The organism is Aquiflexum lacus (assembly GCF_015476655.1).
GTDB classification, from domain to species: Bacteria; Bacteroidota; Bacteroidia; order Cytophagales; family Cyclobacteriaceae; genus Aquiflexum; species Aquiflexum lacus.
In genome coordinates this window covers 230,687-279,240 of the sequence record NZ_JABFHF010000004.1, presented here as the reverse complement: position 1 = coordinate 279,240, position 48,554 = coordinate 230,687, and the positions used below count along the sequence as shown (strand labels likewise).

The 48,554-nt window shown below is 38.8% G+C and carries 39 protein-coding genes and 1 pseudogene (1 of these 40 cut by a window edge); 24 read left to right on the top strand and 16 right to left on the bottom strand.

Going from position 1 to position 48,554, the window contains the following annotated elements; translation table 11 throughout:
* The first annotated feature begins 473 nt into the window (after window positions 1–473).
* The 6 genes from HMJ38_RS25865 (at window position 474) to HMJ38_RS06065 (ending at window position 3,537) form a co-directional block, all read left to right on the top strand.
* A complete protein-coding gene (locus HMJ38_RS25865) occupies window positions 474–998 on the top strand; it encodes a KilA-N domain-containing protein (protein WP_228779914.1) in 525 nt (174 codons plus the stop codon).
* Window positions 980–1,267 (top strand): hypothetical protein, encoded by a 288-nt coding sequence (locus HMJ38_RS25860; protein ID WP_228779913.1) that lies wholly within the window; start codon window positions 980–982, stop codon window positions 1,265–1,267. Before HMJ38_RS25865 ends, HMJ38_RS25860 begins: the two co-directional genes overlap by 19 nt.
* 195 nt (window positions 1,268–1,462) lie before the next feature.
* Window positions 1,463–1,807: a hypothetical protein gene (locus tag HMJ38_RS06080; protein ID WP_194973478.1), complete on the top strand. Its 345-nt coding sequence runs from the start codon at window positions 1,463–1,465 to the stop codon at window positions 1,805–1,807.
* Window positions 1,808–1,894: 87 nt separating this feature from the next.
* Complete coding sequence (locus tag HMJ38_RS06075) at window positions 1,895–2,107, top strand: hypothetical protein (RefSeq protein WP_228779912.1); 213 nt, start codon at window positions 1,895–1,897, stop codon at window positions 2,105–2,107.
* A gap of 53 nt (window positions 2,108–2,160) precedes the next feature.
* Window positions 2,161–2,502: a PIN domain-containing protein gene (locus tag HMJ38_RS06070; RefSeq protein ID WP_228779911.1), complete on the top strand. Its 342-nt coding sequence runs from the start codon at window positions 2,161–2,163 to the stop codon at window positions 2,500–2,502.
* A gap of 216 nt (window positions 2,503–2,718) precedes the next feature.
* On the top strand, window positions 2,719–3,537 hold the full coding sequence (locus HMJ38_RS06065; protein WP_194973476.1) for a DUF3050 domain-containing protein: 819 nt from the start codon (window positions 2,719–2,721) through the stop codon (window positions 3,535–3,537).
* Between the two features lie 192 nt (window positions 3,538–3,729).
* On the opposite strand, the gene HMJ38_RS06060 is transcribed toward HMJ38_RS06065, so the two are convergent.
* Complete coding sequence (locus tag HMJ38_RS06060) at window positions 3,730–4,248, bottom strand: PRC-barrel domain-containing protein (RefSeq protein WP_194973475.1); 519 nt, start codon at window positions 4,246–4,248, stop codon at window positions 3,730–3,732.
* A gap of 4 nt (window positions 4,249–4,252) precedes the next feature.
* Window positions 4,253–4,864 carry a hypothetical protein gene (locus tag HMJ38_RS06055; protein WP_194973474.1) on the bottom strand — a complete coding sequence of 204 codons (612 nt, stop codon included), beginning with the start codon at window positions 4,862–4,864 and terminating at the stop codon, window positions 4,253–4,255.
* Window positions 4,865–5,586: 722 nt separating this feature from the next.
* On the opposite strand from HMJ38_RS06055, the pseudogene HMJ38_RS06050 reads away from it, so the two are divergent.
* From HMJ38_RS06050 to HMJ38_RS06015, 8 genes and pseudogenes are all read left to right on the top strand, one after another.
* Window positions 5,587–6,501: pseudogene (locus tag HMJ38_RS06050) on the top strand (multicopper oxidase domain-containing protein); the annotation flags it as partial.
* Window positions 6,502–6,741: 240 nt separating this feature from the next.
* Window positions 6,742–8,043, top strand: a complete 1,302-nt coding sequence (locus tag HMJ38_RS06045) for an APC family permease (protein ID WP_194973473.1) — start codon at window positions 6,742–6,744, stop codon at window positions 8,041–8,043.
* Window positions 8,044–8,373: 330 nt separating this feature from the next.
* Window positions 8,374–9,759, top strand: coding sequence for an MBL fold metallo-hydrolase (locus HMJ38_RS06040; protein WP_194973472.1), 1,386 nt, complete (start codon window positions 8,374–8,376; stop codon window positions 9,757–9,759).
* A 51-nt stretch (window positions 9,760–9,810) separates the two neighbouring features.
* On the top strand, window positions 9,811–11,601 hold the full coding sequence (locus tag HMJ38_RS06035) for an SLC13 family permease (RefSeq protein ID WP_194973471.1): 1,791 nt from the start codon (window positions 9,811–9,813) through the stop codon (window positions 11,599–11,601).
* 23 nt (window positions 11,602–11,624) lie between these two features.
* Window positions 11,625–12,158: a YeeE/YedE thiosulfate transporter family protein gene (locus tag HMJ38_RS06030; protein ID WP_194973470.1), complete on the top strand. Its 534-nt coding sequence runs from the start codon at window positions 11,625–11,627 to the stop codon at window positions 12,156–12,158.
* Window positions 12,159–12,171: 13 nt separating this feature from the next.
* On the top strand, window positions 12,172–12,756 hold the full coding sequence (locus HMJ38_RS06025; protein WP_194973469.1) for a YeeE/YedE thiosulfate transporter family protein: 585 nt from the start codon (window positions 12,172–12,174) through the stop codon (window positions 12,754–12,756).
* A 384-nt stretch (window positions 12,757–13,140) separates the two neighbouring features.
* A complete protein-coding gene (locus HMJ38_RS06020) occupies window positions 13,141–14,175 on the top strand; it encodes a hypothetical protein (RefSeq protein ID WP_194973468.1) in 1,035 nt (344 codons plus the stop codon).
* 23 nt (window positions 14,176–14,198) lie between these two features.
* Entirely contained in the window at window positions 14,199–15,260 is a 1,062-nt protein-coding gene (locus HMJ38_RS06015; RefSeq protein WP_194973467.1) for an endonuclease/exonuclease/phosphatase family protein, read from the top strand.
* Window positions 15,261–15,328: 68 nt separating this feature from the next.
* On the opposite strand, the gene HMJ38_RS06010 is transcribed toward HMJ38_RS06015, so the two are convergent.
* Window positions 15,329–16,435, bottom strand: coding sequence for an AI-2E family transporter (locus tag HMJ38_RS06010; protein WP_194973466.1), 1,107 nt, complete (start codon window positions 16,433–16,435; stop codon window positions 15,329–15,331).
* A 395-nt stretch (window positions 16,436–16,830) separates the two neighbouring features.
* Here HMJ38_RS06010 and HMJ38_RS06005 point away from each other — a divergent pair, with 395 nt between their 5' ends.
* Both HMJ38_RS06005 and HMJ38_RS06000 read left to right on the top strand, forming a co-directional pair.
* Window positions 16,831–17,901, top strand: a complete 1,071-nt coding sequence (locus HMJ38_RS06005; protein WP_194973465.1) for a CNNM domain-containing protein — start codon at window positions 16,831–16,833, stop codon at window positions 17,899–17,901.
* 225 nt (window positions 17,902–18,126) lie between these two features.
* Entirely contained in the window at window positions 18,127–18,594 is a 468-nt protein-coding gene (locus HMJ38_RS06000) for a PA2169 family four-helix-bundle protein (RefSeq protein ID WP_194973464.1), read from the top strand.
* Between the two features lie 215 nt (window positions 18,595–18,809).
* On the opposite strand, the gene katG is transcribed toward HMJ38_RS06000, so the two are convergent.
* Window positions 18,810–21,026: a catalase/peroxidase HPI gene (gene katG / locus HMJ38_RS05995; RefSeq protein WP_194973463.1), complete on the bottom strand. Its 2,217-nt coding sequence runs from the start codon at window positions 21,024–21,026 to the stop codon at window positions 18,810–18,812.
* Window positions 21,027–21,297: 271 nt separating this feature from the next.
* Here katG and HMJ38_RS05990 point away from each other — a divergent pair, with 271 nt between their 5' ends.
* Window positions 21,298–21,741, top strand: a complete 444-nt coding sequence (locus tag HMJ38_RS05990) for a hypothetical protein (protein ID WP_194973462.1) — start codon at window positions 21,298–21,300, stop codon at window positions 21,739–21,741.
* A 49-nt stretch (window positions 21,742–21,790) separates the two neighbouring features.
* On the opposite strand, the gene HMJ38_RS05985 is transcribed toward HMJ38_RS05990, so the two are convergent.
* The gene (locus tag HMJ38_RS05985) at window positions 21,791–23,095 is read right to left on the bottom strand and encodes an aminotransferase class V-fold PLP-dependent enzyme (protein ID WP_194973461.1); all 1,305 of its coding nucleotides are present in this window, start codon (window positions 23,093–23,095) and stop codon (window positions 21,791–21,793) included.
* A gap of 168 nt (window positions 23,096–23,263) precedes the next feature.
* Between HMJ38_RS05985 and HMJ38_RS05980 the strand changes: the two genes are divergently transcribed.
* Both HMJ38_RS05980 and HMJ38_RS05975 read left to right on the top strand, forming a co-directional pair.
* A complete protein-coding gene (locus tag HMJ38_RS05980; protein ID WP_194973460.1) occupies window positions 23,264–24,058 on the top strand; it encodes a hypothetical protein in 795 nt (264 codons plus the stop codon).
* A 35-nt stretch (window positions 24,059–24,093) separates the two neighbouring features.
* Window positions 24,094–25,083, top strand: coding sequence for a hypothetical protein (locus tag HMJ38_RS05975; protein WP_194973459.1), 990 nt, complete (start codon window positions 24,094–24,096; stop codon window positions 25,081–25,083).
* Window positions 25,084–25,216: 133 nt separating this feature from the next.
* On the opposite strand, the gene alr is transcribed toward HMJ38_RS05975, so the two are convergent.
* From alr to HMJ38_RS05925, 11 genes are all read right to left on the bottom strand, one after another.
* Window positions 25,217–26,371, bottom strand: coding sequence for an alanine racemase (alr, locus tag HMJ38_RS05970; RefSeq protein WP_194973458.1), 1,155 nt, complete (start codon window positions 26,369–26,371; stop codon window positions 25,217–25,219).
* A 95-nt stretch (window positions 26,372–26,466) separates the two neighbouring features.
* Entirely contained in the window at window positions 26,467–28,137 is a 1,671-nt protein-coding gene (locus HMJ38_RS05965; protein ID WP_194973457.1) for a hypothetical protein, read from the bottom strand.
* Between the two features lie 188 nt (window positions 28,138–28,325).
* Window positions 28,326–29,981, bottom strand: a complete 1,656-nt coding sequence (locus tag HMJ38_RS05960) for an FISUMP domain-containing protein (RefSeq protein WP_228779909.1) — start codon at window positions 29,979–29,981, stop codon at window positions 28,326–28,328.
* A gap of 189 nt (window positions 29,982–30,170) precedes the next feature.
* Entirely contained in the window at window positions 30,171–32,375 is a 2,205-nt protein-coding gene (locus tag HMJ38_RS05955; protein WP_194973455.1) for a hypothetical protein, read from the bottom strand.
* A gap of 111 nt (window positions 32,376–32,486) precedes the next feature.
* Window positions 32,487–34,982 (bottom strand): hypothetical protein, encoded by a 2,496-nt coding sequence (locus HMJ38_RS05950; RefSeq protein ID WP_194973454.1) that lies wholly within the window; start codon window positions 34,980–34,982, stop codon window positions 32,487–32,489.
* Between the two features lie 265 nt (window positions 34,983–35,247).
* The gene (locus HMJ38_RS05945; protein ID WP_194973453.1) at window positions 35,248–37,818 is read right to left on the bottom strand and encodes a hypothetical protein; all 2,571 of its coding nucleotides are present in this window, start codon (window positions 37,816–37,818) and stop codon (window positions 35,248–35,250) included.
* A 70-nt stretch (window positions 37,819–37,888) separates the two neighbouring features.
* Window positions 37,889–41,044, bottom strand: a complete 3,156-nt coding sequence (locus tag HMJ38_RS05940) for a CHAT domain-containing protein (RefSeq protein WP_194973452.1) — start codon at window positions 41,042–41,044, stop codon at window positions 37,889–37,891.
* 35 nt (window positions 41,045–41,079) lie between these two features.
* Window positions 41,080–41,850, bottom strand: coding sequence for a tetratricopeptide repeat protein (locus tag HMJ38_RS05935; protein WP_194973451.1), 771 nt, complete (start codon window positions 41,848–41,850; stop codon window positions 41,080–41,082).
* 10 nt (window positions 41,851–41,860) lie between these two features.
* A complete protein-coding gene (locus HMJ38_RS05930) occupies window positions 41,861–42,418 on the bottom strand; it encodes an RNA polymerase sigma factor (protein ID WP_194973450.1) in 558 nt (185 codons plus the stop codon).
* 118 nt (window positions 42,419–42,536) lie between these two features.
* Window positions 42,537–42,695: a hypothetical protein gene (locus HMJ38_RS25285; protein WP_228779908.1), complete on the bottom strand. Its 159-nt coding sequence runs from the start codon at window positions 42,693–42,695 to the stop codon at window positions 42,537–42,539.
* Between the two features lie 102 nt (window positions 42,696–42,797).
* Window positions 42,798–43,994, bottom strand: coding sequence for a serine hydrolase domain-containing protein (locus HMJ38_RS05925; protein ID WP_194973449.1), 1,197 nt, complete (start codon window positions 43,992–43,994; stop codon window positions 42,798–42,800).
* Between the two features lie 154 nt (window positions 43,995–44,148).
* Here HMJ38_RS05925 and HMJ38_RS25635 point away from each other — a divergent pair, with 154 nt between their 5' ends.
* The 5 genes from HMJ38_RS25635 to HMJ38_RS05905 form a co-directional block, all read left to right on the top strand.
* Window positions 44,149–45,156 (top strand): alpha-L-fucosidase, encoded by a 1,008-nt coding sequence (locus tag HMJ38_RS25635; RefSeq protein ID WP_317174496.1) that lies wholly within the window; start codon window positions 44,149–44,151, stop codon window positions 45,154–45,156.
* A gap of 111 nt (window positions 45,157–45,267) precedes the next feature.
* A complete protein-coding gene (locus HMJ38_RS25630) occupies window positions 45,268–46,206 on the top strand; it encodes a discoidin domain-containing protein (RefSeq protein WP_317174495.1) in 939 nt (312 codons plus the stop codon).
* 457 nt (window positions 46,207–46,663) lie between these two features.
* On the top strand, window positions 46,664–47,035 hold the full coding sequence (locus HMJ38_RS05915) for a GxxExxY protein (protein ID WP_194973448.1): 372 nt from the start codon (window positions 46,664–46,666) through the stop codon (window positions 47,033–47,035).
* Between the two features lie 494 nt (window positions 47,036–47,529).
* A complete protein-coding gene (locus HMJ38_RS05910; protein WP_194973447.1) occupies window positions 47,530–48,084 on the top strand; it encodes a gluconate 2-dehydrogenase subunit 3 family protein in 555 nt (184 codons plus the stop codon).
* Window positions 48,077–48,554 carry the start of a GMC oxidoreductase gene (locus HMJ38_RS05905; protein ID WP_194973446.1) on the top strand. It continues 1,229 nt past the right edge of the window, so 478 of the gene's 1,707 nt are visible here — the first part of the coding sequence; the start codon lies at window positions 48,077–48,079; the stop codon falls past the right edge of the window. Before HMJ38_RS05910 ends, HMJ38_RS05905 begins: the two co-directional genes overlap by 8 nt.

Genomic DNA, 48,554 nt, shown 5'->3' with positions numbered 1-48,554 from the left:
CCGAAAATCGGGACAGGCTCTGTTCGTCAGTACCGGATTTTGCAGTCTCGCTTCCTTCACTGTAGGCCTCACGGCAACCAGCCCCGATACTCGGGACAGGCTTTGCGACTTACTAACAGGCTTCACCAACTTGCCTGCAAGGGACTTTCACCCTCTGGAATAATTTGGTATCTTCGATACCAGACGCCCATGCTGGGCACACACATCACCTTGGATACAGCGGGCGGTTCAGTGTAAAAATGAAAATCAGTATCTCTAAGAAGTATGGAGTAAGTTTGAAGAGTACAGCTCCGAATGCCCACCGCCCCCAAACTGAACCCCGTTAGCGTTTATTGTAAAACCACCTATCATCCAAAATTTTGTTATTTTTAGAAAAAACTTTTTGTATGGCCAAAACATCTAAAATAGAAGTAGATAAGAAATCAATTTCCATAATTGAATAGAATAGTGAAGATTACATATGCCTAACAGATATGGTAAGGGGTGAGGAAGGTGAAGACCATATTAGAAACTGGATGCGCAACAGAAATACAGTTGAGTTTATCGGCCTTTGGGAAACTTTACACAACCCTGATTTTAAACCTGTCGAATTCGACACCTTTAGAAAACAGGCAGGGCTCAACAGTTTTAACTTAACACCTAGAAAGTGGATTGAAGCGACTAATGCAATTGGCATTTTTTCAAAGTCAGGCAGATATGGAGGAACTTATGCCCATAAAGACATAGCTTTTGAATTTGGCTCATGGATAAGTCCCATGTTCAAACTACTACTTATCAAGGAGTTTCAACGACTAAAAGAAATTGAGACAAATCAATACAACTTGGAATGGAATGTGAAAAGAATCTTGACAAAAATCAATTATCACATCCATACTGAAGCAATCAAAAATCACATTATTCCTGATAAAAACTATTTGAAAGATAAGGAGTGGTTGGTTTATGCAGAAGAAGCAGACTTATTAAATGTAGCCCTTTTTGGTTGTACAGCGTCCCGATAGCTATCGGGAGGAGGGAAGTGAATAAGGAACATTCGGACAAGGGGTTAAACATTAGAGATTTTGCAAGCATCAATGAATTGGTTGTCTTATCAAATCTTGAAAATGTGAATGCTATCTTGATTGAGAGAAAAGAGAACAAGGAAGACAGGTTTATTCAACTAAGGAAAATAGCAAAATCCCAATTAGCTACCCTAGATAACAAAGATTTTATAAAATCAATAAAAAAGCTTTCTGAGACTACCTATTTAGATGCAGGTAAGAAGATATAAACAACAAAACGCTAACATCACCTTGGAAGACGGCGGGCGGTTCCGAGTAAATAGAAAGTTTAGTATCTTTAAAAAGTTAGGAGTAGGTTGGAAGCGAACGGCTCCGAAAGCCCGCAATCTCCAAGCTGAACCCCGTTAATTTCGTCCATTTTATCTTGCTTCTTTACTGAGTTATTCTGGGTAAATGGTGAGAAAATGGAACAAAGCATCATTACCACATTAGTTTTTGGAATCGTAGGAGTAGTTTTCTTCACAATATTTATTGCTATTAAGGATAAATTTGCGATAGTAAAATTAGGAGGCCAAAATGTAACTATAAAAAATGGCGAGAACGAAAGAAAAATAAATTGGATGGAGGTGGAATCCCTTTCTCTTATGCAGTTTTTTTATCCTCCCTTATATAAATTAAAAGTTAAAGGAGACAATAAAGTCTATTGGTTTAACAAGGAAAATAAATTTATCATGGCATCAGGATTTATTAAAGATTTAAGTGAAATGGGAGATTTAATTCAGAAAAAGAAAAGAGAATTAGGAATTTAAATTTTACAAATCATTTGACCATCAATAAATTATTTACGTAAATTGAAGAAAAAAAACATGGCAAACCTTACTTTAAATTATAGGACTTTGGAAAAGTATTTTGGTATGTTAAAGGGTTTGGATAATCTTTCTAAGAAAAAACTGATCATTAAATTGACCGAGTCACTGGATATAAAAGAAGAGAAGGTGGATTTGCGAACACTTTTTGGAGCATGGGAAGACGACAAAGATTCTGATAAAATCATAAAAGAAATTAGAAAATCTAGAGTTGAAAAAGCAGAAGATCTTGGTTTCGAATGAAATATCTTTTAGACACAAATATCTGCATCCATTTTTTAAGAGGAAAGTTTTGAATGATAGAAAAGTTTCAGGAGTTAGGAACTGAAAATTTTGCTGTTTCTGAAATTACATTTGCTGAACTAGTATTTGGAGCAGAAAACAGCACTAATCCCAAAAAGAATCTTGAGTTAATAGAAGTTTTTACCAATCAAGTTCTGATACTTCCGATTTTCAGTGCCATTTACCTTTATGGAAAAGAGAAAGCCCGATTAAGGTCAATAGGACTGATGATAAGCGATTTTGATCTATTAATCGGATGTACCGCAGTGGATAAGGGTCTGATCATGGTAACAGAAAACCGAAAGGAATTTGAAAGAATTTCTGGAATCCAATTAGAAAACTGGGTAAAGAGATAAGATAAACTTTCGCTAACATCACCTTGGATACAGCGGGCGGTTCCGAGTAAATAAGAAACTTAGTATCTTTAAGAAGGTAGGAGTAGGTTGGAATTGAACGGCTCCGAAAGCCCGCCGTCTCCAAGCTGAATCCCGTTGTGGCAGACCTCAACGAAATCATAGAAATTCAAACATTAATTAATTTAAAATGTTAATCTAGGATAAAAAAATGCAATAATGACAACTCAAATTGAAAGAATAAAAAGAATAATTGAACCCTTAAGACAAGAGATTATTAATCATAAAGTTTATTCAGCAATCAAAGACATAGACGACTTGAAAGTATTTATGCAATTCCATGTATACGCTGTTTGGGATTTTATGTCTTTATTAAAAACGCTACAAGGCAACCTGACTTGTATATCTGTTCCATGGTTTCCCAAAGGAACGGCAGACACAAGATTTCTTATTAACGAAATTGTTGTAGGTGAAGAATCGGACGTAGACCTAAACGGGATAAGGAAAAGTCATTTTGAATTGTATTTAGATGCTATGAAACAATGCGGAGCGGATACTTCCAAAATTGAAGTTTTTACAGATGTATTAAAAAATACCGGCGACTTTAACTCTGCTTATTTGTCTTCAGAAACTCCAAAGGAAGCAAAAGATTTTGTTGACTTTACTTTCAAAATTATTGAAAGTGATAAAGATTATCTGCAATCAGCTATTTTCACCTTTGGACGTGAAGACCTAATCCCAGGTATGTTTATCTCAATCATAAATGAAATGCACAAGAAATTTCCTGACGAAATTTCTATTTTTAAATACTATATTGAAAGACATATTGAAGTTGATGGCGACCACCACAGTCATCTTGCAATACAAATGACAGCCAATCTTTGTAAAGACAACGAACAATATTGGAAAGAAGCAGAAGAATTAATTATACAATCATTAAAACAAAGAATTGAATTGTGGAACGGTGTATACCGACAGTTGACAGAAAGAACAAATACTGCTAACAGCACCAACGAGAAATTGACCGTTCAATTGTAAAATGAAGCGGTGTACCTCGTATCAAGTTCAGTGCTGGCAGACAGTTTTCGCCTACGAAATCGCCAACTTCTTGTAGCTGCAAGACGTTCAGGCGACCAAGTAAAGGAACTAACTATTTTGACACATTGAGGAATAAAAAAACCGGGAATTGAATTATTCAATTCCCGGTAATTTTTTTATTTAAGTTTAAGCTTAACTTTTATCTCTTGGATTTTTAAATTCCCTACGCTCGTAAAAATTTTCGTCTTCCAGGTCATCTTCATTAACACCCTTTTCCGGATAATAATTTCTGAAGACAGTTAACTCATAATTACGGTCTAATTTTGCTCCTTTGCTAAATCTTTTGGTCTTGGTAAAGGTATCGTAATTGATCTCATCCGTGAGCACGTTTTCATTTTCTTCATCCAGCCTGACCAATCCTATAGGAATGATCAGATGATTTTCTCCTTCTTTGTTTACAAAACCATGCGCTCCTTCATTTGCGGATTTATTATAAACTTCATGACCGTCTTCTATCAAGGAGGTATCTACTTCTATATCCAGATAGACCACCCGTTTGGTTTCTTTATTAGCTAACAGACGATCTACTTTTCCTACCGTACGGTTATCGGCATCTTTTACTTCCCAACCCCTGACATCACTGTCATCCGAGGCTACTTTATAATCGGAAAGTTCATCGAGGTAATAAAGATTTTTATTGTTTTCTGACATGATTCTACATTTGAGGTGAGTTATTGTTCATTTTTTCCAGCAAATAAGCAGACTCCTTAAAGAAATTTTTAACATCTTCTTTTTGGTCTAAAGTAAGCGCTTCAGGTTCAATGGCCATAGCTGCATTCATTACACTATTGGCTTCACTTGTCAAACCTGGAAAGGCTTTCTGTTGCATGTTCTGTAATACGTTGGCCAGAATTTCCGCGGACTTTCTGATACTATTTGCATGGGTAGTTTCAAAAGGGTCTGTGGTGATTTTATCCGCATGAGTTCTTACCTCTTCTAAATCCTTTTGGATGTCATAGCCAATTTCATCTGCCATTGCGCTGGTAGCATTGGTTAATTTTAAGAGCGCTTCATTGGTAAATTCATGATCAAGGCCCATCTGATCGGGATCATCGTTTATAAAACTCACGTAGGCGATAACGGCGGAATTATTTAGCGCAACCTGCCTTGTATCTGTTACTTCCTCAGTCCTACTTTCCGTGATATCTTCTGTCTCATCTTCATCACTACTAAAAGCAAACAGGTAAATCAGGATACCAATTACGGCCAAGATCAAAATTATCCACGGCCACATAGGAGTTTTCTTTTCTATTTTTATTTCTGCCATGATGTTTTTTGTTGTTTTTGTAAATGGTTCAAGTATTGTTCCATGTAAAAAAACAGAGATGAAATAGGCCATTAAGCACCGTATACGCCTATAAAAATCTTTTTGAAACTCAATATGGAAGACAATAGCAGTAGCAGGATTTACTCAAACTGTGTAATTTCTTTCACAAATTTTTTATCAGATGTGTGAATGATATGATTTGTTCTCAAAAAGTGTAACACTTATTCTATCAGTTGGGGTGAACTTTAAATATTGAAAAGTGAAATGGCAAATCGGGTTTTAGACACAATTGGAAGATTGTTTTCAAATTATAGAAATTCAATCGTTTTTAATCTGTTCGATCAGAAATATGTGGTCTTTTGGTATGATTTTTGAACTTTTCGTGTTGTTTAGGAGCCCAAACAAAAGGAAATCAATATCATGATTTTTTTTAGTCTTAAGTAAATTGTCTTTTCTGTCATGGCCCAAACCCTTGGATTTGGTCAAATTCAAAGACAATAAATATAGAAGTTTTAATACCAACTGAAGTCTGGGCAATAACAAACAATATATCCATTGACAATGATGGATAGGAACCCGCGCATCCCCATCGGATAAAATACAAAGGAAAGGACCACAAGGAAATTTTTTGTTATTGATTATTAAAGATTTAGTGAAAATGTATAACCTAAAAGATGAAAATATTGACTGTAATAAACCAACTATTGTTATTCCTGTCACTGATGTTTACAATTTTCGGCCATGTATCTGCTCAATCCGACACATCAATATACCACCTCACCATCAATAAAGAAGTAGTAAATAAAGCCGGGAAAGATGTGTCCGGTATGACGATTAACGGAACCATTCCTGGCCCAACCCTCCGGTTCAAAGAAGGTGGCTATGCTGTGATCTATGTAAAAAATGAAATGGAGGAAGAGACCTCCATTCACTGGCATGGATTGTTGCTGCCTAATTTTCACGATGGGGTGCCTTATCTCACTACGCCGCCAATTAGACCCGGTAAAACGCTGAAGTATGAGTTCCCCCTGATTCAGGCAGGAACATACTGGTACCACTCCCATACCATGTTGCAGGAACAAAGTGGCGTGTATGGTTCTTTTGTCATTGAGCCGATTGAGGAAACACTGGACTATGACAAAGAATTGGTCATGGTGCTTTCTGATTGGACCAATCAAAAGTCAATAAATGTACTGCGCAATCTAAAACGGGGCAATGAATGGTATAATATTAAAAAAGGAACCGCTACCCCGCTTAATCAGGTGGTAGCGCGTGGAGGTTTTGGAGCTCAGATCAATTTTTGGAGGCAGCGTATGGAGGGAGCAGATATTGCTGATATATATTATCACGCCTTCCTAAATAATGGGGAGCAAACCCAGGAATATCCGGAATTTGAACCTGGAGAGAAGGTACGGTTGCGTATTATTAATGGTGCCGCATCTTCGCAATTCTGGATGACTTTTGGTGGTGAAGACCCCACTTTGGTAGCGGCTGATGGTTTGAATGTAGTCCCTGTCAAACGAAACAAAACCTTTATTGCAATAGCGGAGACCTATGATTTTGTGGTCACTATTCCTGAAAATGGGAAGATTGAATTCAGAGCCACCGCGCAGGATGGTTCAGGGTATTCATCGGCCTAGTTGGGTAAAGGAGAAACGACTTGGTCGGCAGGGATAGAATATTTTTTGTCCAGAAATTTTTCTATAATGGGTAGCTATGACAATAGATTCGGTGGTGGTGGAGGTTTGTCCATGAGGTTTTAAGCAAGTATTGATGGCTTGAGAAGCGATTTAACCAAAATTGGGGTATATTAAATGTTGTTTGATATATATACTCCTAATTAAGAAAACGAAGAATCAATAAAACAGCGAAGAAAAGTGAAACAGTATAAAGAAAATAGCTTGACGCTCAAAGGCACGGTTGCCCTTGGTACCGGAGTTATGATCGGAGCGGGAATTTTTGCACTCTTGGGTCAGGTAGCCGAATTGTCCGGCACATGGTTCCCTTACATTTTTATCGTTGGGGCCATAATCTCAAGCTTCAGTGCCTACTCATACATTAAAGTTTCAAATGCCTACCCTTCAGCAGGAGGAATCGCAATGATTTTAATGAAAGCCTACGGTAAAACGACGATCACAGCAACGGCTTCTGTTTTGATGGCATTATCCATGATTATCAATGAAAGCTTGGTGGCAAGAACATTTGGTTCTTATACCTTACAGCTTTTTGATTTGGAAAATAACTCCCTGTGGGTACCGGCTTTAGGGGTTGCTTTATTGATAGTTGCTTACTTGATTAATTTATCAGGAAATAAAGTTATTGGGAAAGCCTCCCAATTTACGTCTTTCATTAAAATTGCCGGGATTATAGTGTTTGCAGTTGGCGGATTATGGGCAGCTCAATTTGAATTTGCTGATTTATGGCCTGACACAACGGATTCAAATGAGTATCCCTTTACAAGTTATATCGGTGCCTGTGCCCTTTCTATTTTGGCATATAAGGGATTTACAACCATCACAAACAGTGGAGAAGAAATAACCAACCCGCACAAAAACGTCGGCAGGGCAATCATTATTTCTTTAATCATTTGTACTGTGGTATATTTTTTAGTCGCTATTGCTGTCAATAGTAGTCTTTCAATTCCGGAAATAATCAAGGCCAAAGATTATTCCTTGGCAGAAGCAGCAAGACCTGCATTTGGAGATTATGGGCTTTACTTCACGGTGGGAATTGCTATTATAGCTACCATTTCAGGAATTATTGCCAGTATTTTTGCCGTATCCCGAATGACCGCCATGCTGACTGACATGGAACTTATACCGCATAGCCACTTAGGAATGTCAGGGAGCGTTCAAAAACACATGTTGGTGTATATTGTAGTCATCGCCATCACCTTGACCATTTTCTTTGACTTATCACGTATTGCATCTATAGGAGCAATTTTTTACTTGGTGATGGATATGATCATTCATTGGGGTGTTTTTAAGCATTTGAGAAAAGATGTAAAAGCCAATGGAGCAATTCTGATTACAGCATTATTTCTTGATTTGGTTGTTTTAATTGCTTTTTTATGGATCAAGGCCAATTCTGATATTCTTGTTGTGCTTGTTTCCGGCATAGGTGTTATCTTGGTATTTGCCGGCGAAAAATGGTTTTTGCATTGGAAAGAAAGTGAATAGCGACACCAAAACACTATCCTGTTTTAAAAATTGTGTGAATGATACAATTCCTATTTTTTATTGTATAAAGAATTAAACAGCAAGAGGCAGTATTTTGGAGTCTTTCTCTTCTTTTGCTTACAACCAATTCTATTTAAAGCAAGGGAAAAAGGCTTTTACATTCAGAATATTCAATCTGATCTAGACCAGATTTGATAGAAACATTGCATACCTGATAAACAACAGCATTTTGTTTGGCCTAGATGCTTGGTATAATAAAATGTAAAAGATGTTGTAAGTGCATTGGTAAGATGTAGTACAATAATAGTCAGAAACCAAAATCAATAACATATGTATTTCGAATTAGTATATGACAAAAGTTTGGCCCAGGCGAGTTATTTTATTGGCTGCCAAAAAGGCGGAATAGCAGCAGTCATTGATCCTAAAAGGGATGTAGACACCTATTTAAAAATCGCCAAAGAAAATGATTTTAAAATTACCCACATCTTGGAAACGCATATTCATGCAGATTTTCTCTGTGGCTCACGGGAATTGGCCGAGCTTTCTGGTGGCGAACTTTATCTTTCAGATGAAGGAGGTGAAGATTGGAAATATGAGTTTCCACACAACAAAGTAAAACATGGTGATATTATTAAATTAGGTAAAGTTTCACTTGAAGCGATCTTTACCCCCGGGCATACGCCTGAACATTTGAGTTTTTTGTTGACCGATCATCCTGCTACTGATAAACCTACCATGTTATTTTCAGGGGATTTTGTATTTGTAGGCGATGTGGGAAGGCCAGACTTGTTAGAGCAGGCAGCAGGTATGAAAGATACCCAAGAAAAAGGAGCGCATGACCTTTTTGATTCTTTGCAGGATTTTGCAAAGATGGAAGACTACATTTTATTATGGCCCGGTCATGGTGCGGGCTCCGCATGCGGCAAATCTCTGGGGGCTGTGAACATGTCCACCATTGGCTATGAAAAAATAAGGAATTGGGCACTGAAATTATTGGATGACAAAGCGGCATTCACCAAAGAATTGTTGGAAGACCAACCTGAACCTCCAAGGTACTTTTCCATGATGAAAAAACTCAATAAGGAGGATAGAAAGCTCCTTACTGAAGTACCGGAAATCAAAAACTTAGATCAGGCGGAATACAAAGCCGCTAAAAAGAAGGAACTAAAACTGATTGACGCTCGACCTAAGCAACAATTTGCCGATAGTTTTTTGAAAGGGACCTTAAATATCCCCAACGACAACTCCTTTTCAACTTGGATGGGTTGGTTCTTGAGTTACGAAGAGGATTTTGTGCTGATTGCCTCATCCGATGAAATTGAAGACCTGACCAGGAAATTGATGCGGATAGGAATGGACAAAATACATGGCTACATCACCCCCGACCAACTTGCAGATTTTGAGAATGGGAAACTAATGTCTTATCAACCTTTGGAGAAAAAGTTGGTAGAAGATAAAATTTCAGATGGGGATGTGCAGCTAATTGATATCAGAAGACAGGCAGAATATAAAGAGGGGCATATTGAAGGAGCCATAAACCTATATATAGGAACACTTGATGAAAATTTTGAGAAAGTAGACAAAAACAGAGAGGCTATAATTTATTGTAATAGCGGAAATCGATCAGCAGTCGCGTATTCATTGCTTGTTGCCAATGGTTTTGACAACATATCAAACTATAGTGGAGGATGGTCGGAATGGAGACAAGAAGATTAAACACCTCCTAAAATGACCCTAAGTAAAAGCCGATAATTTTCAATCACAAAAATGGAATCTGAAATAATCATAGCCTTGGTAATTCTAGGACTGACAGTAATTATGCTGGTACTGGACCTGGTCCGCATAGATATTGTTGCAATTGCCTGTATGCTGTCGCTTGGTTGGACGGGTTTATTGGATAATGAGGAGATGTTTTCTGGTTTTTCCAGTAATGCGGTGATAGCCATGCTTAGTGTGATGATATTGGGAAATGGGATTTCAAGAACGGGGATAATGGATGAATTCTCAAAATTTATCATCAGCAAAGCCGGTAACCACAAACGAAATTTGATAGGCTTGCTCTCCATTTCAGTGGGGGTGCTATCTGGTTTAATCCAGAACATCGGTGCTGCTGCTCTTTTTCTACCGGGCATTTTACAAGTCTCTCGAAGAACAAATATTCCTCCGTCATCGCTCATTATGCCTATTGGTTTTGCAGCCATTTTAGGGGGAACACTTACCATGGTTGGGTCGGGGCCGCTTATTCTGGTCAATGACCTGTTGAAAAATGAAGGGCTTGAGGCCTACCACTTATTTAGTGTCACTCCTATTGGCAGTATCCTATTGCTAGCTGGTATAGGGTACTTCTTACTGTTTGGAAATAAAGTTTTGCCCCAAAAAGAAAGTGGGGAAGAAGAAAAATCAGAGCAAGAAGAGCTCGTTGAAAAGCTTAATTTACCGCATAATATAAAGTTGCTCTCTATCAACGAAAAGAGCTCATTGGTTGGTAAAACACCTGAAGAGGCGCAATTGTGGAATAGCTACCACCTGAATCTGATAGGAATTGGAAAGGAGAAAGATGTGGTTTATGCACCTTGGCGGGAATCCAAGTTTGAGGAAGGTCAAACCCTGGCACTTTTGGGTTCAACAGAAAACATTGAGCACTTTTCTAAAGACTTTCACCTCAACAACGTTGCTTCTTCTGAATTCTTTTCTGAAGATATTGATGCTGATGGAAGTGGTTTTGCCGAAGTAATTATTCCACCCGGCTCTGAACTTGCCGGTAAAAGTATCAGGGAGTTTTCTTTAAGGAAGCGATATGCAGTGGAGCCCATCATCCTGTTCAATAAAGGTGAAAGAGTTGCGGATAATTTTTCTGATGTGGAAATTATTTCCGGTGACACCTTGATCGTTTACGGAAGATGGATCGAAATTAAGAGTTTGAAAGACAGCGCTGATTTTGTTGTCCTCACGTCCTTTGAAGTGGATAAAAAGGATAAATCCAAAACCTTGCCGGCAATAGCCTGCTTCGTATTAGCCATTACTTTGGCAATAGTTGGATTCCCCATTTCGATGGCATTTTTAACCGGTGCTCTTTGCATGGTTTTTACCCGTGTGCTGAGTATCTCTGAGGCTTATGATGCTATAGAATGGAAAGTTGTCTTTTTGCTGGCTGGATTAATACCATTGGGTGTGGCCATGCAAAAAACAGGTACAGCCATGTTCCTGGCCGAATCCATAATGAGCGTTGTCATTGATTTGGATCCTATTTACTTCGTGTTGATGGTTGGGGTGTTGTCTACCGTTTTTTCACTCTTCATGTCCAATGTGGGGGCAATTGTTGTGTTGGCACCATTGGTCATTGGAATGGCAGATATTGCAGACATTGACCCACGTCCACTTGTGCTGATGGCAGCTGTCTGTGCGGCAAACTCATTCATTTTGCCAACCCACCAAGTTAATGCCTTCCTGATGTCTCCAGGAGGTTATCGCAATGCCGACTATATGAAGGCTGGGAGTGGAATGACCATTCTTTTTCTTGCCATTACAGTTTCAATATTTTATTTCTTTATCATTTGATAAAAAAACTAAACCGTTCAATTATGGAAACAATTACTTCAGTATTTACAGACGTTATCTGGTCACCCTATGCTGTTGGCATAGGGATTGGGATTTTAAGCTGGTTGAGTTTTTTGATATCAGGTAAACCCATTGCCACTTCCACCACCTTTGCCCGAGCCGGGGGAATGATAGAGGAAATGATGATGGGTAAAAAAGCCAAACAAAGACCCTATTACGAAAAGATCAAACTTATGATAAATTGGCAATGGATGCTGGTCATTGGAGTTGTTATCGGTTCGTTTATTTCGGCTATACTCTCCGGAGATTTCAAAGTAGGTGTATGGGTGCCATCCTTATGGGCATCAGCTTTTGGCGATAGCGCCTTTTTGCGTGTGATCGTGGCCGTGTTAGGAGGCATCATTCTGGGCTTTGGTGCCCGTTTTGCCGGAGGTTGTACAAGTGGGCATGGCATCAGCGGCACCCTGCAACTCGCCGTATCAAGTTGGATTTCAGCCATCTTCTTTTTTGTGGGAGGAATTATAGCTGCTCATGTTATTTATTTTGTCATTGCTTAAATCAGCACAGGTTATGAAAGAATCAGAAAAAGAGGTTACAACAAAAAATACCGTAGAATCGGAAGACAAAAGAAATTTATTTTATGGCTTAGGTTTTGGTATTGTGTTCGGTTTTCTGCTGCACAAAGGCGGTGCAACCAAATATGACGTTATTTTAGGGCAATTGTTACTGATAGATTATACTGTGCTAAAAATCATGCTATCGGCAGCAGCTTCCGGGATGATTGGTGTCTACACAATGAAATCCATGGGTTGGGTCAAGCTTTCAATTAAGAGCGGCTCCGTGGGAATGAACGTACTCGGTGCTTCGATTTTTGGAGTTGGTTTTGCTGTGCTTGGTTATTGTCCCGGAACCATTGCCGGTGCCGTTGGCAATGGATATTTGGATGCGATTACAGGAGGGGTGGCAGGTATTGTTTTAGGTACTTGGATATTTGCAATCATGTACCCTGCTCTCAAGGACGGTATTTTGAAAAAAGGGTTTTTTGGTGATATTACTTTCCCTAGCCTTCTAAAGGTCAATGATTGGGTAGCAGTTGTGCCTGCAATCATATTGATAATTTTGGTTTTGTTTTGGATTGAAAAAGCTGGTTTTTAAACCCTAGAGTTGCAGTGGAGTGAAAAAAATCATTTCCTTAATTTATAAATTTTTGTCTGAATCTTGTAACCCCCTTCACTTGAATTGTCCTATGGGACATTTCGGGAGATAGCTGAACTTCGAATTCCCTATACTTTTCTGTAAAAGACCGAATTTAAGCATGCACATATATGATTCTATATATTGTATAATATTTTTACGGAAATGTATAATATTTTTTCAGTTTAGTTATATGATATTTATAGTTGATTAGGTTTCTATACTAGAACTGATCTAATAATTGAATTTAAATAAAGGTTATAAGGGTCTAGGTATGGTTTCTAAAGTTGTTTAAATAGTAAAATCATAGGAATATTTTGCACTGATAAATAAAAACTAAGGATTATGAAAAATACCGAAAATTTAAATTTTTACACCACAATGCCACCAAGGGGTATTTCGTGGAGGGCAATTTTGGCAGGTACAGTTGCTGCCTTATCGCTTATGCTGATATTAAATTTGATAGGATTGGCAATAGGGTTGTGGAGTATTGAACCTACTGAGGAAAGTAACCCTTTAAGTGGATTGGGAACGGGGTCAATAATTTGGTGGGTCCTAAGCAATTTGATAGTACTTTTTGTTGGTGGTTTTGTGGCTGCGCGTGTTGGTGTCTCATTTGCAAATGCAAGCGGGATAATTCATGGAATTATGACTTGGGCACTCTATACGCTGATTTCGGCCTGGCTATTTACTTCAGTTATTGGAAGTATTATTTCTGGCGTTGGCAATGTGGCTGGGGGCTTGATATCAAGTACGGGTCAGGCAGTATCGGATCAACTCGGTCCTATTATAAGTGATCAGTTCGAAGACTTGGATATATCGCTGGCTGATGCAAGGAAAGAGTTTTATTCACTATTGGAGGATACAGGAAAAGAGAAACTTGATCCGGAATATCTGGAATCACAAGCCCAGAAATCAGCCGATGAGGCCAGGGAAGGAGCTAAAGATATGGCTAAACAACCTGGAAGAGCAGATGCTAAGGTTGAAGGTATCTTTAGAAAAACAAAAAACAGGTTTGAGCAGTCGTTTGAAGCCATAGATAAACAGGCATTGGTCAATATCCTGGTAGAGCGCACCGACATGACTGAAAGCGAGGCCAATCGTACTGTTGATAATATTTTTGTCGAATTTGAAAGCGCACGTGAGGAATTTGAAGCATTCTTGGTAGAAGCCAAAGAAACTGTCAATGAACAAGCTGAAAACATTGCAGAGGCAGTTGGTGATGCTGCCATGTATCTTGCCATTGCGCTAATCCTAGGTATAATTGCTGCTGCTGCAGGAGGTTTTGTGGGAGTAAAAAATTTGAGGGATGATAGTATTAGAAATGGCTATTTTGTGGATGAAACAGATGTAGATTATGATCGCAGAGAAGTCATATAAATACCAAAGTTTAATGAATATTCATGCGGATAGTAACCCTCATATTATGTACTGTGGTTATAATTACCACGGGATTGCCCTTGATCAACTCCGCAGAATGGTGGATTAGAATATTTGATTTTCCCAGAATTCAGATTGCTGTTTTAACTTTGTTGACATTGATCCTTACGTATTTTTATGTAGACTTCAATTGGAAATACAAATTACCATTAATATTTATTCTAGTAGCTTCTCTGATATATCAGGTACAATTTGTAATTGTATATACTCCCCTTTATAGAACCCAAGCAAAGGATAGTAATATGCAGGGTGAAGAAAACAGTCTATCTCTTCTGGTGGCAAATGTGCGCATGGACAATGAAGACAAGGAGCGATTTCACTCACTTGTAGTAAAATATGATCCTGATATTCTTTTGATCAATGAACCTAATCAAGAGTGGGCGTCTTCTATTGCTAAGCTTGAGAAAAATTATCGGTATACGATAAAATATCCGCTGGATAATACATACGGAATGATGCTGCTATCCAAGTTTCCATTGACTGAAAGCAAGATAAATTTTTTGGTAAAGGAAGATATACCTTCAATATTCACTAAGATAACCTTGAAATCAGGAAGTGTAATTGATTTTTTTGGTGTTCATCCCGAACCACCAAAACCTGGGACGGACACCTATGAAAGAGATACAGAATTGCTCATTATTGGTAAAGAAATCAGAGAATCCAAAAACCCAACCCTAGTAGCGGGAGACCTGAATGATGTGGGTTGGTCTAGTACTTCCAAGCTATTTAGAAAATACAGTGAACTGGTAGACCCTCGAGAAGGAAGGGGACTTTTCAATACATACAGTGTTTTTTTACCTTTTTTTCGGTACCCGCTAGACCATATTTTCTACTCCAAAGAATTTGGATTATTGACTCTCGAGAAACTTGAAGCTATAGGTTCGGACCACTATCCAATTCTGATTGCCTTAAATTATGAACCCGAAAATGACAATACAGAAGATTTGGAAAAAACAGACTCAGGAGAAAATCAGGAAGTAGAAGAAAAGATTGAAGATGGAAAAAAGGAAGGAACTAAGAATTAAAAGCCCTTGAAATATAAAGTATAATTGTGAAGCAGTCTGGCAAAATAAAGAATATTTAAAGGATGCCATTACTTGAACCATCCTTTTATTTTTTCAATCCATTTAGAAGTTTTATCCTCCTTTTTTTTATCGCCGGAGATATCATCACTGATCAACATGGCAATGGGTTTTAATTGATCAAACTCTTCGCATATGACTTTAAGTATGGCTGAGAAAGGAAGAAACAATACCATCCCCGCAATTCCCCAAACAGAAGATCCGATCAATAAACTTAAAATCGCCACCAAAGCATTTACGTTTAAGCTACTGCCTACAATTTTGGGATTTAAAAAGTTACTCTCAATGATTTGAATTCCCCAAAACAATAGCATAACCGCTAATGGTGTCCATAAAGAATCGGAGGACATAAAAGCATAAAGTACTGGAATAGTGGCACCTATTGTAGTACCGATAAATGGAACAATGGATAATAAAGCAGCGAGGAAACCAAAAAGAAATGGACTATCAATTCCAATTATCAACAATCCTATGCTGTTGGCAAAACCCAAAATTATGATCAATAGAAACATTCCTGAAAGGTATTGTTTTCCTACACTTTGTATTTTTTTGAGCATTTTATGAATTCTGCTTCTGTTTTCTTCATCACCAAATGATACGAAAGCTTTGGTTAGACCATCCCGATATATCAGCAATAAGAATGTAAAGATTACAGTGGTAATCAGCCCGGTTAGAAAAGACGCAGTTCCACTAAAAGTATTTTGTAATAATGATCCTGATGATTCTTTCAGCCATTCTTTCCCATTTTCTACCAACTCCTCTCTGTTTAAGTCACCTATGAAATTGACATTATCATTTACAAAAACCACCGCCTCAGTTAAAGTACTCATTATTTTTCCTGTAAAATCACTTAATTCATCAGAAAGATTCATTACCTGAGTAGAAAACAGCGTGATACCACCTCCCAAAATTAAAAATACCATTAGAATAGATAGGAAGGCAGAAAGCAATTTATTTAGGCCCCAACCTTCCAATTTTTTAACAACAGGGAATAATATAAATGAGAGTAATAGTGCCATGCTCAGGGGTATGAGTACACCTTTGGCTACTACCATTACGGCAAAAAGACCAAAAATGAAGGCCAACGTAAAGAATAATTTTTGGAAAGATAGTTTCATAGGTTTATCAAAAATATGGGTTTTGATTAAAAAACAACAATTTGTATTTATTCATGGCTATTTGTGAATATAACAGCCCATCAATAAGTAAAAGAAAAAGACAAATCAACTGCTTTATCAAATATTTAAGAAATTGCAATCAAAGGCTATATAATATGGATATTTAATTTAAGCATGGTAAAGCTATGAATCAAATATTGCGAAATAGCAATACTATTAAAACTATGTATTATATAATTCGCAGATTTCTTATAATTATGAGGAACTCGCAGCTTTTTTGAATTATTTTTTGATAACTTTCCTTAGTGGCAAAGCTTTTGAGTTCATATTAAAAACAACCATCAAGATTAGGATAGTAAATGAATTCTATTCATCAACAAAAAAAATAGCTTGAGATGATTCTACTTTTCACATATTTATTTTTAGCATTGTTAATTTCATTTTTGTGTTCAATTATGGAAGCTGTTTTGCTTTCAACTCCCTTATCTTATTTAAAATCAAGACTTGAAAATGGAGATATCAGTGCGAGGACGATGCTAAAGCACAAGGAAGATATTGACAAGCCTCTATCTGCAATTCTATCACTAAATACTGTAGCCCATACTGTGGGTGCTGCTGGAGTTGGGGCGCAGGCCACTATTGTATTTGGAGAGGCTTATTTTGGTCTTGTTTCTGCTGTTCTGACTATTTTGATTTTGGTGATTACGGAAATAATTCCAAAGACATTGGGTGCAAATTATAGTAAAGAACTTGTGGGTATTTCTGCGAAAATAATTAATGGTATGATTTTCATTACCTACCCGCTAGTTTTAGGCTCATCCTATCTTACCAAACTATTGTCAAGGAAAGAATCTGAACTGACAACTAGTAGAGAAGAAGTTTCAGCTTTGGCAAGTATAGGGACGGAAGAAGGGATATTTGCTGAGAATGAAAACAAGATTATTCAAAACTTAATTAAACTAAAAAATATAAAGGTTTCAGAAATCATGACCCCAAGAGTGGTTGTTGTGACTGCACATGAAGAGATGACATTACAGAAATTTTTAGAAAATAAAGAGTTTTTGCATTTTTCAAGAATCCCGGTATATCAGACAAATAAAGATAATATAACGGGATATGTATTTAGAGCCTTGGTGTTTGAAAAACTGGCCGAAGATCAATTTGACCTTAAGCTGAAAGACATCAAAAGAGAAATTTTGACTTTCCCCAAAAGAACAACATTGCTGAGTGCTTGGGACCAAATGTTAGCAAAACGCGAACACATTTCTCTCGTAACTGACGAATATGGAGGTATGGATGGAATTACAACTTTGGAGGACATTATAGAGTCTTTACTTGGTTTTGAAATCATAGATGAGAAAGACCAAGTAGATGATATGCAGAAATTTGCTTTGGAAAGATGGAAGGAAAAACAAAAAAAATATGACCTTCTTAAAAGCGATGAACAAAAGAGGCAAAACGAATAACATGCGCTGTAATTTTCTCCATAATCATTCCGATTTTGAGGATCTTTTTTTATTTAAAAGTGCGTTATTTTTTGAATTTTCAAGCAAAAAGAATTTCAAAGTCACAGATTGTAATATTTAATCAAATACTTGTAGGTTTTTTTGTTTTGCGGGTTTTATGCAACAATGGACTGATAGTTGAACCTTGTCAAGTGAATCAATTATTATCAATTAAAAGCAAAGACAATGACACATTTAGAAGAGTTGGGTAGTACCCTTAATGACTTAGTATTGATACACAATGACAGGATTGAAGGCTATGCCAAATCTATGGAATTAGTAGAGCAGAAAGATGCTGATCTGAAAATGCTTTTTGCCAAAATGATTTCCAACAGTAGAGGACATATCAGTGAACTCGGAGAGCTGATTCATGAAATTGGTGGTGAGATGGAAGAAGGTACGACCACCTCCGGTAAAATTTTCAGGACTTGGATGGATGTCAAATCTGCATTTTCCGCAAATGACAGAACAAGTATATTGGAATCCTGCGAAGCGGGTGAGGATGCGGCATTGAAGGCCTACGATATGGCCCTTGCTTCTGATACTGAAATGAGCGCAGATGTCAGACAGATGCTTATGGAACAAAAATCAACTGTCAAAACAGATCATGATCAGATCAAAAAACTAAGAGATTTGCACAAAAGTTTAGCCTAACTTTAGGTCCAATAAATAAACAGAAAATCCATCTCTGATTTTTGGATTGCCGGAAAAGTTGTTGGATTATTTCCGCAAGTACTCCATTTCCCTTCAAATAGTCATCATCCATGTCAATTTCCTTGGCATTCCTGTCTATCTAAGTATAAGACAAAAAAAATAGCTGCCCAATTTCGGGCAGCTATTTCTAAAATTACTACAAATTAATTTTTCGATCAATCAAGATCAAAACGATCTAAATTCATCACTTTGTCCCAAGCTGCAACAAAGTCTTTTACAAACTTATCTTTTCCATCTTCACAACCATACACCTCTGAGATTGCCCTTAATTCGGAGTTAGATCCAAAAATTAAGTCAACCCTAGTTGCACTCCACTTTGGTTCTCCGGACACCCGATCACTACCAACAAAAACATTTTGCGCATCAGAGGTGGCTCTCCAAGTTGTCCTCATGTCCAGAAGATTCAAGAAGAAGTCATTGGTCAAAGTTTCAGGATTTTGGGTAAATACACCATGCTTTGATTTATCGAAATTGGCGTTCAGTACACGAAGACCTCCTACCAATACCGTCATTTCAGGTGCCGTAAGATTCAGCAGTTGGGCTTTATCTACCAACATTTCTTCTGCACTAGCCATGTTTTTGGCATTGAAATAATTACGGAATCCATCGGCTTTAGGCTCCAAGAAGGCAAAAGAATCAATCTCGGTTTCTTCCTGAGATGCATCCATTCTACCGGGAGTAAATGGAACAGAAATTTCATGTCCTACATTTTTTGCAGCTTTTTCTATTGCTGCACAACCACCTAAGACGATCAGGTCTGCAAGGGAAACTTTTTTATTTCCTGATTGGGTGCTATTGAATTCCTCTTGGATGCTTTCTAAAATCCCCAACACTTTTGTCAACTGTGCAGGATTGTTGGCTTCCCAATTTTTCATAGGCTCTAATCGGATACGAGCCCCATTGGCACCACCACGCTTGTCCGAACCTCGGAAAGTGGAGGCAGAGGCCCAAGCTGTAGACACCAATTCAGAAACGGTAAGTCCTGCGGCCAATATGTTTGATTTCAACCCATCAATATCGTTGGCATCCACCAAATCATGATTTACTGCAGGAATGGGGTCTTGCCAGATCAAATCTTCAGCAGGTACTTCAGGACCCAAATAGCGGGATTTTGGTCCCATATCTCGGTGCGTCAGTTTGAACCAAGCTTTTGCAAAAGCATCAGCAAACTCCTCAGGATTTTCATAGAAATGTCTTGAAACTTTTTCATAAGCAGGATCTACTCTAAGGGCCAAATCAGTAGTCAACATGAAAGGCTTGTGGAATTTGCCTTCAATGTGGGCATCAGGAATGATGGCCTCTGCATTTTTGGCTTCCCACTGATGGGCTCCTGCAGGGCTTTTAACCAATTCCCAATCGAATTCAAAAAGGAACTTAAAGTAATCATGACCCCATTTGGCTGGCGTAGAGGTCCAAGCTCCTTCCAATCCGGATGTAATCGTGTCGGCACCTTTTCCACTACCATAGGAATTTTTCCAACCCATGCCCATTTCTTCAATACTAGCCCCTTCCGGTTCGGGACCTACATATTGTAATGGATCAGCTGCACCGTGTGTTTTGCCAAAGGTATGTCCACCCGCAATCAATGCTACAGTCTCGTAATCATTCATTGCCATTCGGCCAAATGTCTCTCGGATATCATGTGCGGCTCCTTTTGCGTCAGGCTGTCCTTGTGGACCTTCAGGATTGACGTAGATCAAACCCATATGGGAAGCACCAAGTGGCTGTTCCAATTCTCTTTGTCCACTATATCTTTTATCATCGCCCATCCATTGTCCTTCGGAACCCCAATATACATCCTCAGCCGGTTCCCAAACATCGGCACGTCCACCTGCAAAACCGTAGGTTTTGAAACCCATGGTTTCAAGAGCAACATTTCCTGTCAAGATCATCAAATCAGCCCAGGAAAGTTTCTTTCCATATTTCTGCTTGATGGGCCAAAGCAACAAACGCGCCTTGTCCAAGTTTGCATTATCCGGCCAGCTGTTTAAAGGAGCAAAACGTTGGGTACCGAATCCTCCACCGCCACGTCCATCCTGAACACGGTAAGTTCCCGCACTATGCCAAGCCATACGGATCATAAATGGACCATAATGACCGTAATCCGCAGGCCACCATTCTTTGGAGGTTTGAAGTGCATCGGCGATATCCTTTTTAACTTCTTCAAGGTTCAAAGACTTGAACTCTTCAGCATAATTGTAATCTTCTCCCATTGGATTGGACAGGGTAGAATGCTGACGTAGGATATTCAACTTCAGTTGATTTGGCCACCAATCACGGTTTCGGGGTCCGGCACCAGCCGCTTGTGAAAGTTGACCATTATGAAAGGGACATTTGCTCACGTCGCTATCATTTGTATTAAAAGAATTCATAGTATTAATGGTTATTTTTGTTTTGAATTTATTAAAGGCAATTTAATAAAGTTTTTTCTTATATGAATATAATTTTGATAGATAAAATCTATGGCTCTTGCTTAGTTTTGATCGATGTTTAACATACACAAATATGCTTAAATTAAAAAGTCATTTTTGATTCTCGATATTGTAGTGTTGATGTCGAAAAAGATAATTTATCAAATTTTTCAAAATAATTCTGTACTTTTCCCTTCACCTTATTCAACATTATCTTTCTGAATCAAATCACATGACACCAAAAGCCCAAGAAGTAGCTGTAAAGAGAAAAAAAATCATAATATTTTTTGGGTTGATCATAATTCTTACTTTGGCTTTTGCTATCAAGAAAATCTATTTTACCCCCTCTTCATTTGATAAAAAACTGGAAAACCTGTCACTTGAAATGAACAAGAACTGCCCCATGATGATAGATCAAAACACCAGATTGGATGGCACACAGACAAATAAAGGAAAGGAATTCCAATTCAATTATACTTTGGTCAATATGGAAAAGGAAAATATCAAAGAAGATGAATTACAAAAGTTTCTTTATGATCAGATTCTCACCAATATGAAGAATAATCCTGATCTGCAGTACTTCAAAGATAATGAAACTACCATGTCCCATTCCTATAAAGACAAAAACAATATACCTCTTTTCGACTTGACTTTTACCTCTAAGGATTATCAGTAAAAGACATTTCTTATTTAATTTCTCCCCTTTGGTGGATTATACAACCTATCTACACATTTCCAGCAATCTTTTCCAATCCTTCCACCAACTTATCCAAGTCAGAAATTTTTGTATATACATGGGGTGAGACCCTGACGCAATTGATATTGGCTATTGAAATAGGCGTGGTGTGGATTTTGAAATCCCTCATCAATCGAGATTCCAATTCCCCCGGTGTCAAACCATCTATAGACACACCTGCCAAGGCACAACTGTATGCTCTTTTCAGAGAAGTATGTATTTTTACCCTAGGAATTTTTTCAGCCCTCATAGCCCAATAATCTTTGAGGTATCTAATTCTTTCCTCTTTTCTTTTGGTGCCGATAGCATTATGGAAATTAAGAGCCTCTCCAACTCCCTGTTCGATAGGAAAACTTCTGGTTCCTAAGTTTTCAAACTTCCTGATATTGTCACTCTTTGGATCTCCTGCACAGATCAATGGCCAAACTTTGGAAATCTTTTCTTTCTTGATCCATAACATCCCACTTCCAATGGGAGCTGAAAGGTATTTGTGGAGACTGGTACCAAAATAATCCGCCTCCAAATCGGGAATATTAAAATCCAATAAACCATATGAATGAGCCCCATCCACGATCACCTCAAGTCCCTTATCATGGGCCATTCTGGCAATTTTTTGGATTGGCATAATCTGCCCGTTCCAGTTGATGACATGGGTGAGGTGGATGATCTTGGTCTTTGCTGTAATCGCTTTGCGATACGCTTCCACTATTTCCTCGTCATTCTCAGAAGGAAAATTAAACGTTAGCTGTTTGTAAACAATTCCATCCCGTAAAGCCCTTTGCTTCCAGGCCTGCATCATATTGGGGTAATCCTGTGTGCTACCAATGACCTCATCACCTTGTTGTAGATCCAAGCCATAGATGATGGTAACCAAAGCCTCTGTAGCATTCCTATTAATGGCCACTTCTTCAGGGTCACAACCTCCCAATTTTGCCAGTCCTGCTCGTAGATTTTCCCTTCCCTGATCCAGAATACGCCACATGTAATAAGAAGGGCCCTGATTGGCCATTTGATTGAATCGCTCCACTGCTTGTTGAACAGCCAATGGGCTTGGAGACACCCCTCCATTATTCAATATTATAATAGGAGATGAACTGGCTGAATATCCCTGTTGGATCACCGTCCAATAATCTTCGTCAGTGGCGATTTCTAAGGGGGATTTATGGAAGTGCGTTTTTTCCAATTCCTGCCATTCAGCAGCATGGAGTCTATTGAAGAAGCTGTTGATGGAAAATGCCCCTGCCAGGCTTCCTGCTTTCTTGATAAAAGAGCGTCGGTTTTCGGATGCATTCATAGTAAGTCTTGCTGCGATAATCTTTTAAAGGCATTTTAGGATATAATCATTTCAGTTAAATATGCCTTCTAAATCTGATCTAAAATATGGAAAAAAAACCTTAAATTCCTTCTCGTTTAGTATGTGTGGTATTTTTAGATTTTGGCTTCAATGTAAAGCTGTTAATACATGAAAAGGATACATCTATTTGAATTTGAAGACCAAGCCTGGTTTCCTGATTGGATCAGGGTACTGATGACAAGGTACATCATGACTTTTCATAAAATGCTGGGAACGGCCGACTTACTTTTACCTTTGGTTGAAAAAGGTCTAAGATATACCAATGATAAGGTGATTTTGGATTTATGTTCCGGAAGTGGAGGTCCTATGATAGAGGTAACTCAGAACCTTAAAAAGCTCCCTGAACATAAAAATCTCAAACTCATACTTAGCGACCTCTATCCAAATCTATCAGCCGCCGACCAATTTAACAATATCAACCCGGATATTGAATACATCACAACCCCTTTGGATGCTTCAAATGTGAACCAAGACCTTAAAGGCCTTCGTACGATGATCAGTAGTATGCACCACATGAAACCGAATGTTTCCAGGCAAATCCTTCTAAATGCAAAAGAATCCAATCAACCGATTTTGATTTTCGAAATCAGTGACAATGGTCCTCCGATCTTTTTATGGTGGCTTGCCATTCCCTTTGCTTTTATTACCACGCTATTCGTAACCCCTATGGTAAGGCCCATGACTTGGCAGCAATTGGTGTTTACCTATATTATTCCCATACTTCCCCTATTCATAGCTTGGGACGGGGCTGTTTCCAATGCCCGGACCTATACTTTGAAAGACATTGATATTTTGATACAGGGTCTTTCAGATGAAAATTATCAATGGGAAAAAGGAAAAATCAAAGGAAAGGGAGGAAACAAAGTTTATTTATTGGGAAAGCCTGTAAATCTGAATTTATGAAGTTTATAACACTTTTAAAACATACCTGCATTTCCATGATGAAAAGATCTTCATTTCTTAAAATTTTGATTTTCTTCTGTGCATCTGGATTATTTTCCTGCGCAAGTACTTACAATTTTGAGAAACTGAGCAGATTGGTAGAAAGTAACTGTTACGGAGGTTCCTCTTATGAATTGTATAAAAAAGCTGATCCGCTTCCATTAGAACGGCTAAATCTTTCAGATAGGCTAAACAATAATTTTTCAAAACGGAACCTCAATATTGCCAATGCACTGGGAATGTTGTCATTTATAGATGAATACATAAAAGTATTGGAAGAGTATGAGGCAGATCCTACTTTGGAAAAAAGGATTGCTTACATAGAAAGGTATCAAAGGCTTTCCCAAAGGTTTGAGGCTTCGAAAATGGAAATATCTTCCGTCCAATCGGAGCTTAACTGTGAGGAGGACAGGCTTCGACAGGTCTCTCAATACTTGATGGGAATAGAAGGCAAAGAAATCAAAAATCTGACAGTAGGATCGATACTTTTGGCGGCAACGTGGTCCATTGTAAGCGTATTCGTTCTTAATGATTCTGATGCTGCTGCTTATTTTGGTTTGGGTGTAGGGATAATTGGCGCAGGACTTGGTTACTCCATGTTGAAAGTTAAAAAACCGGTCTATTTTACCCATAAAAGAAATCATCTGAAAGAAGTAGTACTAGGGCCTGAGCAATCGGAATTATTTCCATCTTCCGTATGGTATTACCTCAATTTTATTGATACAGATGGTGAAGCACCAAAATCTATGAGGGGTGAGATACTCCAAAAATGGAGGACATTGGGAGTATTTGTAGATATAAGGTCCAAAGACATGCCAGCACTTCAGGAGAAATTTTTTGGAGAAGGAGGAGTATATTCCAGCCGGGAATTGGAACTCCGGGCAAGTATGTATGATCAGGTTTCTGCCAAAATCAACCTGATGATGCAGGACCTAAATTACCTGATTATTGAATTTGGTAAAATGCAAAATAAATATAGGGAGTAGGATAGGGAAAATTTTAGAATTTAGATTACAGATTTTGGAATGAAGAATGAAGTTTATAGTTGGAGTATGAGGCTGCAAGAACAGTATCCCGATTTTAAATCATCAATCTAAAATCATCAATCTAAAATCAAAACTACTCTACCACCCTCCTTGGTATATCCTGTGGCAAACGTGTCAATAGTTCATAATTGATCTGCTGGGTGGATTCTCCAAAGGAAGCGACTGTAATCTCTTTGTCTTCCTGATATCCCACCAATACCACTTCATCACCCTTTTGTACTGATTCAAGGTCTGTCACATCAACGGCAATGCTGTTCATGGTCACCGTTCCAACGACAGAAACCATATTTCCATGAATAAGCACTTTGCCTTGGTTACTTAATAGCCTGCTATAACCATGACCATATCCTATTGGAATCAAAGCAACGGTCATGTCTCTAGGAGCCATGTAGCTGGAACCATATCCAATAAATTCGCCCATTTGTACCGACTTGGTATTCATGACACTGCTTTTCCAGGAGATTAACCTCTTTAGTGGGTTCTTATTTGATTCTGGAAGCGATTGAAACCTGTACATATAGGTTTCCATCGTAGGCCATAATCCATAGGATGCAATTCCTATCCGAACCATATCCATGATGGTTTCAGGGTAGCTGAGGGTGGCAGCGGAACATGCAGTGTGATATTTTTCAAACGTTAAGTTATTGGCTGTAAACCATTTTCTGAATTTTTTATATTCCTTAATTTGTCTACGTACCCTTACATAATTACTGATACTTTCGGCACCAGCATAATGTGTACAAAATCCTTTCATTTCTAAAAAGGCTGTATTTTCTTTTAATATCTTGGCAAGCCAATCCCTGTCATCCCATTCGAACCCAGTACGGTGGAAACCAGTCTCTACCTCTATGTGAATTTTGGCTTTAATATTTAGCTTTTTGGCGGTCTCGATGGCGGCCTCCAAACGATCAAATTCAAACACATAAAAGCTGATACCTTTTATGATAATTTCCTCCAAATCTGAATTGTCCAACATCCCCATGATCATGACCTGGGAATTGTGCAAACTGACCTGATGTACCCGAAGTGCTTCATCTGCACTGAATGTACTGAAATGCCGGATTCCGTTTTCTTCTGCGATTGGGACTATATTTTCTATCCCATGCCCGTAAGCATTCCCTTTGACGACTATGGATATTTCGGTTTTCGGACCTATATCTGATTTTAAAAATTCGATGTTTTTTTGGTAAGCAGACTTACTGATTTCGATGTAAGAGGTGTGATGCATATCGGCAAATTAAAAAAAATCCAGCTTCTAGGACCACTTTAAAATAAATCCCGGAGAAATATTTTACCGGGATTTATTTTATGATAGGTTAAAATTTAGTTTTTCAGCTTGATTTTTACCTCTATCATTCCTCCAAATGCCTGAAGCGCATTAAATAAGTTCGGATTGTGGCCTTTGCCGCCAGCATTATTTAAAATCCAAACACCAATTCGATTATCAGGAACAGTTGTATGTCTACTAAAGTCAATATTTCTAGGTACTTCTTGGTCTGCTTTCCAGGTATAGGTTTTTCCTTCCACGCTGGGGATGGCTGTTTTTTTGAAGCCAAAAAATCTCACCGTGTATGATTCATGGTTATCTTCTTTAGGAAACGAGGCATTGAGCCAATTTGTAAAGCAGCCATCGCAAGGGTTTGGTACTGTAGTTACTTTAAGAGGAATATGTAAAATTTTGGTGTTTTCATCATTTTCGATTTTTACGCTGCCTTCTATTTCATCATATTTGGTCCACACCTCAGAATCCTTCGGTTTCAAATAAGCAATTACGTTGATCGTTTCAGTGGCTTTTTCTACCTCCTCATCCAACGCCTGATAGGTGATGTACGGAACCGTAGTAATTAGAGTGCTTATCCCTCCCTCAAAATTGCCATAAGCCGCAGGTGTACTCCATTCAAACTTGTAGTCAAATGGATCATCAGGAATATAAAACGGATCTCCGTTGGCCCACTCCACATAGAGCTTGATTTTTTGTTTGCCTTGTAAGGTGACATCTTTCGGTTTCACTTCCAGTCTAGCTGGCTTAACTGCGATGGTCGCTTGAGCTTCTCCTAATTTGATGAGATTTTGACCTTGCTTTATGTAGGCCGTTACAGTTACTGTTTCGATGGCATTATCAGGTAAATTGGCCGCGGAGATTTCTGCTTTATATGTGATGGTTTTCTGTCCATTTTCAATTTCAGTCCCCTTATTCCCAAGATTATCTCTCAGATACCCATACTTGCCCGAAGTGGACCATTTGTATAAAAATGCCTGTCCGTCTCCTAGTTCGGTTTTTGTATGTACAGTCAGGTCTTCGGCTGCAAAATTGGTAACAGAGGCTTCACTGGGACTTAAGACAATGTCGTTATCCTTGGAGGTCACCTCGAAGACTTCCAAGGGAGAGGAAAGGGAAATCTCACCGATCATCTTGGCAAAATCAACTCCTTTGATTGCCAAATCGATGAATTTAATCACTTTTAAAAATCTGGCTTTTTTCATTTCCTCTCTGAATTCTTTATTTAGGTCCACATCCCAAGAAGATTTCTTCATGGCATTTTCTGCGAGAAGATCCGCCAGGACATCTTGGAAATCGCTACTGACTTTGTCGCTGATGAAGTAGTCCATGACATCTGACACGAATTTGGTGAGGTCCTTGGTTTCGTACAGGTCTTTGTAAAAAGGGGTGAAATCCGCTACCTTCTTAACAGCTTCTACTATGATTTTGACATGTTCCTCCGTGGCCATATTTCCTGCTGCTGCAAATATCTCCGATATCAAAGGAATCACCATGTCCATGAAAAGGGTCTCTATCATCAGGTCTTCCCACTTGGCCTTTTCAGCATCAATATGCTCTCTGCCAAGCCAGCTGACTCCAGGAGAAGCTCCGATAACCCGTACTTTATATTTTGCCTCAGACTCATTTGCAGCTAGAGGGATATTGATTGCAGGTGAATCTTCAGAAGTATACTTTGGTCCCTGACCGACAAGCCCAACTGCAAGCACTCCCAAAATCCCTAAAACTGCTGCTGGTGTTCAATTCTATTGTTACATATTTAGTGGACATTAAGCAGATGGTTGTACAGTTTAAAGCTTTTTTCCAGGCAATTATTCCGATTGTCATAAAAACACCTCCGCCAATTTTGGATATGCTGTAAATTGAAGATTAATGTAATTTTATTGTTGGAGTCCGTTTTCATTTAATCGTCCTCGACACAGCGGCAAGAGTATGCAACCGCACCATCTTCAGGGCCACTACGACTTATGCCAAGTATTACTTTATTATATGACAGCCGTACATATCCGGTTCTGTGAGCATCACTTGAAAAAAGGGTGGAAGATGTCCACCAGTAGCCATATCTGCTCATTGAAAGATACAAATCAAGTAGCAGGTTTTTTTGTCCGCCGGGCAGCCCACTCCAGCCACTATTGTTGTTGGCGCCAGTATTGGGCTCACTCCAACCTGTGACTGACTTTAACTCAGCCCCGCCCCAGCCTTTGGGGTACAGATTATTCAGTTTCTCATATTCTTCCACAGAAGGCAGGTGCCAGCCCGGAGGGCAGGCCGATTTAACCGATTCACTGGAATACAACCTTCCATAGATTTCGCAATTATTAGGGTTATCGGCATAGCACCAACTATCATCTGACTTGAAATTCAGATTCTCTGCCATCCAAACCTGATCGCCGATGCAAACTATTTTATACGTCTGTCCATCGCGGGGATCGGTGAAGGTTTCTTCACAGGGATCCTGATAGCAATACGAATCTTTATTGAAAAGATTGAGTCTTATTATTTTTGGATATTTAGGTGGGTAGCTAGATTCAAAAAAGCTGCCATCGGCTTTTCTGTGAGCCATCCCGGTACTGTCTGCACTATCCGCCAATCTTCTGATAAGATTTTCTTCCGCCTGAATGGCAAAATCGTTGTCTACAGGTCCGCCTGACAGATCATCGTGATTCCACCCGTAATAGGCAATCGGATTGCGGCCTAAAAATGCGTTCGCTACAGTCGCTGTTTTCACTAAGTTCACAGGGATACCATCAATATTCCCATTTTTTATTTCACTTATAGTGGCTCCACTGTAACAGGAATTATTGAAAATTATAGTATTGGAAAGATCGGGAAGGCTTTCAAGAAAACGCATATCTGCCCAAACTTCAAGTTTATCAAGCGCTCTAACTGAATTTCCATTTTTCCACCATTCCTCTTTGCCCATTTTCGGCGCTATCACCGCCCAACTTGCAAGGAGATTTCCTTTCAAAAAATCATCGTACCCATCTTGAGAAAGCGTAGCCACTATTACCTCTTTAAACTCTTTTAATGTTTTTGCCCCGTTGGGAAAACTTATTTTGCTTCCAGTCAGAATTGCATCTGGGACGCCATGGGTATCCACTAAGACCAACCCATATTGATCCAATGTTTTTAGTGTTGCAGGGGTACATTGTTCGTGAATGAGCTCGGTAACTTCAAATTCAAAATCAGATTCCGACAAAGTGTTTTTGATACTTGAGTAATTGAAAGGGAGGTTATCTGCTGCTCCCCATAGCAATACTTTATTGTTAGGTATTGCATCGCTACAAGAATTATTGTTTAATACACGCGTTAAGCGATTACCGCCGTTAGGGCCGCCGCGGTAAACACTTTTACCATTTTCGTTCACATAATCTATTCTGAAAAGCATCTTAATCTCAGGGTTCATTAATATGTACATGTAGGTGCTATCTACGATATACACGTCTTGCGGTATTCCGGTATCGAGCATCATCTTACCAGTCGCGTAAAGTGCTGCAGGGGCCTTTCCATTGTTTTTACTTGCAAATTCGTAAAAAGCTGTTGAGCCCAAATTCAACAAATTATATCCTTTGAATAGCAGTTCTTCAGTTGAGTTACCTAAAGGATCATTTGGTGAGTTACCATTAGGATCTTCCTTTTCTTGGCATCCTGCAAGGCATAATGCTACAACACAGGTTAAAAGAATAAATTTTGACTTTTTCATAATAGTTTGATCACAAGTATTTAAATTTTGAGCCACATTAAATTCCTAGTCCTTAAAAGTAACGGTCACTTCTATGCCTTGATTCCCCCTGTCTTCGAGAATCTTAAGCCTTCTTTCCGCCTCCTTTTCAACCTTAGACCTATCATAAGATTCCATACCAAATAACCCCGTACCATCTAAAGATCTAAAAGTTACCATACCGTTTGAGATGTTGGTTAATCGAAACGGGGCCGTAAAGCTCCCGTCTTTTCTAATTGTTCGGGCGGTGTAAGTTGCGGCATTTTCTTCTTCGGGGAATTTCGCCTCGTCATATGCGTTTTCTACGGTATAAAGCATTTTACCCGCACTCATTCTTTCTTTAATAGGGCAATTTCTAGTGAATGGCACTGTAAAAACTTTATCTTTGGTTACATTAACGATGACAATCGAACTTCCTATTTTGCTTCGGGATTGTCCTTTTTTCAGGTAGGCGGTCACACTAACAGTGTCAATATTACCGCTGGAATTCAGATCACTCTTAAAAGCATTGCAGAGATAATAGGCTTCTTTGAATGAACTGCTGAACTCCTTTCCCTTGTGGCCTCTCTCATCCCAGAGATAACCATACTTTCCGGTAGTCTTCCACTCATATTCTATTACTTGGTCAGCAGCAATTGTGGATACAATGTGTGCAGTAATTTTTTTGTCATTCACCGGTGAAATGGAAAAATTATCAGGGACAAGGTTAAATTTTATTTCTTTGAGCTTAAGCTCCCACTCTTCTCCATTTTTTGAATTGAGAATGTCATAGGCAATCCTTACATAGTCTGTCCCTTTCAATACCAAATCCGTCACTGCCAGTATTTTTAGAAAACGTCCTGTTTTATTCTCAAGCTGTTTAAAATCAGGAACTTTAAATCTTTGTCCCGCTGCCCGATGAATTGTCTTTGTTGCTATTTGTGCAAGGTCATTAAAGAGTATTTTACCACTCTCTGATAATAATTCTGTAAGGTAATCACCCAATGCACCTTTAAAATCTCCCTTGTCCAGCTTCCCTTTTATGCCTGGCATTTTATCTACATGGAACAAAACCATGCTTATCAACTCTTCCCAGGTAAGTGGATCGGTGAGTACAGAGTGAGAGGATTCGTTTACCATACCACCGACACTAATGGCATCACCGATAATTGGTAGGATAAAATCCAATACCAGAGTTTCCATTTGAAGTCTGGTCAGTTTGCTTTTTTCTAAGGAAGTGAGTGCTCTGTCTCCCTGAGCTATTGGAGTGCCTGGTCCAATGACATTGATTAAATAATTTATTTCCTGTTCATTTTTATCCATTGGTAACCGGACGGTTTCCGATTTGATGGAAGCGGTTTCTGAAATATTGCCTATCAAGTAATCCACAATAGTTCCTGTCAGGTCTCTGACACCCTTCACCTGTGGAATGCTGAGTTCCAAATCCGCTTTGGTATTTTCTCCGAAAACAGGAATCAGATTATGTTTATTGCCACTTTGATCTAAATAATCATACTTGTAAAGAAAAGCATGGACTCTTCTTCTGGAGTAATGGGTAATATCAAATTGGTTGAGGCCTGTCTGTTCAAACTGTAGCCCGCTCCTTTTCTCCCCACTCACCAGGACATCGGCGGCGACTCCTTCATCTTCCTTTAACCTTCCCTCAGGGATTATTCTTCCATCATGCTTTTCTCTGCCTTCTTCAATGATTTTGCTGACTTTAGCCTTCAGACCATTATTAAAACTACCATTTTCAAGCATCATGGGGTCACTTAAAAACAGGTTATGAACTTCGTTCTTCCACTCATTGAAGCCAGGGATCTGGTGACTTTGTTCCAAGAATAAATCCGTAAGTTCCCTTTCATAAAAAGGAATACCAAGCCCTAGGTATAAAAGATATTCTGCGGTTGTTTCGGTTGATATTTTCATTTTCTGATTGGAAATAAAACCTGCCAGAATAAGGTTTTCATCCTTGTCAAAAAGAAAAGCAGGACTTGAAAGACCGTTATTTATGGCCACGTTTGATTTACCATCTTTTTCCACAGGAGAAGTGAGACCATAGGATAGAATTGAACTCCCTTCTAAATCAAAATTCGAACCCTCAGGAATTTGAATTAAAAGCGTTGCAGTTGGAAAATCAACGACATCAGGACCTTTATCGACAGGATCATCTATAGGAGTTTCGGTTTCCTTGCAGGCAGCTACAGCAAGGAAAAACACAAGCAGGAAAAGTAATGTGGATTTTATTCTCATGATAACAAAGGTTAGGATTATACCTTGACATCGAAAGAATTTCAAAATATCATCAAAAACCCAGAGAATTTTTCTCTGGGTTTTTGATTTATTCTTTCCAATAAATACAACTTACTCCGGTTTCAGTTTGATTTTCACTTCCACCATTCCGCCAAATTCCCTTAGTTTATTAAGTAAATTTGGATTATGCCCTTTGCCACCTGAGTTATTTAAAATCCAGACACCAATTCGATTTTCAGGAATATTTGTATGTCTACTAAAGTCGATAGATCTAGGGACTTCTTGATCAGCCTTCCAAGAATATGTCTTTCCTTCCACACTTGGAATAGCCTGTTTTTTGAAGCCATAAAATCTCACCGTATAGGATTCATGGTTGTCTTCCTTAGGAAAAGTGGCTTGAAGCCAATTTGTAAAACAACCGTCACAGGGATTTGGTAATGAAACTGCATGAAGCATAACATGTAGAATTTTAATGTTTTCATCATTTTCAATGTTAACGTTTCCTGTAATATCATCATAGCGTATCCATCGATCAGAATCCTTTGACTTGATGTAAGCCTGTACCGAAATCGTTTCACTGGCTTTTTCTACTTCCCTATCCAATGCCTGATAAGTGATATAAGGTACCGTTGTGGTCACTGTGTTTACCCCGCCCTCAAAATTTCCGTAAACTGCCGGTGTGCTCCATTCAAACTTGTAATCGAAAGGATCATCGGTAATATAAAACGGATCTCCGTTTGCCCACTCGATATAAAGCTTGATTTTTTGTTCACCCATTAAAGTAACATTATTCGGTTTAACTTCCAGACGGGCAGGCTTGACGGCTATGGATGCCTGAGCTTCTCCAATTTTTGTGAGGTTTTGTCCCTGCTTGACATAAGCGGTTACAGTTATAATTTCTATGGCATTGTCCGGCAAATTGGCCACCGAGGTCTCTGCTTTATAGGAAATGGTCTTTTGGCCGTTTTCAATCTCAGTTCCCTTATTTCCAAGGTTATCCCTTAGATGGCCATACTTGCCAGAAGTGGACCATTTGTATAAAAATGCCTGTCCGTCTCCAAGTTCGGTTTTTGTATGGACAGTCAGTTCCTCAGCAGCAAAATTAGTGACGGAAGCTTCCTTGGGGCTTAAGATGATGTCATGTTCGAGGGCTTTGGCTGTAAACTCTTCAAGTGAGTTGGATAGGGCGATTTGGCCAGCGGAACGGGAAATATCTGCCGCAAACATAAAATTATCCACCACTTTCATCACTTTAAGCAAACTTTCAGTTTTTTCTGTAATCTGTTCTGTAGTTTCCTTGAAATAGTTAGGATCGGTTGCGGTATTAAAGTTTGCTACACCTTCCATCATCGCAGTGACCATTTTGTCCCATTCCCCTGATTTTTTTGTAAACAACACATTCAAAAATCCTTTTAATGCTATTTGAAATTCACCTTTTTCAATCAGGTCTTTTAATACAGGTTCCACTGAGATAATGCCTTCAATGATCGTGATAAATTTTCCAAAGCTTTGAGACATGGCAGACTTATTATGACCTAATAATTTGGAAATTACAGGAACCAAATAATCTAAGGTAAAGGTTTCTATCATCAGCCTGTTCCATTTTGCGAGTTCATCATCCGTCATCATCATGTTTGGGTAATCCAACAAGCCCGGACCCACTATTCTCACTTTGTAGGTAGCTTCTGATTCAGAAGGACCCAAGGGTATGGGGATTGATTCTGTGGTAGTGGCGGCGAAGGCCATGCCATTACCACTGGCCCAATCGGAAAGCACACCCACAAAACTCTGGATTCCCAGCGTTGGTGTAAGAAGTAAATCCTTTTCTGCCTTGTCCGATCCCCCTACTCTGGGGATTAGCACGGTCTCTATCCCTTCTTTATTTTTGAAGGATGTTTTATAAATAAATGCGTGGGTTCTCCTTCTGAACCTGTTGGTGATTTGGATGTTTTGGAAATTCTCTTCAAAAATCTGTATACCACTTTTAAATCCAGTTGGGTCGACATTGATTTGTCTCGCTCTGATATCAACCAAATCACCCTCTACATTCAATTCATCCAAAAATATCTCAATAGAAGACCGCAGCCCTGGACTTGCCAAAAACTTTGGATTGCCTTTCATGCCGGAAAATATTGCCTGTTTCAAATTATCAAACCCCGGCAGACTTTCAAAATCCTTAAAAAACCTGACATCTAAATCCTCCAGCCCGTAGACTACACCCGAACTATAATAGGCTACCACTTGAGCGGTGCTTTCAAGAGATATTTCCTTATTCTGGGCATTGACAAATCCCATCATTACCACATCTCCTTGTTCATCCAGTAAGTGGGTGATTCGTGTGGTACCGGAATTGATTTTGGCTTTGGTATCGCCGTTGTTTGAAACTGGATAGCTGATAAAACCAGTTAACAAAGTTGCTTTGCTCAAGTCCACATTTACCCCGTTTGGAAGTATTACTTTCAGATCAATCGTAGGGATGTCTTTGGCTGGATCCTGTAGAACTGGGTCGTCTGTAAGCAGTGGCAAATCAGGTTCTTCAGTTTCCTTACAAGAACCCACGGCAAGAAAAAATACAAGCAGCAAAAGGAGTGTGGATTTTATTTTCATGATGATAAAGGTTAGTTGCAATACTTACACATCGAACCCATAAAAAAATGTCATCAAAAAAACCGGAGAATTTTTCTCTGGGTTTTTGAATCATTCCTTTCAATAATTATAATTCTATCAACTTCAGAAGCCCAGATATTTAAAAATCTTTTGATTCGCAGTTTTCAATATATAAAAACTGAACAATTGGGAAGGTTGGATTGAGAAGTGATTTCATCTAAAATCAAATCTATCTTTCCAATCTTCCCATTTGAACAATAAGTCTCTAATCTTTCGGTTTTTTCCTTATTCTTACTTCAGCATGTCCTTTAAAACTATGGAATGTTTCTTCCAAGTAATCAATCCACGTACCACTGACCAATCCACCGTTAAGCGGAACTTTCAAAGCAATTTTCCCATCGGGAATTCGTTCCGCAAATAGATGTTCACCACGGAACTTAGTTTCCGCAAAATACCATTTCAAATCAGCAGATTTAGGTGGATCTTGATCGGCTTTCCAAGAATAGCTAACACCCTCAATGGAAGGCACAGCAGTTCGCGCAAATCCATAAAATCGAACAAAATACTCCAAATCCTCCTCCTCCTCCTCAAAAATAATTGCCAAGATAAGGACGGCAGAATTTTCAGCTAGCAAATTATAGGCTTTAATAACCTCTAACGGTTCATGGAAAATTTTCCAGTTTTCATCATTTTCTATTTTGACCTTACCGGTAGCTTCTCCATAAAATTTTTCCTCTGTTGTCCCCTTTTCCAGCCTATAGACCCTGACAAATATTTCCTCTTCTGCTTTTTCTACCTCCTCATCCAATGCCACATACCGCACCACGTTTTCATTTGTATTTTCGGTAACACTATATCCGTCAAACAATCCGTAATCTCCCTTTGTGCCCCACTCATAACGGTATTCATACTCCTCGTTATTTTCGAGTTTTTTTGCCGGACCCGCAGTCTCTACATAAAGCTTTATTTCACTGGTTCCCCCATTTATTGGAGATAATGTTACTCCATTTGGTTTAATTTCAAGCTTTATAGGCTTTACCTTTACAGTAATTGAATCTAGACCAATGGATGTCAATTTTTCACCTTCCTTGATAAAAACTTCAGCATATACCTTATCTTGAGCTTCTTCATCTATCTGTGAAGGATTGGATATTGCCCTGTAAAACATCTTGGTGAAATTGGTCTCGATTTCCTTACCTGCCCTTCCTTCTTTGTCTCTCATGACGCCGTATTTCCCTGTTGTCCACCATTTTATCCAATAGGTTTGATTGTTAGGTAATTGGCCTAATTTTGTGATTGTGAGTTCCTTTTGCTCATTGACAGAAACAGCCGCATCTTTTGGTTCAAGTTTAAAAGGGATGTCGTTGACTTCTACTTTGAAGGATTCCATCTGAGTCGATTTCCTGACATCATTAAGAATTATACCGGAATTAATCGCAAAGACCATCAAATCTGCAATCTTTAATAATTTTGCTGCCTTTTTAACCTTACTTTCAAACTCAGCCGTTATATCGGCATTATTACCCAGTTTGACACCTGCTTTACTCTCATATCCTTTTTTTGCAATTTCGACTAGGATCTTTTCAAACCCTTTGTCCATTAAATCTTCCTGAATCAAACTGAGGAGCTCTTTGGCAAAAGCAATAGGGTCTCCATTTTTTGAAAATTCATAAAGCTTGGGAATATTTTTCGCCCTGGCTTCCACAAAACTATAAAGTTCCTTCAATTCAGATTCTTTAATTTCGTTTACAATACCAATGGCTTGGGCAATTCCTGGTAAGATTATATCTAATAAAGTATATTCAAGTGTAAGCTTATAGACCTTTTCTTCCTCTGCATCAGTCATGGAAAAAGCAGAAGGTGTACCGCCTGGACCTACTACCCTGACAGTATAAACAGCCTGGATTTCATTGGTTTCCAAAGGGGTGGGCATGGGATCAGAAATCAATTCAAAATACTTACCTCCATTCAACATGACCACATTCCTTGCGCTGCCCAACACACCATCCAAACTGGACACTGCGGCCACAGGTAATTCAGTCTGAGCTTTAAGACCACCATTGAATTCCGAATTTTTAATCAAAACAGTTTCCTTTTTTTCCCTGTCTTTAAAAGATTGTTTGTAAAGAAATGCATGGGTCCTTCTTTTGTAGTTGTTTCTTACTTTGATATTCTGAATATCATGTTCGAAAACCTGAATTCCACTTTTGACAGAAGCATCAACATTGATTACCCTGGCACGGATATCTACTATTTCACCATCTTCGTAAATTTTTTCCAGAGCTGATTTCCAGGATTCGTTCAATAACCCCTGTTGTAAAGCAAGGGGGTTTTGTTTGATGGTGGTTTCCATTTGACCGATCAATTCCTCTATTTCAGGAATGGAAGCAGCTTCCCGAAAATATTTGTCCTTCATTTCTTCCGGAAGGGTAAAAAGACCTGCCCCAAAATAGATCAATGCTTCCGCTGTTGATTTGACGGAAATTTCAGTTCTGCCTTTACCAAGAAAACCCATCAGCATGGCTTTGCCCTCTTTGTCCAGAAGGTATGCCATTACATATTCATCAGAAGGTGTGTAGGATTTGGATGTGCCGGAGGAATTTACCTCGAATTCAAATAATCCGGAAAGAACTTTGGAATCATCCAGGTTGACGGAAGTTCCCTCAGGAAAAGTGATGTTGATAGGTGATGTGGGCAGTGTTTCTGATCCAGGAGTATCAGGGTCATCTACAGGGTCTTCTGTAACCGGAGGAATATCTGGTTCTTCAATCTCTTTACAGGAATTGACTGCAAGAAAAAATACAAGCAGCAAAAGGAGTGTGGATTTTATTTTCATGATGATAAAGGTTAGGTGCAATACTTACACATCGAACCCATAAAAAAATGTCATCAAAAAAAAACAGAAATTAGCTTCGGTATTTTACTAATAGGGCTAAAAAAGTAAGTAAAAGAAGTAAACCAAAAGCCCAGTAAATCCAATTTTTATTTCCCCCCAAGTCCTGAATAGGCTCCACATCTCCAAGCAATATCAATCCTGCCCAATACTGGGGAGAAAGGGTACGTCCTTTGGCAGTGGAAAGATATTTAAGTTTGGCTTCTTTCAATGCCTTATCCTTGGCCAATCCTTCGGCCAAAAACTCCAAAAAGTAATCCGTGATTTCCATACTGGATTTTTCATCTACCTTCCAAAGACTGGTCAATAGACTTTCTGAACCGGCATATTGGAAAGCATGAGAAAGGGAAACCATTCCTTCTCCGGGTTGATAGATTGGTTTTCCTGTTTCACAAGCAGTAAGCAAGGTAAGGTTTGACTCCATGTCGGTATTATAAATTTCGTAGGCATATAGGGCATTGTCTTCTTCCAAGGGATCACCATTTTTGGCAAAAATAAGTTTTGAAAATATCGGGCTTAAATTATTGGATTCCGCATGGGTACCGATATGGATGATTTTGTTTTTGGCCGCTTTTTCACGGAAGGTTTTAGCCGTGGATTCTTCCAATGCAAAAATGTCACCTCCTAATGTTTTTGCTGCTTTTTTGGCCAGATTTATGCTAAATGGTTGTGGCAAGAGAGAAAGGTAGGCTTTGTCCAAACTTAAAGAATCGTGTACCGATTTGAGGTAATCTTCTTTCATCTTGTCCAAGAAACCAGGAGTAAAAGCAATATAGTTGCCACGGATGTCTTTCGAATTTTTGGTAAAACCCAACCACATGCTATACTGGTAAGAAATATCATGTTTGACAAGCAAGCTATACAAAAGGAATTCTTCATAGGTTTTGATTTCCCTGTGGGTCAACAGGTCGAAGCTTAAATTGAACAGCATGCCATCAGGAATGATCAATACACTTGATTCAATCAATTTACCGCCAAATGGTTGCCAAAGCTGCTGATAAAGTTGGTAAGTAACGGCACCTAAGGCTGTTTGGTCATGCCAAAGGGAAGGTAGTTTTTTGACCAATTCGGGATTGAAATTCAATGAATAAAGTTGCTTTTTACCATTATTGATCACAATGGCTTTGAGATCCTCTCCTACAAAAAGATATCGGACAATTTGCTTTTCCTTTGGAAACACCAAGTCTCCTTCATGAATGTCCCCGTACCTGGATTGGTAATAGGCAGGGTAATCTGATTTGAGCATTTTCAAATGATTCTCCCATTTGGAGGAAACTGCCATGAATTCCTCCATATCCCCTCCTTCAGAGAGGATATATCCCAATTCGTCCCTGATCGTGGACTCTTCTTCTATGATGGATTCTGGTACCCCACTGAATTTTACCTGTCTTTGCTGGTTTAGTTGGGCACGAATTTTTGCATAAACGCTGGATTCGTGAGTTGCAATCAATTGGTCCAAATATTTTTCTTCCCCGGTTTTTTCATATAATTCTAGCTCGATCTGTTTTACAAAATCGATAATCTCCTGATTTTGGGAAAGCAAAACCCCCAAATCTTCGCTGTCGGAAAGCATTGCCTTTCGTTTTTCTAAAAGTTTAATACCCTGCCTCAGTTCGTTTAACATTGATTCAAGGTAAGAAATGGATCGCTCTTTTGTCATTTTGTAGTCCGACTTCCACTTGAGCAAATATGCCATGGGTTTTTCATATTCTATTCTCACTGAATCGGTAAGATTGGTGACAGACTCCAAAAGATTGGTAAGAATATCCATTCCCTCTTCCGCCTCTGTTCTGGCTGAAGCAAAACTTCCCAAATTGTAGGAGACACGGCTTTTGTTGATTACCTGATGAAAGCCTGGCAGTGATTGGATACCATTGGTTTTTTTGGTGTATTCATAGCCCATTTTTGACAATTGTTGGGCAATCCCAGGTTCTCCGTGCAGGGAGAAAAAATCAGCAGCATGGCCCAAAAATCCCAAGTAAACAAAATCCAAGGATTCATGATTGGTCTGTTGAAAGTACTTCAAAGCTGTATGATAACTTGCTTTTGCAGCATCAATTTCATTTTCACCTTCTGCGACCAAGGCAAGTGTGTAATAAATATCTGCCAATCGTAAAGGGAATTTTTCTTCCGTTGCATTGAGATCATCAATGGCCCGATTAAGGTATTTTTTTGCTTCTCCATAATTCATTAAATAACTATGAACCTGACCTACCATGATAAGGCTTTCTGTGATTTCTGGATGTCCTGCTGGGAAATACTTTTCTTTCTCCCTGAGCGTATGTTCATGGATCTGAAGTGCTTGGAGATAGTTTCCCATACTCTTATAGGTAATTCCCAAGTTCATCGAACTGTAAAAAATGGATAGCATGGCCCTATCCCGCTTGGGATCATCTATGGCTTGATCGGCAAAGGCTTTGCTGTTTGCGATGGATGACTTGACCATTTTCACACTTTCATCAAGCTTGCCTTTTACATCATAGACTGCCGCAAGGTTTCCCTCAATCATTGACCTTCGATACAATCGGTTGGTGGGACTATCTTCCATTTGATCCAAATAGGCTATACCCTCTTTCCAATAGTATTCCGCAGAATCCCACATAGAGGCATACCAGTAAGAGACTCCCAAATCATTGAGGATATTAAAGCGGCTTTCGGAACTGGTGTTAGGATCAAGATTAAATCCCTCCAAGGCTTTGAGGGTATGAGCGCGGGCAAGTGCAAAATCATTCAATTGGGTAGCAAGGACACCGAGATTGCGTTCTATGATCGCCCATTCGGAAGGAGTATGGTCGGGGATTTTATTCGTGAAGTCCAAGGCTCTTTGATTGGCGTCATAGGCCATTTGAATTTTTCCGGCAAACATAAAATACCGATGTGATTCCAAGTGAGCTTGTCTCAATACTCTTGGATCCTGAGTTTTTCCACTTAGGAAATTCAACCAATATTGGACTCGGTCCATTCCATATTGCATGTCCTTTTGCTTGTTACCAATAAATCCTGCAAGGGGGACAAAATAGCTGAGGTTCAAATAATCAGCATTTTTAATATAAAAGTTTGTATGTGTATCAAAGAAAATAATCGCACTGTCCAATTTGTCCTCGTTGATTGCTTTTTGGACTTGGGCCAATCGCTCATCGACTGTTTGCCCAAGTAGAAGTATGGGCAAAAAAAACCATATTAAACCGATTAAAGCTGTCTTTTTCACTTTTCCGTTAGTTCTTTCAACAAATCAATAGCTTGGGGATCTTGGCTTTGCCGCAGAACTTCTACCGCTAGGTCTTCTTTTCCCTCCAGGACATAAGCCAAGGCCAAATACCATATTGCGTCATTTTGAAAGTTTGAATTTTCATTGGTAGCCACAGCATCGAAATAGAAGATGGCAGGATCAGCTTTTTTGAGGGCCAAATGAGAAGCGCCAAGGAAAAACTGTAAGGTGTCGTTTTCTGGTTTGTCTTGAATTAATTTCTCCCAACGGGTAATTGCATCTTGATATTTTGCTGATTTATAATCCACCATAGCCCTGTCAAATTCATAATTGGATGCTGAACTCATGGCCGTCACCAATCCAGGGTCTGCTTGGTAGTATGCCATGAAAAGCCTTTCATTTGGGTCAGGCCTGAAAAGTAACAACCAAGCAAAAAATCCAACCGTCAAGAGCAATGAAGCAGCGATGGATAGAGGTTTCAAAGGGAATAAATTAATAACTTCTTTTTTATCAGCAGGTTTATTAGTTTCATTTGATGTTGTTGTTTCCATCTCCAATTCTTGATGTATTTGATCCAGATTGTTTCTGAAGGCTGCTTCTTCTACCCCTTCCAAAATGACTTTCATGTCTTCCATCTTTTGGGTAAGTACTTTGTCTGAAGCGATCGATTGTTCAAAAGCAGTCTTCTCCTTGCCCTCCATACTTCCCAGGATGTATCTTTCGAATTTTTCAAATTCTTCTTGCGATATATGATAATTATTTTCCAATTTGGGTTCTTTATTCTTTATTAATGAGCATTTCTTTTAGTCGCTGAATACACCTGTATTTGTTATTTCGGGCAGTTGCCTCGGTCCAATCAAATGCTTTAGCGATCATTGACATACTTTCTTTTTTGTAATAAAACCGGGTCAGTAATTCCTTGCAGTTTTCTCCAAGTTTAGTAAAAGAAACTTCAATCTTTTTTAATTGAATTTCCTTTTCGTCATTGACTTCTTCCTCTTTTTCATAGAAATTTTCGAGAGACACAGTCTTTTTATACTTTGGTGACCTGAGATGATCAAGCCATTTGTTTTTTGCTATTTGGTATAAATACCCGTTTAGCGCAGTTCCGTTTTCCGGCTTAAACCGATCATTCTTTATGTTTTTCCAAACTGCCACAAAGGCCTCCTGAAATATATCCTTTGCTTCATGATGAGTTCCATTATTGGAAAGGACATATTTTTCTACCTTAGGATATTGATCCTGATAGACACCTTGAAGAATATCAGCATCATTGTTTTTGATTCCTTCAAGAATTTCAATTTGGGTGAGTTTTCTAAAAGTATATTGCTGCATGGGATGAAAATTACAGAAATATACAATTAAATGTTTTTTATCCCAAATTTATGTTGTTTTAAATAATGATTTTTTAGCTAGTTTAGACTATTGGTTATTTGATTACTGAGATCATTCATTAATCAAGTATGGTCACCTCTATTTCTTTATAGTTGATTTTTGCATTTTGCAGTTGGGTTTGGAAGGTTTGGTACATCACTCCTTCCGAAACCCCTAGGCCCGCATAGGGTGAACCAATCAATACGACGAAGAATAAATCGTCACCCCTTTTATCCAACTGATTTACAACCAGACATCGGATACATCATTAAAATGTCATCAAAAAAAATGACCAAATATCTTTGGCCATTTACTTTTGAAAAAAATTCACCCTTAAGGTCTAAAACTGATCAATGTCCTGATATACATTGGTGTTTTGGGAAACCAATGCATTGGCAAGGGCAAAAAATTCTTGGTTAAAATTATTCCAAAGCGTGCCATTGGTATAATCCACACAGCCATTGAACAAGAGCACAGCCGCAAGCCCTGTGTTATTGTTTGTTTGGAATACTGTACGTGTTCCAGGAAGTGCCCCACTGAAACTGATACCATTTTGGCTTCGGACTATGCCAAGACCGAAGGTGTTATTGAGCGGACTCGGACCTGAACCTTTTATAAACTCCTCATAAATGGGACCTTCCAAAATCTGTTGCCGTCCAGGTCTATTGTTGATTGCCAATATAAATTTTAACAGATCTTTGGCTGAAATAACCATTCCCCCATCACCATCCCGTCTTTCAATATTGAATCCATATTCATACCCTTTGATATTCCCTATGCCGTAATATTTGACCTCGTTAGGATGTCTTTCTGCTAGGTTTCTTTTCGCCATTATAGCAGAATTAATTCCAAGTGGATTCAAAAAATCATCCTTCATAAACTGGAAAAATGACTTCCCACTTATTTTTTCTACCACTCTTGCAGCTACAAAATAATTTGTATTGACATACCAATATTGAGTTCCCGGAGCATATTTTAGGAGAGCATTGTCCAGCATCCAGTCAAAAAACTGCTTATTGTTTAAATTGGGACTGCTGTCTATTGCATCCCTATCATTTGACAGAACCCATCCTCCTGTTGTCATATGCAAGAGATGTCTGATGGTCACATTTTTTACCCTTTCGCTGTATGCCTTAGTACCAAAATCATTTGCCAAGATTCCCCCATCACCAAAAACCTTGTCGTCCAAATCCAATTTGCCCTCTTGGACCAATCGGAGAATAGCTACTCCTGTAAATGTTTTGGATATACTGGCAATTCTCATCCGGTGATCTGTTGTCATGGATTGGTTGGCTTCCACATCAGCTAATCCATAAGCTTTTGAATAAACGAGTTTACCATTTTTGCTAATGGCCAATGTGGCACCGGGGTATTCCCATTTTTCGATAAATTGCGTGATTTGATTATCAATGACAGCAATATCCTCCTGCGTTGTGGGTAGCTGTGGTCCGGGAGTGGGATCAATGTCATCTGAACAAGACCAAACAAATAAACTTATGGTCAACAGGATGGTGAAAGGTTTAAATAATGATTTCATGTGGTTTAGAAATTAAGGTATACATCCGATCATCGATATGATTTCAAATTGTCATCATGTATTTGGGAAATATTTTATTTTTACTTTTCAAAGCCGAAATCAATGGATAAAGAAGAAAATTATTGATATGGATTTTTGCTTACCAAACCTGACTATGAAAAAATACCTCCTCCCTCTTTTTATGCTTCTTGCTTGCGAAATTAATGAAGTAAAACCTCCGGAACCTGTTCACCCTATCCCCTCCGAAAGACAGCTTGCTTGGCATGAACTGGAATATTACGGTTTTGTCCATTTCAATATGAATACCTTTTCGGATATGGAATGGGGCATGGGAGATGAAAGTCCCGTACAATTCAATCCCACCGAATTGGATACCCGACAATGGGCCAAAGTGGTCAAGGACGCCGGGATGAAAGGGATCATCATCACTGCCAAGCATCACGATGGCTTTTGTCTTTGGCCTTCAGCTTATACGGAGCATTCGGTAAAAAATTCTCCTTGGAGAGATGGGGAAGGGGATTTGATCAAAGAATTGGCCGAAGCTTGTTCAGAATTTGATTTGAAATTCGGAATCTACTATTCCCCTTGGGACCGAAATCATGCTGATTATGGTAAGCCTGAATATATAACCTATATGAGAAATCAACTCACAGAACTGCTGACCAATTATGGGGATATTTTTGAAGTCTGGTTTGACGGTGCCAATGGAGGCGATGGCTATTATGGCGGAGCCAATGAAACCCGCAGGGTGGATAAAAAATCCTATTACGATTGGGAAAACACCTTTGCTTTGGTCAGAGAATTACAACCTAATGCGGTCATTTTCGGAGATGCAGGACCGGATGTCAGGTGGGTGGGGAATGAACATGGATTTGCTTATGAAACTACCTGGTCCAATTTGCTTCGGGATTCGGTCTATGCAGGCATGCCAGAATATTCTGATCTGTATGCCACAGGTCAGGAAAATGGAACCCATTGGGTACCGGCTGAGGCAGATGTTTCCATCAGACCGGGTTGGTACTACCATGCCTATGAAGACCATAAAGTCAAAACTTTGCCACAGCTTTTGGATATCTATTACAAAAGCATAGGTCAAAATAGTGCTTTGCTGATCAATTTCCCTGTGGACAGAAGAGGATTGATCCATGAAAAAGATGCTTAACAGATCATCAAATTATCCGAAAAAATTCAAGAGGATTTTGCGGATAACCTCATTAAAAATGCCGAACTCAATGCCAGCAACTCAAGAGGGATAAACTTTAGGATTTATCATGTGGCTGATGGAAATAAAGAGACATATTGGGCTGCAGAAGATGGAATCATTCATAATGAGATACTGATCAAATTGCCTGAAGTTACAAAAATCAACCGTTTTATGGCTCAGGAATACTATCCACTTGGTCAAAGGATCAAGGTATTTACTTTGGAAGCCAAAACAGGTAACGGTTGGGAGTTAATCGCAGAAGGAACTACTGTTGGTGTGAAAAGAATATTGCGTTTTGCTGATGTGGAAACTGATGAAATCAAGTTTAGCATCACAGATGCAAAAGCCAGCCCCACCCTATTCAGTTTGGGAGTTTACAATGCTCCAAAACTGTTGATAGAACCGATTCTCAACCGAAGCAAATCGGGATTGGTGGAACTAAGCATCCCTGAAAGCAATATGGATATTTACTATACTTTGGATGGATCTGAGCCAAATGAAAACAGTCAAAAGTATGCATCTCCATTTGAGATTTTGGAACCAACTCTACTGAAGGCCATCAGTTTTGATCCTTCCAATTCCACCAAAAGCGAGATGTTGGAGGTTTCATTAAACATTGCCAAAGCCAAATGGAAAGTTGTCCACAATGATCCCAATGCCGAAAAAGCCATCGATGAAGATTCTTCTACTTTTTGGAAAAGTACCGATAATGAGATAGTCGTAGACTTGGGAGAAGTACTTACCATTAAAGGCTTTAACTACCTTCCTCCACAAAACAGATATATGAGCGGGGTGATTTCCAAATATTCGTTTCATACAAGTACCGACGGGAAAAATTGGACGGAACAAGAAATTGGCGATTTTTCAAATATCCGCAATAATCCCATTGAACAAAGTATCCCATTACGAACTCCTGTAAATGCCCAATTCATAAAACTAAAATCCCTTCAAACTTCCGATAATCAATCGGCAGCTTTTGGAGAGGTTGGGGTTATATCCATTGACTAATAGATTATCATTATCTGTGAAGATCAGTGATCATCCGTGGTTTAATTACTAACCACGGATTTCGCGGATATGCACAGGTTTTATTGGTTCAGTATACTGATGAATGGGTGAATCAACTGTAAAACGCATAATATTTTTACAAGAGCCTTATCAGCAAACAATAGAAATTTCAAATACAAATCTGTGAAAATCAGTGCCCATCAGTGGTTTAATTACTAACCACGGATTTCGCGGATATGCACAGATTTTATTGGTTCAGTATACTGATGAATGGGTGAAACAATTGTAAAAGCAAAATATTTTTATGAAAGCCTTATCAGCAACCAAAAGAAATTTTAAGTATTAATCTTTGCAAATCAGAGTCTATCTGCGGGTAGAAAAAAATAAACTACTGGGAATTCTATCTTAAACGGATAAAATGAAGATAGTTGTTTATTGTTCGCTATTTTGACTTCTGATGGAAGAGATAAATAAAATCACCAAAGAAATCATAGGTAAATCATTCAGGGTTTCTAATTCCTTAGGGGATGGCTTTTTGGAAAAAGTTTATGAAAATGCTTTGGCATATGAATTAAAAAAGAGCGGATTAATTGTATATCAACAATATCCTTTGGAGGTTTATTACGAAGATCAAATTGTAGGTTCCTATTTTGCAGATATTGTTGTTGAAAATAGAGTTCTTGTGGAGTTAAAAGCTGTCAAAAAATTGGATGATATCCATTTGGCTCAAATTCTCCATTATTTGAAAGCCTGTAATTTTAAGCTGGGATTGTTGATAAATTTCGGTAGTCCCTCGGTAGAAATCAAAAGAGTAGTCAATGGATTTTAATTTAAGATTTGATTGGTATCCCCATCTGTGAAAATCAGCGTTATCTGTGGTTAAAGTATCATAACCACAGATTTTACGGATTTACGCTGATTTTTTATTCCATAAATGGATAAAATCGGATTGTTGATTCCATAATTTAATTCCAGTTAAGTTATTGATAATACCTCGTTATAGGCAATTCCATTCTTAATGCCCATCTATGAAAATCAGCGTTATCTGTGGTTAAAGAATCCAAACACGGATTTCAGGGAATAACGCTGATTTTTTCTGTCAAAGCATGTGATCGAGTGGTTGATTCCGAAATTAGATTCCATTTATGTTACTGATTAAATAACTAAAACTTCATCCAATCTTAAGTTCCCAATCCGTGAAATCTGTGGTTAAACTGAAAAAGCCAAGTCAAATAAAAACCATCCCTAAATTTTTGTTATGAAAAATGATGATATACTTTTACCTTATTCCCCTGATTAACATTTCATCCAAATGACCTCAATATGAAAAGAAGAGATGCCCTCCGGAGTCTGGCACTCCTGACAGGAGGTTTGGTGCTGGTGCCTTCCTGCGATTTCTCTAAAGAAGATATACTCGGCGCTTACCAAAACCTTGAAATCACCCCTACCCTAAAACAGCTTTTGGCTGAAATTGCAGATACCATTATCCCTGCAGGTAATCTAAAAGGTGCCGCGGATATTGAAGTGCAGGATTTTATCCTGGTCATGGTCAATGACTGTATGGAAAAAGAAGCCCAACAAATTTTTATGTCTGGACTAAAAGGTTTTGATGATTTTAGCAAAAAATCTACAAGAGACAAATTTGAGAAATTGTCCCAAGAGCAAAGAGAAACTTTGGTTTTGGAAGGATTATCCACTGAGGATGAAAGCCAACAAGTCATAAAGAATTTCCTGAGGACTACCAAACGCTTTACCATTCAAGGTTTTATGGTATCGGAATATATGCAGACCGAAGTAAAACCCTATTCCCTTATTCCTGGAGAATACAAGGGAGATGTCCTGATTGCCGAACTTAAACCTGAAAGAATCAATGGCTAATTTCAATATAGACGCAACAAAAGAAAGAACATTTCAGGCCATTGTAATCGGTTCGGGAATGAGTGGAAGTTGGGCTGCAAAAGAACTCTGTGAACATGGCGTAAAAACCCTGGTCATTGAAAGAGGCCGCGATGTCAAGCACATCAAGGATTATCCCACTACCAATATGCTTCCCTATGAATTTGAACATAGGGGACAGATTCCTCAGGCAGTTCAGGAAGAAAATCCTGTGGTAAGCCGATGCTATGCATTCAAGGAAGATGCCCAGCACTTTTTTGTGAAGGACAAAGAACATCCCTATGTGCAGGAAAAGCCATTTGATTGGATCCGTGGTTATCAGGTAGGAGGAAAATCCCTGCTTTGGGCGAGACAGGTTCAAAGAATATCCGACCTTGATTTTGAAGGGCCTTCAAGGGATGGCTTTGCAGTGGATTGGCCCATCAGATACAAGGACATTGAACCTTGGTATA

What these genes read in the sequence shown, in the direction of transcription:
- HMJ38_RS05990 (WP_194973462.1), top strand. Translation starts at nt 21,298, where the DNA reads ATGACACCAAAAGCCCAAGAAGTAGCTGTAAAGAGAAAAAAAATCATA.
- HMJ38_RS06055 (WP_194973474.1), bottom strand. Translation starts at nt 4,864, where the DNA reads ATGGCAGAAATAAAAATAGAAAAGAAAACTCCTATGTGGCCGTGGATA.
- HMJ38_RS06040 (WP_194973472.1), top strand. Translation starts at nt 8,374, where the DNA reads ATGTATTTCGAATTAGTATATGACAAAAGTTTGGCCCAGGCGAGTTAT.
- alr (WP_194973458.1), bottom strand. Translation starts at nt 26,371, where the DNA reads ATGCATCACACCTCTTACATCGAAATCAGTAAGTCTGCTTACCAAAAA.
- HMJ38_RS06020 (WP_194973468.1), top strand. Translation starts at nt 13,141, where the DNA reads ATGAAAAATACCGAAAATTTAAATTTTTACACCACAATGCCACCAAGG.
- HMJ38_RS05915 (WP_194973448.1), top strand. Translation starts at nt 46,664, where the DNA reads ATGGAAGAGATAAATAAAATCACCAAAGAAATCATAGGTAAATCATTC.
- HMJ38_RS05910 (WP_194973447.1), top strand. Translation starts at nt 47,530, where the DNA reads ATGAAAAGAAGAGATGCCCTCCGGAGTCTGGCACTCCTGACAGGAGGT.
- HMJ38_RS25865 (WP_228779914.1), top strand. Translation starts at nt 474, where the DNA reads ATGGTAAGGGGTGAGGAAGGTGAAGACCATATTAGAAACTGGATGCGC.
- HMJ38_RS05975 (WP_194973459.1), top strand. Translation starts at nt 24,094, where the DNA reads ATGATGAAAAGATCTTCATTTCTTAAAATTTTGATTTTCTTCTGTGCA.
- katG (WP_194973463.1), bottom strand. Translation starts at nt 21,026, where the DNA reads ATGAATTCTTTTAATACAAATGATAGCGACGTGAGCAAATGTCCCTTT.
- HMJ38_RS06015 (WP_194973467.1), top strand. Translation starts at nt 14,199, where the DNA reads ATGCGGATAGTAACCCTCATATTATGTACTGTGGTTATAATTACCACG.
- HMJ38_RS06080 (WP_194973478.1), top strand. Translation starts at nt 1,463, where the DNA reads ATGGAACAAAGCATCATTACCACATTAGTTTTTGGAATCGTAGGAGTA.
- HMJ38_RS06065 (WP_194973476.1), top strand. Translation starts at nt 2,719, where the DNA reads ATGACAACTCAAATTGAAAGAATAAAAAGAATAATTGAACCCTTAAGA.
- HMJ38_RS05980 (WP_194973460.1), top strand. Translation starts at nt 23,264, where the DNA reads ATGAAAAGGATACATCTATTTGAATTTGAAGACCAAGCCTGGTTTCCT.
- HMJ38_RS05925 (WP_194973449.1), bottom strand. Translation starts at nt 43,994, where the DNA reads ATGAAATCATTATTTAAACCTTTCACCATCCTGTTGACCATAAGTTTA.
- HMJ38_RS05955 (WP_194973455.1), bottom strand. Translation starts at nt 32,375, where the DNA reads ATGAGAATAAAATCCACATTACTTTTCCTGCTTGTGTTTTTCCTTGCT.
- HMJ38_RS06070 (WP_228779911.1), top strand. Translation starts at nt 2,161, where the DNA reads ATGATAGAAAAGTTTCAGGAGTTAGGAACTGAAAATTTTGCTGTTTCT.
- HMJ38_RS05950 (WP_194973454.1), bottom strand. Translation starts at nt 34,982, where the DNA reads ATGAAAATAAAATCCACACTCCTTTTGCTGCTTGTATTTTTTCTTGCC.
- HMJ38_RS06035 (WP_194973471.1), top strand. Translation starts at nt 9,811, where the DNA reads ATGGAATCTGAAATAATCATAGCCTTGGTAATTCTAGGACTGACAGTA.
- HMJ38_RS06030 (WP_194973470.1), top strand. Translation starts at nt 11,625, where the DNA reads ATGGAAACAATTACTTCAGTATTTACAGACGTTATCTGGTCACCCTAT.
- HMJ38_RS05985 (WP_194973461.1), bottom strand. Translation starts at nt 23,095, where the DNA reads ATGAATGCATCCGAAAACCGACGCTCTTTTATCAAGAAAGCAGGAAGC.
- HMJ38_RS06000 (WP_194973464.1), top strand. Translation starts at nt 18,127, where the DNA reads ATGACACATTTAGAAGAGTTGGGTAGTACCCTTAATGACTTAGTATTG.
- HMJ38_RS06025 (WP_194973469.1), top strand. Translation starts at nt 12,172, where the DNA reads ATGAAAGAATCAGAAAAAGAGGTTACAACAAAAAATACCGTAGAATCG.
- HMJ38_RS06010 (WP_194973466.1), bottom strand. Translation starts at nt 16,435, where the DNA reads ATGAAACTATCTTTCCAAAAATTATTCTTTACGTTGGCCTTCATTTTT.
- HMJ38_RS06060 (WP_194973475.1), bottom strand. Translation starts at nt 4,248, where the DNA reads ATGTCAGAAAACAATAAAAATCTTTATTACCTCGATGAACTTTCCGAT.
- HMJ38_RS25635 (WP_317174496.1), top strand. Translation starts at nt 44,149, where the DNA reads ATGAAAAAATACCTCCTCCCTCTTTTTATGCTTCTTGCTTGCGAAATT.
- HMJ38_RS05930 (WP_194973450.1), bottom strand. Translation starts at nt 42,418, where the DNA reads ATGCAGCAATATACTTTTAGAAAACTCACCCAAATTGAAATTCTTGAA.
- HMJ38_RS06005 (WP_194973465.1), top strand. Translation starts at nt 16,831, where the DNA reads ATGATTCTACTTTTCACATATTTATTTTTAGCATTGTTAATTTCATTT.
- HMJ38_RS05945 (WP_194973453.1), bottom strand. Translation starts at nt 37,818, where the DNA reads ATGAAAATAAAATCCACACTCCTTTTGCTGCTTGTATTTTTTCTTGCA.